Source organism: Mesorhizobium sp. L48C026A00 (assembly GCF_000502375.1).
Classification (GTDB): domain Bacteria; phylum Pseudomonadota; class Alphaproteobacteria; order Rhizobiales; family Rhizobiaceae; genus Mesorhizobium; species Mesorhizobium muleiense.
In genome coordinates this window covers 111,013-168,683 of the sequence record NZ_AYWU01000008.1, presented here as the reverse complement: position 1 = coordinate 168,683, position 57,671 = coordinate 111,013, and the positions used below count along the sequence as shown (strand labels likewise).

The 57,671-nt window shown below is 63.2% G+C and carries 51 protein-coding genes and 3 pseudogenes (1 of these 54 running past the window's edge); 27 read left to right on the top strand and 27 right to left on the bottom strand.

The features are described 5' to 3' along the window. Both X738_RS0141690 and X738_RS59055 read left to right on the top strand, forming a co-directional pair. Positions 1–219, top strand: partial view of an SDR family oxidoreductase gene (locus tag X738_RS0141690; protein ID WP_031255024.1) — the 3' end only. It extends 528 nt beyond the left edge of the window; the window shows 219 of its 747 coding nt (coding positions 529–747); its start codon lies beyond the left edge, outside the window; it ends in the stop codon at positions 217–219. A gap of 41 nt (positions 220–260) precedes the next feature. Then, the gene (locus X738_RS59055; RefSeq protein ID WP_023799472.1) at positions 261–1,295 is read left to right on the top strand and encodes an RNA polymerase subunit sigma-70; all 1,035 of its coding nucleotides are present in this window, start codon (positions 261–263) and stop codon (positions 1,293–1,295) included. A gap of 256 nt (positions 1,296–1,551) precedes the next feature. Here the strand turns inward: X738_RS59055 and X738_RS59050 are convergent, their stop codons facing one another. Then, positions 1,552–2,259 carry a helix-turn-helix domain-containing protein gene (locus tag X738_RS59050; protein ID WP_023799471.1) on the bottom strand — a complete coding sequence of 236 codons (708 nt, stop codon included), beginning with the start codon at positions 2,257–2,259 and terminating at the stop codon, positions 1,552–1,554. A 251-nt stretch (positions 2,260–2,510) separates the two neighbouring features. On the opposite strand from X738_RS59050, the gene X738_RS59045 reads away from it, so the two are divergent. After that, positions 2,511–3,869, top strand: coding sequence for an NAD(P)-binding domain-containing protein (locus X738_RS59045; RefSeq protein ID WP_023799470.1), 1,359 nt, complete (start codon positions 2,511–2,513; stop codon positions 3,867–3,869). Between the two features lie 35 nt (positions 3,870–3,904). Here the strand turns inward: X738_RS59045 and X738_RS59040 are convergent, their stop codons facing one another. From X738_RS59040 to X738_RS59025, 4 genes are all read right to left on the bottom strand, one after another. Continuing rightward, positions 3,905–4,930 (bottom strand): serine hydrolase domain-containing protein, encoded by a 1,026-nt coding sequence (locus X738_RS59040; protein WP_023799469.1) that lies wholly within the window; start codon positions 4,928–4,930, stop codon positions 3,905–3,907. Between the two features lie 62 nt (positions 4,931–4,992). Further along, positions 4,993–6,975 (bottom strand): ABC transporter permease, encoded by a 1,983-nt coding sequence (locus tag X738_RS59035; RefSeq protein WP_023799468.1) that lies wholly within the window; start codon positions 6,973–6,975, stop codon positions 4,993–4,995. Beyond that, positions 6,972–8,057 (bottom strand): quaternary amine ABC transporter ATP-binding protein, encoded by a 1,086-nt coding sequence (locus tag X738_RS59030; protein WP_023799467.1) that lies wholly within the window; start codon positions 8,055–8,057, stop codon positions 6,972–6,974. Before X738_RS59030 ends, X738_RS59035 begins: the two co-directional genes overlap by 4 nt. Before the next feature lie 75 nt (positions 8,058–8,132). Further along, positions 8,133–9,107 (bottom strand): ABC transporter substrate-binding protein, encoded by a 975-nt coding sequence (locus X738_RS59025; RefSeq protein ID WP_031255022.1) that lies wholly within the window; start codon positions 9,105–9,107, stop codon positions 8,133–8,135. A gap of 83 nt (positions 9,108–9,190) precedes the next feature. On the opposite strand from X738_RS59025, the gene X738_RS88370 reads away from it, so the two are divergent. Continuing rightward, complete coding sequence (locus tag X738_RS88370) at positions 9,191–9,313, top strand: hypothetical protein (protein ID WP_023799465.1); 123 nt, start codon at positions 9,191–9,193, stop codon at positions 9,311–9,313. A 443-nt stretch (positions 9,314–9,756) separates the two neighbouring features. Here the strand turns inward: X738_RS88370 and X738_RS59020 are convergent, their stop codons facing one another. From X738_RS59020 to X738_RS59000, 5 genes are all read right to left on the bottom strand, one after another. Continuing rightward, positions 9,757–10,542, bottom strand: a complete 786-nt coding sequence (locus X738_RS59020) for an SDR family oxidoreductase (RefSeq protein WP_023799464.1) — start codon at positions 10,540–10,542, stop codon at positions 9,757–9,759. An 8-nt stretch (positions 10,543–10,550) separates the two neighbouring features. Then, entirely contained in the window at positions 10,551–11,315 is a 765-nt protein-coding gene (locus tag X738_RS59015; RefSeq protein WP_023799463.1) for an SDR family oxidoreductase, read from the bottom strand. Between the two features lie 134 nt (positions 11,316–11,449). Next, positions 11,450–12,958: a sugar ABC transporter ATP-binding protein gene (locus X738_RS59010; RefSeq protein ID WP_023799462.1), complete on the bottom strand. Its 1,509-nt coding sequence runs from the start codon at positions 12,956–12,958 to the stop codon at positions 11,450–11,452. 50 nt (positions 12,959–13,008) lie between these two features. Then, on the bottom strand, positions 13,009–13,947 hold the full coding sequence (locus X738_RS59005) for a sugar ABC transporter substrate-binding protein (RefSeq protein WP_023799461.1): 939 nt from the start codon (positions 13,945–13,947) through the stop codon (positions 13,009–13,011). Between the two features lie 132 nt (positions 13,948–14,079). After that, positions 14,080–15,090, bottom strand: coding sequence for an ABC transporter permease (locus tag X738_RS59000; RefSeq protein WP_023799460.1), 1,011 nt, complete (start codon positions 15,088–15,090; stop codon positions 14,080–14,082). A gap of 433 nt (positions 15,091–15,523) precedes the next feature. On the opposite strand from X738_RS59000, the gene X738_RS58995 reads away from it, so the two are divergent. After that, positions 15,524–16,486, top strand: a complete 963-nt coding sequence (locus X738_RS58995) for a sugar-binding transcriptional regulator (protein WP_023799459.1) — start codon at positions 15,524–15,526, stop codon at positions 16,484–16,486. Here X738_RS58995 and X738_RS58990 read toward each other — a convergent pair. The 6 genes and pseudogenes from X738_RS58990 to X738_RS58965 all read right to left on the bottom strand — a co-directional run bounded on the left by X738_RS58990 (position 16,483) and on the right by X738_RS58965 (position 25,808). Beyond that, positions 16,483–18,024 (bottom strand): xylulokinase, encoded by a 1,542-nt coding sequence (locus X738_RS58990; protein ID WP_023799458.1) that lies wholly within the window; start codon positions 18,022–18,024, stop codon positions 16,483–16,485. The two genes, X738_RS58995 and X738_RS58990, sit on opposite strands and share 4 nt — an antisense overlap. A gap of 19 nt (positions 18,025–18,043) precedes the next feature. Beyond that, positions 18,044–19,366, bottom strand: a complete 1,323-nt coding sequence (locus tag X738_RS58985; protein WP_023799457.1) for an NAD(P)H-dependent oxidoreductase — start codon at positions 19,364–19,366, stop codon at positions 18,044–18,046. A 362-nt stretch (positions 19,367–19,728) separates the two neighbouring features. Further along, positions 19,729–20,835 (bottom strand): mandelate racemase/muconate lactonizing enzyme family protein, encoded by a 1,107-nt coding sequence (locus X738_RS58980; RefSeq protein WP_031255020.1) that lies wholly within the window; start codon positions 20,833–20,835, stop codon positions 19,729–19,731. Between the two features lie 262 nt (positions 20,836–21,097). Next, entirely contained in the window at positions 21,098–22,267 is a 1,170-nt protein-coding gene (locus X738_RS58975) for an efflux RND transporter periplasmic adaptor subunit (RefSeq protein ID WP_031255018.1), read from the bottom strand. 15 nt (positions 22,268–22,282) lie between these two features. After that, positions 22,283–25,557, bottom strand: a pseudogene (locus tag X738_RS58970) (efflux RND transporter permease subunit). Then, complete coding sequence (locus tag X738_RS58965) at positions 25,551–25,808, bottom strand: hypothetical protein (RefSeq protein ID WP_023799452.1); 258 nt, start codon at positions 25,806–25,808, stop codon at positions 25,551–25,553. The pseudogene X738_RS58970 and the gene X738_RS58965 overlap by 7 nt, the downstream one beginning before the upstream one ends. 263 nt (positions 25,809–26,071) lie before the next feature. Here X738_RS58965 and X738_RS58960 point away from each other — a divergent pair, with 263 nt between their 5' ends. After that, complete coding sequence (locus X738_RS58960) at positions 26,072–26,653, top strand: TetR/AcrR family transcriptional regulator (RefSeq protein WP_023799451.1); 582 nt, start codon at positions 26,072–26,074, stop codon at positions 26,651–26,653. 505 nt (positions 26,654–27,158) lie between these two features. Here the strand turns inward: X738_RS58960 and X738_RS58955 are convergent. From X738_RS58955 to X738_RS58935, 5 genes are all read right to left on the bottom strand, one after another. Continuing rightward, a complete protein-coding gene (locus X738_RS58955) occupies positions 27,159–28,181 on the bottom strand; it encodes a LacI family DNA-binding transcriptional regulator (protein WP_023799450.1) in 1,023 nt (340 codons plus the stop codon). A 69-nt stretch (positions 28,182–28,250) separates the two neighbouring features. After that, on the bottom strand, positions 28,251–29,045 hold the full coding sequence (locus X738_RS58950) for an ATP-binding cassette domain-containing protein (protein ID WP_023799449.1): 795 nt from the start codon (positions 29,043–29,045) through the stop codon (positions 28,251–28,253). Between the two features lie 3 nt (positions 29,046–29,048). Beyond that, positions 29,049–30,035, bottom strand: coding sequence for an ABC transporter permease (locus tag X738_RS58945; protein WP_023799448.1), 987 nt, complete (start codon positions 30,033–30,035; stop codon positions 29,049–29,051). Between the two features lie 119 nt (positions 30,036–30,154). Continuing rightward, the gene (locus X738_RS58940) at positions 30,155–31,087 is read right to left on the bottom strand and encodes a substrate-binding domain-containing protein (RefSeq protein ID WP_023799447.1); all 933 of its coding nucleotides are present in this window, start codon (positions 31,085–31,087) and stop codon (positions 30,155–30,157) included. A 255-nt stretch (positions 31,088–31,342) separates the two neighbouring features. After that, on the bottom strand, positions 31,343–32,500 hold the full coding sequence (locus X738_RS58935; RefSeq protein WP_023799446.1) for a fumarylacetoacetate hydrolase family protein: 1,158 nt from the start codon (positions 32,498–32,500) through the stop codon (positions 31,343–31,345). Between the two features lie 358 nt (positions 32,501–32,858). Here X738_RS58935 and X738_RS87035 point away from each other — a divergent pair, with 358 nt between their 5' ends. The 8 genes and pseudogenes from X738_RS87035 to X738_RS58900 all read left to right on the top strand — a co-directional run bounded on the left by X738_RS87035 (position 32,859) and on the right by X738_RS58900 (position 40,388). After that, positions 32,859–33,383, top strand: coding sequence for an NAD(P)/FAD-dependent oxidoreductase (locus X738_RS87035; RefSeq protein WP_441295546.1), 525 nt, complete (start codon positions 32,859–32,861; stop codon positions 33,381–33,383). Continuing rightward, positions 33,325–34,119 (top strand): NAD(P)/FAD-dependent oxidoreductase, encoded by a 795-nt coding sequence (locus tag X738_RS87030; protein ID WP_023799444.1) that lies wholly within the window; start codon positions 33,325–33,327, stop codon positions 34,117–34,119. The genes X738_RS87035 and X738_RS87030 overlap by 59 nt, the downstream gene beginning before the upstream one ends. 85 nt (positions 34,120–34,204) lie before the next feature. After that, positions 34,205–35,092: an ABC transporter permease gene (locus tag X738_RS58925; protein WP_023799443.1), complete on the top strand. Its 888-nt coding sequence runs from the start codon at positions 34,205–34,207 to the stop codon at positions 35,090–35,092. Further along, positions 35,089–35,967: an ABC transporter permease gene (locus tag X738_RS58920; protein WP_023799442.1), complete on the top strand. Its 879-nt coding sequence runs from the start codon at positions 35,089–35,091 to the stop codon at positions 35,965–35,967. Before X738_RS58925 ends, X738_RS58920 begins: the two co-directional genes overlap by 4 nt. Further along, positions 35,952–37,022: an ABC transporter substrate-binding protein gene (locus X738_RS58915; protein ID WP_023799441.1), complete on the top strand. Its 1,071-nt coding sequence runs from the start codon at positions 35,952–35,954 to the stop codon at positions 37,020–37,022. The genes X738_RS58920 and X738_RS58915 overlap by 16 nt, the downstream gene beginning before the upstream one ends. Before the next feature lie 222 nt (positions 37,023–37,244). Beyond that, positions 37,245–37,853 (top strand): cupin domain-containing protein, encoded by a 609-nt coding sequence (locus X738_RS58910; RefSeq protein WP_023799440.1) that lies wholly within the window; start codon positions 37,245–37,247, stop codon positions 37,851–37,853. Beyond that, complete coding sequence (locus tag X738_RS58905; protein ID WP_023799439.1) at positions 37,843–38,928, top strand: ABC transporter ATP-binding protein; 1,086 nt, start codon at positions 37,843–37,845, stop codon at positions 38,926–38,928. The genes X738_RS58910 and X738_RS58905 overlap by 11 nt, the downstream gene beginning before the upstream one ends. A 33-nt stretch (positions 38,929–38,961) precedes the next feature. Continuing rightward, positions 38,962–40,388 (top strand): annotated as a pseudogene (locus X738_RS58900) (aldehyde dehydrogenase family protein). Positions 40,389–40,445: 57 nt separating this feature from the next. Here the strand turns inward: X738_RS58900 and X738_RS58895 are convergent. Next, positions 40,446–41,138, bottom strand: a complete 693-nt coding sequence (locus X738_RS58895; RefSeq protein ID WP_023799437.1) for a FadR/GntR family transcriptional regulator — start codon at positions 41,136–41,138, stop codon at positions 40,446–40,448. 177 nt (positions 41,139–41,315) lie between these two features. Here X738_RS58895 and X738_RS58890 point away from each other — a divergent pair, with 177 nt between their 5' ends. From X738_RS58890 to X738_RS58860, 7 genes are read left to right on the top strand one after another with little or no spacing between them, the layout of a single operon-like run. After that, entirely contained in the window at positions 41,316–42,311 is a 996-nt protein-coding gene (locus X738_RS58890) for an ABC transporter substrate-binding protein (RefSeq protein WP_023799436.1), read from the top strand. A 12-nt stretch (positions 42,312–42,323) separates the two neighbouring features. After that, positions 42,324–43,151 (top strand): ABC transporter permease, encoded by an 828-nt coding sequence (locus X738_RS58885; RefSeq protein ID WP_023799435.1) that lies wholly within the window; start codon positions 42,324–42,326, stop codon positions 43,149–43,151. A gap of 1 nt (position 43,152) precedes the next feature. Further along, entirely contained in the window at positions 43,153–43,956 is an 804-nt protein-coding gene (locus X738_RS58880; RefSeq protein WP_023799434.1) for an ABC transporter ATP-binding protein, read from the top strand. 6 nt (positions 43,957–43,962) lie between these two features. Further along, positions 43,963–44,718 carry an ABC transporter permease gene (locus tag X738_RS58875; RefSeq protein ID WP_031255015.1) on the top strand — a complete coding sequence of 252 codons (756 nt, stop codon included), beginning with the start codon at positions 43,963–43,965 and terminating at the stop codon, positions 44,716–44,718. Between the two features lie 2 nt (positions 44,719–44,720). Next, positions 44,721–45,419 carry a fumarylacetoacetate hydrolase family protein gene (locus X738_RS58870; RefSeq protein ID WP_031255013.1) on the top strand — a complete coding sequence of 233 codons (699 nt, stop codon included), beginning with the start codon at positions 44,721–44,723 and terminating at the stop codon, positions 45,417–45,419. Further along, positions 45,412–46,947, top strand: coding sequence for an acyl--CoA ligase (locus X738_RS58865; protein ID WP_023799431.1), 1,536 nt, complete (start codon positions 45,412–45,414; stop codon positions 46,945–46,947). Before X738_RS58870 ends, X738_RS58865 begins: the two co-directional genes overlap by 8 nt. Beyond that, the gene (locus X738_RS58860) at positions 46,947–47,930 is read left to right on the top strand and encodes a 2-dehydropantoate 2-reductase (RefSeq protein ID WP_023799430.1); all 984 of its coding nucleotides are present in this window, start codon (positions 46,947–46,949) and stop codon (positions 47,928–47,930) included. Before X738_RS58865 ends, X738_RS58860 begins: the two co-directional genes overlap by 1 nt. Positions 47,931–47,969: 39 nt before the next feature. On the opposite strand, the pseudogene X738_RS82675 reads toward X738_RS58860, so the two are convergent. Together X738_RS82675 and X738_RS58855 are read right to left on the bottom strand one after the other, a co-directional pair. After that, positions 47,970–48,335: pseudogene (locus X738_RS82675) on the bottom strand (type II toxin-antitoxin system VapC family toxin); the annotation flags it as partial. A gap of 9 nt (positions 48,336–48,344) precedes the next feature. Next, positions 48,345–48,611, bottom strand: coding sequence for an AbrB/MazE/SpoVT family DNA-binding domain-containing protein (locus tag X738_RS58855; protein WP_023799429.1), 267 nt, complete (start codon positions 48,609–48,611; stop codon positions 48,345–48,347). A 199-nt stretch (positions 48,612–48,810) separates the two neighbouring features. On the opposite strand from X738_RS58855, the gene X738_RS58850 reads away from it, so the two are divergent. Both X738_RS58850 and X738_RS58845 read left to right on the top strand, forming a co-directional pair. After that, positions 48,811–49,164 carry a nuclear transport factor 2 family protein gene (locus tag X738_RS58850; protein WP_023799428.1) on the top strand — a complete coding sequence of 118 codons (354 nt, stop codon included), beginning with the start codon at positions 48,811–48,813 and terminating at the stop codon, positions 49,162–49,164. A gap of 302 nt (positions 49,165–49,466) precedes the next feature. Further along, positions 49,467–49,823 (top strand): ArsC family reductase, encoded by a 357-nt coding sequence (locus X738_RS58845; protein ID WP_031255011.1) that lies wholly within the window; start codon positions 49,467–49,469, stop codon positions 49,821–49,823. Between the two features lie 15 nt (positions 49,824–49,838). On the opposite strand, the gene X738_RS58840 is transcribed toward X738_RS58845, so the two are convergent. Beyond that, on the bottom strand, positions 49,839–51,341 hold the full coding sequence (locus tag X738_RS58840) for a xylulokinase (RefSeq protein WP_023799426.1): 1,503 nt from the start codon (positions 51,339–51,341) through the stop codon (positions 49,839–49,841). A 45-nt stretch (positions 51,342–51,386) separates the two neighbouring features. Further along, a complete protein-coding gene (locus tag X738_RS58835) occupies positions 51,387–52,370 on the bottom strand; it encodes a sugar-binding transcriptional regulator (protein ID WP_023799425.1) in 984 nt (327 codons plus the stop codon). 139 nt (positions 52,371–52,509) lie between these two features. Here X738_RS58835 and X738_RS58830 point away from each other — a divergent pair, with 139 nt between their 5' ends. Further along, positions 52,510–53,838, top strand: coding sequence for a sn-glycerol-1-phosphate dehydrogenase (locus tag X738_RS58830; RefSeq protein ID WP_023799424.1), 1,329 nt, complete (start codon positions 52,510–52,512; stop codon positions 53,836–53,838). Between the two features lie 4 nt (positions 53,839–53,842). Next, positions 53,843–54,652 (top strand): HAD-IIB family hydrolase, encoded by an 810-nt coding sequence (locus X738_RS58825; protein ID WP_023799423.1) that lies wholly within the window; start codon positions 53,843–53,845, stop codon positions 54,650–54,652. A gap of 153 nt (positions 54,653–54,805) precedes the next feature. Here the strand turns inward: X738_RS58825 and X738_RS58820 are convergent, their stop codons facing one another. After that, complete coding sequence (locus X738_RS58820) at positions 54,806–55,726, bottom strand: sugar-binding transcriptional regulator (RefSeq protein WP_023799422.1); 921 nt, start codon at positions 55,724–55,726, stop codon at positions 54,806–54,808. Positions 55,727–55,881: 155 nt separating this feature from the next. On the opposite strand from X738_RS58820, the gene X738_RS58815 reads away from it, so the two are divergent. Continuing rightward, a complete protein-coding gene (locus tag X738_RS58815; protein WP_031255008.1) occupies positions 55,882–56,769 on the top strand; it encodes a carbohydrate ABC transporter permease in 888 nt (295 codons plus the stop codon). Between the two features lies 1 nt (position 56,770). Then, a complete protein-coding gene (locus X738_RS58810; protein ID WP_023799420.1) occupies positions 56,771–57,643 on the top strand; it encodes a carbohydrate ABC transporter permease in 873 nt (290 codons plus the stop codon). Positions 57,644–57,671: the final 28 nt, after the last annotated feature.

The window sequence follows — 57,671 nt, the reverse complement described above, 5'->3', positions numbered from 1 at the left end:
CTTGCGCCTATGCGCATCATGCCAGGGACCGGCGTGGGCGACGCCGGCATCGAGAGCATTTCGGCCTATAGGGGCATCCGGCCCATGGAGTTCATCGCGGGCATCCTCGACATGCAAACGCCGGCCGACGTGGGAGGTGCGGTGGTCGCACTCGCCACCCAAAAACCGCAAGGATATTCCTTCGCGGTGAGCGGGAGCGGGCTTGCGCCGGCGGGCTAGGCGCGCGTAATGCAAACCGGACTCAAAATTGCCGGATCCGCATGACAGACTCGCAGGCACCTCTCAAGCCGGTACGTGAGCCGGGCCAGCCGATCCTCGATCGGCTGGCCTTCGAACAGTTCACGGCTGCCCATCGCCGGGAGCTCAAGCTCCATTGCTATCGCATGATGGGCTCGCTGCACGAGGCGGACGACCTTGTCCAGGACACGCTTCTGCGCGCCTGGCGCGCAAGATCGGAGTTCGATGGGCGGGGTTCGGTTCGCGGTTGGCTCTACACGATCGCGACCAACTCTTGCCTCAACGCGCTCAAGGCCAGGTCGAGGGCGAATCGCATTCTCCAGCAGCCCGAACGGCCGGCTTCCCACGGGATGGCCACAGGCGGCCCTGCAGCCGAGGTCACCTGGTTGGAGCCTTACCCGGACGCAGAGCTACCGGGCCGCGCTGATGGTGAGCCGGGTCCGGAAGCGCGCTACGAGACCCGCGAAGCCGTCCAACTCGCTTTCGTCGCCGCGATCCAGGATCTGCCGCCCAGGCAGCGCGCCGCTCTACTGCTTTCCGACGTGCTGGGCTGGTCGGCTGTCGAAACGGCGGGATTGCTGGGCGGGTCGACGGTTTCGATCAACAGCGCATTGCAGCGGGCCCGCATAACCCTTGCGGCGCGATATCCCCAAGGACGTCCCATCCATCGATCGAAGCCCAACCCCGACGAAGGCCTGCTGCTCGAACGTTACATGCGAGCCTGGGAGGCCGCCAATCTCGACAGCCTGATCGAACTCCTGCGGGAGGACGCCACCTATCGCATGCCGCCCTGGCAGGAATGGTATCGTGGACGCGCGGCGATCCGCAGTTTCCTCGAGACCATCTGGGGCAATTTTTCGGGCTTCCGCACCGTAGCCATTGGAGCCAATGCCCAGCCGGCAGTCGGGGTCTATTCCCGCAGCCAGAATGACCCTGCGTGGCGAGCCCATTCGCTGCATGTGATCGAGCCCGCCGAGGGCGGTATCGCCGCCCTGACGATCTATGTGCCGCCGCTCGGCCCCAGCTTGTTTGCGGCCTTCGGCCTGCCGTCATCCTAAAGCGCATCGCATTTGACCGGCCCCATGCGACGCGCTTTAGGTTGTTGTTTCATGCATGTCGATATCGCAAAACCGCTGCACACTTTTGCGCGACATGCATTAGAGCAATTCCAGGAAAAGCGTGAAACGGCTTTCCCTAGGGAATTGCGCATAAACAAAGAGATAGAGCGGTTCTAGCCTGGACCTGTAACATTCCATCCGGCCGCTTCGCGGCCACGGCGCTCAATGAGGGGACTTCGCTTGCGTCCGAAGCCGCTCAAACCGCGCTACTCTGCGGATAGCAGATGATCGAGAGATAGCGCATCGGCAGTTGCGTCAGCTGTTCCGGGCCGTGCGGCGCGTCGGCGTCGAAGAACAGGCTGTCGCCGGGTTTCATCGGATAGAGATTGCTGCCGTGCCGGTAAACCACCTCGCCTTCGAGCATGTAGAGGAACTCCATGCCCTCGTGCTGGAAGGTCGGAAACACGTCGGAATCCTCGGTCAGCGTGATCAGATAGGGCTCGACGACGACCCCGCTGGTGTTCGACCCGATATGGCCGAGCAGGTTGTACTGATGGCCGGCGCGCGTACCCCGCCGCTCGACATCGAGGCCTTGGCCGGCCTTGACGAAGACAGCGCTGCGCTCTTCCTCGAAGCGGCGGAAGAAGGCGGTGACCGGAACGCCGAGCGCCCGCGACAGCGCCTGCAAGGTGGTCAGCGACGGCGAGGTGATGCCGTTTTCGATCTTCGACAGCATGCCAAGCGAAATGTCGGTGGCAGCGGCAAGATCGGCAACAGTGATGCCGAGTTTCTTGCGAAACGCCCGCACCTCGCGGCCGATTGCGACCTCCAGGACTTTTTCGCGGGTGTCGCGGACGGCGTGCGGGTCTTGGGTCAGTGGCGTCCGGATCGTTGCCACGCCCTTCGGCTGTGGCTTGGCCTTGGCGGCGGCGCCATTCCTCAAACTGGAAGCTTTCTTCGCCATGTCGCCACCCGGTCCTGCAGATTAATTTCACTCAGGGTGAACATATTCGCTGCTGATACAGAGCGCAACTGCGACGGCAAGCCACTTTATGTCGAACGCGTGCTCTCCGGGTTTCCGCCATGCGGTTCTGCTGAAAATCCGATTGGTGAAACGTGGTTTCAGCAGAAGGCCTGTTGACAGCATCGAAGGGGCAATTACTGTCCTGTCAGTGAAATTTGTTTCGTTAGGGAAATGAGACCGGGAGGCCCGCAATGAAAAGTCGTGTTGCCGTCATTGGAGCCGGACCCTCCGGCATGGCCCAGCTTCGAGCCTTCAAGTCGGCAGCCGACAACGGTGCGGACATTCCGGAAATCGTCTGCTTCGAAAAGCAGTCCGACTGGGGCGGCCTGTGGAATTACACCTGGCGCACCGGCCTCGACGAGCATGGCGACCCGGTGCATGGCTCGATGTACCGCTATCTCTGGTCGAACGGGCCGAAGGAATGCCTCGAATTCGCCGACTATACGTTCGAGGAGCATTTCGGACGGCCGATCGGCTCCTATCCGCCGCGCGCCGTGCTGTGGGACTACATCAAGGGCCGCGTCGAAAAATCCGGTGTGCGCCAATGGGTGCGCTTCAACAGTCCGGTGCGCATGGTGACCTTCTCCGACACGACGAAAAAGTTCACCGTCACCGCGCATGACCGCACCAACGACGTCACCTATTCGGAGGAGTTCGACAACGTCGTCGTTGCCTCGGGGCACTTCTCCGTGCCCAACGTTCCCTACTTCGAAGGTTTTTCGACCTTCAACGGCCGCATCCTGCACAGCCATGATTTCCGCGACGCCATGGAATTCAGGGATAAGGACATCCTGATCATCGGCCGCTCCTATTCGGCCGAGGACATCGGCTCGCAATGCTACAAATACGGCGCCACATCGATCACCTCCAGCTACCGCTCGAAGCCGATGGGCTTCAAATGGCCTGACAACTGGAAGGAAGTGCCGCTGCTGCAGAAGGTCGTCGGCAAAACCGCGCAGTTCAAGGACGGCAGCACCAGGGATGTCGACGCCATCATCCTGTGCACCGGCTATCTCCACTCGTTCCCATTCCTGACCGAAGATCTGAAGCTCAAGACCGCCAACCGCATGTGGCCGGACGGGCTCTATGAGGGCGTCGTCTGGGAGAGGAACCCGCAGCTGTTCTATATCGGCATGCAGGACCAGTTCTACACGTTCAACATGTTCGACGCGCAGGCCTGGTTCGCGCGCGACGTCATCATGGGCCGCATAAAACTGCCTTCGGCCGAGGCGATGGCCGAACACGGCAGGAACTGGCGGGCGCGTGAGGAAACGCTGGAAGACGCCGAGCAGATGATCTGGTTCCAGGGCGACTACACCAGGGAGTTGATGGAGCAGACCGATTATCCGGGCTTCGACGTCGAGGCCGTCAATCAGACCTTCATGGAATGGGAGCACCACAAGGCGCAAGACATCATGGGTTTCCGCGACCACGCCTACCGCTCGCTGATGACCGGCACGATGGCGCCGCTGCACCATACGCCCTGGCTGCAGGCGATGGACGATTCAATGGAATCCTATCTCGAGGTGAAAGGCGTCGCGGCGGAGTAGCGGCTTCTTCACCACACAGCTTTGCGCGACATGCGTCAGTTGCTGCGCGCCTCGCGCATCTCCTTCGTCGCTTCAATGATCCGGCCGAGCAGGGCATGGAGATCGTCGCGGTGGCCGCTGCGGCCGGCGGGGCCGTTTTCATCTGAAGTCATGACCACGGTCAACGCGCGCCCCGGCACAACATAGACCATCTGCCCGCCATACCCCCACCCGTAGACGACCGCTTCGCCCGCGATCTGACGGATGAACCAACCATAGCCGTAACCGTCACCGGTGAAACGCGAGACGGTGCGTGGCTGCCAGGAGAGCTTGATCCAATCGGCCGGCACGAGCTGCCGTCCGCCGCGGCTCATCCCGCCGCTGCGGTAGAGCTCGCCAAAGGCCAGCAGCGAGCGCGGGCTCATGGCCATCTGGTTGCCGCCGAGATAGATGCCCTGTGGGTCGCGGTCCCAGGCGGTGATGGAAAAGCCCTGCTGCGGCCCGAGCCATTCGCGCGCCAGTTCCAGGGTCGAGCGGCCGGTCCGCCGCGTCAGGATCGCCGAAAGGAGATGGGTCGAGCCGGTGGAATATAGCATGGTGCCGCCCGGATCGTCGTCGAAGGGCATGGCGAGCGCTGCCCGCACCCAGTTGTCGCTTGCCACCCAGCGCCCGTAGTTTGGGCCGGAGGTCCGTCCGAGCCCTGCCTGCATGGAAAGCAGATGTCCGATCGTAACCTGCTGGACCCGCGGATCCGCGTCGGCGGGCAGGTCGGCCTGAAGAAGCGGAGCGATCTTCTGGTCAGTGCCTTGCAGCACGCCCTTGTCGATGGCGATGCCGACGAGCGCCGAGATGATCGACTTGGAGGCCGATTTTATGTTGGCAGGACGTGCCGGAGAGTGGCCGCGATGGCCGCGCTCCGCCACCACCGCGCCCTCATGCGCGATGGCAACCGTGCGCAGCGGCGTCAGGCGCTCGGCCTCGTCGAGGAGCTTTCCAAGCCGCTGCTCTAGGCCATCCGCAGCGTGAGCAGCGACGGACAGGATGAGCAGAAAGGCGAGAATCACGGTGGGGCGCTTCAGCATGAAGCCAGCTTGGGATGCATTTTGGGCAAGACGAAGGTCGGACGCGATCCGCTGTTTTGCGGCTACCCCAGCCTTGCCCGCGCCTTGGCCGTCCAGGCGTTGAACAGCCGGTCGGCGACGATGCCGATGAAGGCGAGGGCCAGTCCGGCGACGATGCCGCGGCCGGAATCGGCCTTGGACAGCGCAATGAACACCTCCTGGCCGAGATCGCGGGTGCCGACCATGGCGCAGATGATGATCATCGCCAGCGCCATCAGGATGGTCTGGTTGACGCCGAGCATGATCTCGGGCAACGCCAGCGGCAGCTGGACGCGCAAGAACGTCTGGCGCTTGGTGCAGCCCGACACCTTTGCCGCCTCGATCAGTGCCGGTGGCACCTGCCTGAGGCCGTGATTGGTGTAGCGGATGGCCGGCACCACGGCGAAGGCGACCGTGGCGATCATCGCCGTCACGTCGCCGACTCTGAATAGCATCACCACCGGGATGATGAAGCAGAACGACGGCAGCACCTGCAGCGTGTCGATGATCGGGGTGACGATCTTCTCGACACGGTCGCTGCGCGATGCCATCAGCCCGATCGGAATGCCGATCAGGCAGGCGATGAAGGCCGAGATGCCGCACAGGTAGACCGTCGCCATGGTCTTTTCCCAGAGGCCGGTCACCGCGCAGAAGACGGTCAGCGCCGCGACCAGGGCGGCGAGGCGCAGGCCGCCGAGCTGGTAGCCGGCAAGGCCGAGCAGGAATACCGCGCCCAGCCACGGGAAGCCCTCGCAGAAGGCGCGAACCGGGTTCAGCACATTGAGGATCAGCGCCACGCGGAACGCTTCGATCGTGTCGAAGAAGTTGATCGTGATCCAGCTCACCGCTGTCTTCCACATCGGCGCGGTGGTGAAGGTGATCGCCTTCGGCACCGCGGCGAAGGCCGGCACGAACAGGCCAAGCAGCGTCGTGGCTGCAAGGATGGCGACGGCCAGCGTCAGATTGGGGTAGCGCCGCCAGAAGCTCGGGCTGACCTCCTGATAGACATGGCCCTTCGCGTGATTGCGCGCGATCGCCTGGCTCAGCCGGTCGAGCGCGATGGCCAGCGCCACGATGGCAAGGCCGGCTTCCATCGCCTCGCCGACCTTCAGCGCCCTGAGCGCCAAAAGCACGTCGTAGCCGAGGCCGCCGGCGCCGATCATCGAAGCGATGATCACCATGTTGAGCGCCAGCATGATGACCTGGTTGACACCGACCATCAATGTCGGACGCGCCGAAGGCAGCAGCACGCGCCACAGTTTCTGGCGCGCCGTGCAGCCGGCCATCTCGCTGAAATCGTCGATTTCGGACGGCACCCGCGACAGCCCCAGCATCGTCGCGCGCACCATCGGCGGCGTCGCGAAAATGGCCGTCGCGATCATCGCCGAAACCGGACTGTTGCCGAACAAAAGAAGCATCGGGATCAGATAGGCGAAGGTCGGGATGGTCTGCATCAGGTCGAGGGCAGGGGAGATCAGCAGCCTCTCCGCCCATGGCTTGCGCCACGCCCAGATGCCGACGAACAATCCGGTGACGATGCAGAACGGCACGGCGATGGAGATCAGCCCGAGCGTCAGCATGGCGCTGGTCCACTGGCCGAACAGCGCGATGTAGAGGAAACAGCCGCCGACCAGCGCGCCGAGCTTCCAGCCGCCGGCGGCACGTCCGGCCAGGAATGCGGCGATGCAGACACCGACCCAGGACAGGCGCGGCAGGACGAGCATGTCGGCGCCATGGCCGATCTTGAAATTCTTGGCGAGCAGACCGAGCGCAAAATCGAGCGGCACGCCGAGCGCCGCGGTGATCGAGCGCGTCAGCCAGGAAAAGTTCGACTTTATCAGGCTCATCAGCGCGCTGACCCAGTCGGCGACCGAAACGATTGCGCTGGCCGGATAGTTGACCGCCCAAGGCAGCCTGTCCTGCAGCAGGAACACGGCAAGCACGGCGGCAAGGGCGCAGGCCCAGACCACCAGCCAGAGCTGAACCGGCCGCGATCTCGCCTCGCTGGCGCTTGCCGTCACCGTCATGCGTTGGCCCCGGAACGCTCGATGCCGGCCAGAAGATCGATCACGGCTTGCGGCGTGACTTCGCCGATCGGCTTGCCGGTGCCGTTGACGACGGCGAACGGCTTGCCGGCCGAAACGATATCAGCCGAAAAACTCGATATCTTGGCATCCGGCGCGACCACGCCGCCATGCTCGGCGCCGGCGCAGGCGCGCATCAGGCTTCGCGCCGAGATCACCTTGGCGCGGTCGACGTCGCGGGTGAACTCGGCGACATAGTCGGTCGCCGGGTTGACCACCAGCTGTTCCGGGGTGCCGATCTGGATGACCTCGCCGTCCTTCATGATGGCGATGCGGTCGGCCAGCCGGATGGCTTCGTCGAAATCATGGGTGATGAAGACGATGGTCTTGTGCAGCATGGTCTGCAGCCGCATCAGCTCGTCCTGCATTTCGCGGCGGATCAGCGGATCGAGCGCCGAGAACGGCTCGTCGAGAAACCAGATTTCCGGCTTGGTGGCGAGGCTGCGGGCGATGCCGACGCGCTGTTGCTGGCCGCCGGAAAGCTCACGCGGATAGAAATGCTCGCGGCCGCGCAGGCCGACAAGCTCGATCACTTCGCGCGCGCGTTTTTCGCGCGTCGGCCGGTCCTGCCCTTGGATGCCCAGTGGAAAGGCGATGTTGTCCAGCACATTCAGATGCGGCAGCAGGGCGAAATTCTGGAACACCATGCCCATGCGGTGGCGCCGCAACTCGATCAGCGCGGCATCCGAGATTTTCAGGAGATCCTTGCCCTCGAACTCGACCTTGCCATGCGTCGGCTCGACCAGCCGCGACATGCAGCGCACCAACGTCGACTTGCCCGAGCCCGAAAGCCCCATGATGATGAAGATCTCGCCCTGGCGGATTTCGAGGTCGACGTCGCGCACCGCGCCGACCAGCCCGGCCGCGGCGACCTCCGCCATGCTGGCCTTGCCGTCGCGCTGGCGGATGAAATTGGCCGCGTTCGCGCCGAACAGCTTCCAGACGTTGCGGCAGGCGAGCTTTATCGGGCGGGCATCCATTGGCGTGCCTGCCGCTTGCAGCACCTGTTCAGTCGTATCGGCCATGCCGTCGTCCTTCTGGAATATGGGATAGAGACCCGGCCATGAATGACCGGATCTCGCAGTTTCCAGTTGGAGCGATCACTCGGCCCAGGCTTTCCAGTCGGCTTCGTGGGCGGCGATCCAGGCGGCGGCGACGTCTTCCGGCGTCTTGCCTTCGAGATCGATCTGGCCGCTCATCTTGTTGAGCTCGTCGGTGTCGATCGTGTAGTTCTTCGCGACCTTGTAGGCGACCGGCCATTTGTCCTTCATGCCGGCCCAGGAATATTTCCAGATCTCGCCATGCGGCTTGCCGCAGTCATACTTTGCGTCGGGGTTCACGCCCCATTTCGGATCGGTGTAGCATTCCGGCGTATAGTCGGGGAATTCGACCCATTCGCCCTTGTATTTGGCCGGCGCCCAATGCGGCGAATAGACCCACAGCATGATCGGCGCCTTGCGCTGATAGGCCGAATCCAGCTCGGCGAACATCGCCGCGTCGGTGCCGGCATGGATGACGGTGAAGGGCAGCTTCAGCGCCGCGGCACGCTCGTCGTCAAAACCTTCCCATGTCACCGGGCCGCCGAGATAGCGGCCGTTCGGCGCCGTTTCGGCGGTCGAGAACGCCTCGGCGCATTTCGGGTCCTTCAGCGCCTCCCAGTTCGGCAGACCCGGGCATTTTTCCTTCATGTATTCGGGATACCACCATTCTTCCTTGGCCTTGGGCCCGAGCGGGCCAAGGCGTTCGGTCTGCCCGGTCGCATCCGAGGCCTTCATGGCTTCGCCGGCCGTCGTGTCCCAGAATTCCATGGCGACAGCGAGATCGCCATTGGTTAGGCCGGTGGTCAGGCTGGAGAGATAGTCGGCCGTCGGGTACTCGACCGTGTATCCCAGCTTTTCAAGAATGCCGCCGAGGATCTTTGCGTTCAGATTGACGCTGGTCCAGTCGAACAGCGCGATCTTGATAGGGTCGTTCGATTCTGGCGCCGCCGCTTGGGCCGAAGGCGTCAGTGCACTTGCCGCGGCAAGTGTTAAGGCTCCCATTGATAATCTCGAAATCAAACTCCGAAGTGACATGCCTGTGCTCCTGTCAAGCTCTGGTGGAAGTTATCGTTCGTTCCCTTCTTGCGTCTTTTTGATTGTGTTGGAAAAGCTGGTCGTTGCGCAAGTCCATTGGCAGCAAATTGCTGTCGGCGCTGAAGTCGGCGCAGACGGGAATGATGCCCAATTCGATGAAGAGGTTGTGCGACCGCGTCATGGCTGCCGTGCTGCCGAAGCAGTGATCCGCGGATCGATCGCCGCTCTTGCGGCGCCCTCAAGCTTGCGAGCCATCAAGGTCCCATGCTGTCGGCTCTCGGCAGTCGCCGAAGCCATTTTCATGAGATGAAATTATATATACCAACATTCATGTCGCGCAACGACTAATGCCATCTCGATCAGGGCAATCGCTGCAGATTTGGAATTCATTTCAGATTGTCGAAGCCGGCGCCGCCCCTCATTGTCCTGCCGGGCATTTCTCCCCGTATGGCGACGGGGAGAAAGGGCTGGCCGCAACGTCGGCGCTCTACTTGCTGCGCCCGCGATTTGCGAAACCGGCGACGACAGCGCCCCTCTCCCCGTCGCTATACGGGGAGAGGATGTCGGCAGGCAGGTGAGGGGCGGCGCCGGCTTCGAAAAGGATGAAGAGACAATTGCAGCGCGCAATTCGAATGCCGTCGGAGCATCCTCACGACATGATCAGGCCGCCATCGACATTGATCGTCTGGCCGGTGATGTAGGCGGCGTCGTTGCTGGCCAGAAAGCTGACCAGACCCGAAACATCCTCGCCGCTGCCGGCGCGGCCCATCGGGATGTTCTTCACCCATTCTGCCATCAACTCGCCGGGCTTGTAGTCGCCCATCAGTCTGCCCCATGCGGCGTCGTTGTAGGCCCACATGTCGGTGTCGATGATGCCGGGGCAGATCGCGTTGACGGTGATCTTCTCCTTGGCCACTTCCTTGGCGAGGCTCTGGGTGATGCCGACGACGCCGAATTTCGAGGCAGCATAGTGCGGCGTGTAGATGAAACCCTGGCGCGCCTGGCCGGAAGCGGTGTTGATCAGCCGGCCGCCGTCGCCATGCTTGCGGATGCGCGCGATCGCCTCCTGGCAGCACAGGAACACGCCCTTGGTGTTGACCGCCATCACCTTGTCCCATTCGGCCTCGGTCATCGCCTCGATCCTGGCGATGGTGATGACGCCGGCATTCTGCACGGAGATGTCGACGCGGCCGAACTGCTGTTCGGCCAGATCATAGAGGGCGGCGACCTCGTCCTTCCTGCTCACGTCCATGCGCAGCGATGCCACCTTGGCGCCTTCCGCCTTCAGTCCGGCGGCGACCTCTTCGACGCGCGCGTCGATGGCGCTGACGACGACAGCAGCCCCCTCAGCCGCGAAGCGCCTGGCTATGGCTGCGCCGATGCCGCCGCTGGCGCCGGTGATGACCGCCGTCTTTCCCTCGAACCGCTTCTGCATGTTCTCTCCTACCAGCAGACGAAGCCGCCATCGACGATCAGGTCGATGCCGGTTACGAAACTCGAAGCGCGGCTGGCCAGGAACACGGTCGGGCCGACCATCTCTTCCGGCGCCGCCATCCGCCCCATCGGCGTGTCGCGCTCGAAGATCCTGACCTGGTCGGCGACCTCCGGCCGCTTGTTCATCGGCGTCAGCGTGTAGCCGGGGCTGACGACGTTGACGCGCAGGCCGCGATCGGCCCATTCCATGGCGAGACTCCTGGACATGTGGATGACGGCGGCCTTCGACGAATTATAGTGCGCCTGGGTCAGGCCGCGGTTGACGATCGAGCCCGACATCGAGGCGATGTTGATGATCGAACCCTTGCGCCGCGTCAGCATTACGCGCGCTTCGGCCTGGCAGGACAGGAACACGCCGCCGACATTGACGTCGTAGAGCTTCTGCCATTTCTCCAGCGACAGCGTCTCGGCCGGCTCGGCCCCGGCGACGCCGGCATTGTTGACGGCGATGGTCAGCGCGCCGAGTTCCTTCTCCGTGCGTTCGGTCGCCGCTGCCAAATCGGCCTCTGAGGTCACTGTGCCGGTCAGCACCAGTGCCTTGCGGCCGAGCGCCGAGATCCTGTGCGCGGTCTCGTCCAGCCCGCCCTTCGAGGCATGGCCGAAACAGGCGATATCCGCGCCGGCCTCGGCCAGACCGATGGCGATTGCTTGCCCGATGCCGCTGCCGGCGCCGGTGACGAGAGCAACGTCGCCATGAAGATCGAATAGTATCATCGAAATATTTTCCTGTTGAGCCGCCGGCGCTGCCCTGGGGAGGAAGGGGCGCCAGTCCTGACTGGCGCCCCGCGCGGTCCGGTGCCTGAGAGGATACCACCTGCTGCGCTCTATTCCGATCCTTTATGCCGCCCTCAGCTTGTGGCGAGCTCCATGACGGCGACGTTGCTTGCTTCGCTGCGGTCGAGAATGCCACGCTGGCGGCCACGGCTCAGCACCAGCACGCGATGCGACAGGCCGAGCACTTCCTCGAGGTCGGAGCTCACCACCACCACCGCCATGCCGGAGCGGGCGAGTTCGGCGATGACATCGTAGATCGCGGCGCGGGCGCCGACGTCGATGCCGCGTGTCGGCTCGTCCAGGATGAACACCTTGGGTGGCCGTGAGATCCATTTGGCGATGATCACCTTCTGCTGGTTGCCGCCGGAAAGCTTGCTGATCGCCTGGTTAGGCCGGCCCTTGACGCCGAGCCGGCCGATGCCGGCCTCGGCGAATTTCTGCACCGCCTTGGGGAACACCCAGCCATTCGGCGCGACATGGTCGAAATTGCCGATCGCCAGATTCTCGCCGATGGTCTGGTCGAGCACCACGCCTTGCGCCTTGCGGTCTTCCGGCACCAGCACGACGCCGGCCTTGATCGCCGCCGCCGGGCCAGTGAGGTGCACCGGTTTGCCGGCGATACGCACCGACCCCGAGAAAATCGGATCGGCGCCGGCAATCGCCCGCACCAGCTCGGTGCGGCCGGCGCCGATCAGCCCGGCGATGCCAAGGATTTCGCCGGCCCTTACCGAAAAGCTGACATTCTGAAAACTGCGTTCCGGCGAGGACAGGTTGTCGACCTCGAGCAACGCCTCGCTGCCCGGCTCCGACAGCGGCGGGAACATCCGCTCGACGCTGCGGCCGACCATCTGCTCGACTATCGTGCGCACCGGAACGTCGGCGCGCTCGTGGCGGGCGACAATGCGCCCGTCGCGCATCACCACGACGCGGTCGGCGATCGCAGCGACCTCGTCCAGCCGGTGGCTGATATAGATGAAGGACATGCCTTCCGCCTTGAGCTTGCGGATCTGCTTGAACAACAGCTCCGTTTCCTCGCTGCCAAGTGCCGCTGTCGGTTCGTCGAAGATCAGAAGCTCGGCATTGAGCGTCAGCGCCTTGGCGATCTCGACCTGCTGCTGGGCGGCGATGCGCAGCGTGCCCACCTTGCGTTCCGGCGAGACATCGAGGCCGAGCCGCTTCAGTTGGGCCGATGCCCGCGCATTCATGGCCGCGCGGTCGATGCGGCCACCGCGCATCAGCAGGCGCCCGACATAGACGTTCTCGGCGACCGACAGGTCCGGCAGCAGCTTCAGTTCCTGGTGGATCATGCCGACGCCGGCGTCGATGGCCGCGGCGGGAGAGGCGGGGGAATACGGCTTCCCCCGCCATGTGATGCTGCCGGCATCGGGTTTGGTCGACCCGGCGATGATGTTCGAAACGGTGGACTTGCCGGCGCCATTTTCTCCAAGCAGCGCCACGACCTCTCCCGGCCGCACCTCGAAGCTCGCATCGGCCAAGACCTGCACCGGCCCGTAGCTCTTGCAGAGGCCGCTGACGAAGAGCCCCAGATGCGGGGTCTGCGTATGGCTGGGATCCAAGGACATCGTTCCGCTCATCAACTACCGGACTTTTTTGGGATCAGGGATGCCTGATACTAAGGATGCTTGGCGATGAACTGATCGACATTGTCCTTGGTGGTCAGCGTCGCATCCTGCAGCTGTTCTGCGGGAACGGTTTCGCCGGCCACCAGCTTGATCGCCGCATCGACGGCAAGCCGGCCCATGCCTTGCGTCTGCTGTGTCGCAGTCACGTCGAAGACGCCGCCTTTCAGTGCCTTGAGCGCCGCCACGTCGCCGTCGAAACCGGCGATCCAGACCTTGTGGCCGGGATTGGCGACCTTGACCGCCTGCGCCGCACCGAGCGCCAGCGCATCGGCCTGGCCGATGACGATCGACACGTCGGGATGCGACTGCAGCAGGTCCTGCGTCAGCTTGAAGCCCTCGTCCTGGTGCCAGCCTTCGCTCCACAGCTCGCCGACCACCTTGATGTCGGGATAGGCGCTCAGCGCTTCGCCGCAGCCCTTCGACCGGTCGACCTCGGGCGTCGTGCCTTTCTGGCCATGGATGATGATCAACTCGCCCTTGCCGCCGGCCTGCTTGGCGATGTAGTCGCAAACCGCCTTGGCCGATGCGACGCTGTTGGTGGCGATGAAGGTGTCGCCGGGTGCGCCCTCGGCGTTGCGGTCGACATTGATGACCGGGATGCCGGCGGCTTTGGCAGTCTTGGTCGGCACGGTGGCGGCGGTGGCGCCGGCCGGGATGTAGATCAGCGCATCGATGTTTTGCGTGATCAGGTCCTGCACCTGGCTGACCTGGGTCGCCGAATCGCCCTTGGCATCGACGGTGACGATCTCGATGCCCTTTTCCTTGCCATAGGCCTCGACGGACTGCTTGATCTGGTTGAAGAAATCGGCCTGCAGGTTGGCGACTGCGAGACCAAGCTTCTTGGCCTCCTTGGCCGAGGCCATCTCGGACAGTCCGAGCAGCGGAATGACGGCTGCGGCAGCAAGCAGCAATGAACGTTTGGTCAGCATGTGTTTCCTCCGTTGATGTTCAATCTGTCCCGCCGGCGCATCACGGCGCCCCTTGGCCGAACAACTCCCAGTTTCGGATCACCGATCCGTTTTCGCCCGGACATCCGGGTGAATCTCATTGCGCCCCACTCTTCATTGGGCTCTGCGCCGCCACGTATCCGTGGCCACCGCCAGCGCGATCACCACGCCGATCACCACCTGCTGGATGAAGGGCGACACGCCAAGCAGGTTCAGCCCGTTGCGCAGCACGCCGATGATCAGCACGCCGATGGCGGTGCCACCGATCGAGCCGACGCCGCCCGACAGACTGGCGCCGCCGATCACCACCGCCGCGATCGTATCCAGCTCGTAGCCGAAGCCGGAACTCGGCTGGACGGAATCAAGCCGTGCCGCAAGCACGATGCCGGCGAGCCCGGCCAGAACGCCGCAGACAGCATAGACCCAGTTGGTCAGCGACTTGACCGGTATGCCGGACAGCCTGGCGACCTCGGCGCTGCCGCCGATCGCGTAGAGGCTGCGACCGGTCGCGCGATAGTTGAGGAAGATCGCGAAGATGATGGCCAGAACGATCATCAAGCCGACGGTGACCGACAGGAAGCCGAAATGGCGGATGATCGACAGGCTGGTGAACCAGTCGGGGAAGCCGATGATCTGCGAGCCGTCGGTGATCATGTTGGCAAGACCGCGGGCCACCGACATCATGGCCAGCGTGGCGATGAAGGGCGGCAGCTTGGTGACGGTCACGAGCAGGCCTGAAACCAGCCCGCAAAGCCCAGCAACGACAAGCGCTGTGACGATGCCGGCAGGCATGCCGAGATCGAGGTGGTCGGGATGTGCGACGAAGCCCATCACCATGGCGGCGAGCGCCAGCACGGAACCGACGGACAGGTCGATGCCACCGATCAGGATGACCAGCGTCATGCCGATCGCCATGATGCCGAGCACCGTGACCTGGTCGAGCACGTTGAGGATGTTGCGGACAGTCAGAAACGTGTCGGTGGTCAGCGACAGCGCAAGGCACAGCAGCACCAGTCCGATTAGCGGTCCCATGGTTCCGGCGAACAGGGCCGAAAGCTTCGCGCCCGCCGCGGCTTGTGCATTTGGGCCGGCCTTCAACTCGCTTGCACCGTTGCTCACAGCCATTTTGTCTCCTCCATCAGCGATCCGGCGATGCGTCGTCGGCTCACTCTTGTTCACCAGGCACCTCCCTGTGAACAATTTATCTTTGATATGCAATTTTGTTCAGCTAAACTGTTCGTCGGAAAATTGTCAAGGCCCGCCGCATCATTCCACGCCGGTTTGCGCCGCCAGCCGGTTTGCCTTACGAAAGGGCATGAAATGCCGCGTTCTCAGGTCCGGTCGCATCCTGCGAATTCATGTCGGCTGCTTGAGCAGGGCAGGACGGCCAAGACGAAGTAAATGTTGACCATTTTGACTTTCATTCACGTTGTAGAGGTATCCTGTCGATGTCCTGAATCTCGAATCCCGGGCACGCAGAACGATTTCGCGTCGCTTGGTCGGATAACGCCATTTGAATGGCATTTAAGGATTCAGACGACCGCGGGAGGGCAAAAAGATGGCGATGACAGACAATGACAAGGCCTCGCGCTTCCCGGATGCCGAGCTGAAGGCCCGTGCCGCGTGGCACTATTATATCGAGGGTCTGACGCAGGAGAGGATTTCGGAGATCCTCGGCATCGGCCGCATCAAGGTGCATCGCATCCTGTCCGCCGCGCGTGAGGAGGGCGTCGTCCAGTTCCGCATCCGTGACAGCGTCGTCGAATGCCTGGTGCTGGAAGAGGCTCTGAAGCAGCGTTTTGGGCTCAGCCAGGCCGTTGTGGTGCCGTCGGCCGCCGACCGAAGCAACGCGCCGCTGATGATCGGCCATGCCGTGGGCGCCTATCTGGCCGACAATGTGAATGCCGGCGATGTCATCGCGCTGGGCTGGGGGCGCACGCTGAAGTTCGCCATCAATGAATTGCCGCGGCGGCCGATCGCCAGGACGACGGTGGTTTCCATGCTGGGCGGCCTCACCCATGCCCAGCCGCTCAACCCGACCGAAAGCGCCTGGGAATTCGCCGAAAAGATCGGCGCCGAGTGCTTTCTGCTGCCGGTGCCGGTCTATGCCGACAGGCCGGAGCAGCGCGAAGCCTTCATGAGCCAGCGCAGCGTTCAGGACGTCGTCTTCCGTGCACGCCGGGCAAACATCGCCGTGCTCAGCGTCGGATCGTTTTCCACTGACAGCCCGATCGCCAATTACGGCTTCATCAAGCCCAGCGAACTCGAAGAGCTTCAGGCGGCCGGCGCAGTTGGCGATATTTTATGCCATTTCATCGACGCCGACGGCCGGCTCGTCGACCATGAGGTCAACCGCCGGGTCTGCGCCTATCCGCTGCAGGACCTGTCGGACATCCCGGCCATTATCCTGGTCTCGGGAGGGCAGGAAAAAATCGCCATCATGCGGGCGGCGCTTGCCAACACCAGGATATCGGTTCTGATCACCGACGAGGATGCGGCCAAGGGCCTGCTCAACCGCTAAACCTTGCTTAGCGCCTCAAGCCGCACATGGGTCTCGCGCGTCGCCTGATAGAGGTCGCGGTAGATTGCCTTGCGCGCACGGTAACCGGAGACCAGCCCCTCGACGGGGTCGACATGCCTGGTCGGCGGCGCGGCCATCGCCTCAGCCGCCGTTTCAGGCGAGGCAAACCATCCGATAGCGGAAGCCGCCAGCATGGCGGCGCCGAGCGCTGCGGCTTCGTTGACCGGCGAGACGGAGAGCGGCCGCTCGAGCACGCTTGCCATGATCCGCATCAGCAGGGCGCAGTTGGTGCCGCCGCCGGCGGCGATCATCGCCGCCGGTTTGCCGCCGGCCAGAGTTTCCGCCGCCTGCGTTTGCGCCGCTTGGGTTTCCGCCGCTTGAGTTTCCATTGCCTCGCTGGCGATGGCCTGCTCGAAGGCGATGCCTTCCAGAACCGCTCGAAAAAGGTGCTTCGGCTCATGGTCGAGCGACAGGCCGACAATGGCGCCGCGCGCCGCGCCGTCCCAATAGGGGCTCATGACACCGGCCCAATACGGCATGACGAGCAGGCCCTCGCTGCCGGCGGCAACGTCGACCGCTGCTTTCTCCAGCGCTGCAGCCGACGGCGAGCCGGTGGTGCGAACGATCCAGTCGACCAGTTGCATGCCCGAGCGCAGCACGGTCTCCAGCATGAAGCCCGAGCCGGTCGGCGAGACCAGCGTTCGAAACGCGTCCGAAGTCGTGATCCCATGGGAGTAACAGCCGCTGACGATGCCCGAGCCGAGCGACAGGTAGTTTTTGCCGTCGCCATAGACGCCCATGCCAAGGCCCATCGCCTGGCCGTCGCCGGCGCCGGCGACAACAGGCGTGCCGGCCTTCAACCCGATCAGCCGGGCCACGCTTTCGCCAAGCCCGCCGCAGATCGCGCCGGGCGCGACCAGTCGCGGCAACTGATCCGGGCGCAGCCCCGCGGCCTCGACGAGCTCAGGGTGCCAAGTGCCATTCTTGACGTCGAGCAGCCCGAGCGGATCCGCACTTGCCGTGCTGGTGACCAGACGTCCGGTCAGCCGGTGGACGAAGAAGCCATGCACGTCGACGAGTGCGGCTGCGTCATCAAGCGTTTGCGGCTGGTGCTCGGCAAGCCAGGCGATCGCATAGAGCGCGGGCGTCGGGTCCGGCGGTTTGCCGCTCCAGTCGCGGATCGTCTCGCGGCCGAGCTCCGCCGAAAGCCTGATGACTTGCGGGCGCGCCCGCTCGTCCAGCCACAGGATCGCCGGAATAAGCGGCTTGCCGGCATGATCGATCAGCGTAAATGTCTCGCGCTGGTGGGCGATGGCGATCGCCGCCACCCGGGCAGCGCCAACCGCCTCGGTGACTTGCGTCAAGGCGCCGAGCAGCGCGGTCCACCAATGTTCGGCATTCTGCTCGAAATGGCCGGGCCTGGGATTTGAAAGCGGATAGGCTTCGCGCGCCTGGAACAGCTCCTTGCCGTCGCGCGTGAAGGCAATCGCTTTCACGGCCGTGGTCGAGGCGTCGATCCCGATTACGACATCGTCCATCAGGCGGGAATCCAGCGGATCAGGCGGCGTTCGTAACGAACCGTCCGTCCGACTGGTCGAGACGACGGCGGATCTGGGTTATCACCATCGAATCGTCGGGTACACAATTTTCATAGGTGAGGAAATCGCCTGTCTTGACCGGCTTGACCACCTTGGCGCGTTCGGCGAGGCCGAGCGGCAGGGCGCCGCGGGCGCGCGCGTCCTCCCAGGTCATGGCGAAGCCGCGATAGTCGTTCTCGCCGATCATGCCGAGCGACTGGCCAGGGGCAAGCTCGCTCTTGGCAACCGCCACCGCCTCGGCGACCGGATGGTCGAGCGGCTCCATGTCGGCGCGCTTGTAGACCACGGCGCGCGCCGCCGACAGCGGCACTTCCAGGCTGGTCAAATGATAGGGGCGGAAGATCGTGAAATACGGGCCCTTGCCGACCTTGAGGTCGATCATGCGCTCCAGCACGCGCGAATGCCTGGTCTCGATGATGCAGAACACGCCGGGCGCCACGCCCTTGCCGATCGAATAGTCGACCACGCCCTTGCGGTGCAGCACGCCGCCATCCTCGCGCGGGCAAAGCACGCCGGCGAGTTCCTCCAGCGTCGCGGTCGGGCCGTGCATGCCCGGCACGTCCGGCACCAGGCCGGTGGCGTTGGCGATCGCCACCATCTCGATCGCCGTCTTCGAGCCGTCGACGAACTCGACCAGCATGCGCGCATTCATGTTGCGCTCGGCCGCCTCCTTCTCGTAGTCGGCCGGCATGGCGTCGATCTTCAGCGGATTGTTCTTGCCCTTGCCGGCGGCGATGATGTTGAAGCCGAGGCTCCTGGCAAAGCCGATGATCTCCAGCGTGCAGGCCGGCTCGTCGCCGGCCGCACCGGTATAGACGACGCCGGCCTTGCGCGCCTCCTCCTTGAGGAAGCGGCCGATGGTGATGTCGGCCTCGACGTTGAGCATGACGATATGCTTGCCGTTCTTCATCACTTCAAGCGCGAACAGCGTGCCGATGTTGGGATTGCCTGTCGCGTCGATGATGACGTCGATGCGGCCGGCGGACGCCAGCGCATGCAAATCTTCGGTCACGGCGATCTTGCCGGCCTCGATGGCGCGGTCGATCGCCGCCGCATTGCCGGCCTGCACGATATCCGAGCGGTCGTGGCCGGCGAGCAGCGCCGCATCGATCGCCGCCTGCGGCCTGACCTCGGAAATGGCGCCGATCCGCATGCCCGGCATCAGCGCGACCTGGACGACGATGTCGGTGCCCATCTGCCCGGCGCCGGCAAGCCCGATGGTGATCGGTCCCTGCTGTTCAGCGCGCTGCAAAAGTTCCGCTGCAAATTGCGGATGGGCCATGTCGCTTCCTCCAGTTCCTGACGCGCCGCAGCGTCGAAGTCATCATTTTGAACATTCCTATTTCCAAATGAAAAATATTTCAACCGGCAATTCGGCAGCCGTCCCCGCAAACATTCTGTGTTTTAATTTTTGCAAGCCTTGGCTTGCGGCTTGGCAGCGCGGTCAGTGAGGGGCGCAGAAAGCGGTGATCTCTTGGGATGCAGGCGGCGACGACCGTGACATCCCTTCTCGCAAGCAAGCGAGTGCGACGAAAAAACTGATTTCATGGCTGCTCAGCTGCCGCTGCGCCTATCGCCTGCGACGAAGCCGCGCAACAGAGGGCGCTGGCCGGCATGCTCAGTCGGCGCATGCCAGCATATCAGTCAGCTGCCGACCTCGAAGAAGGGCGCGCCAAGCAGGTCGGGAACAACGTCGATGCCGAGGCCCGGCCCGTCCGGAATGCCCATGCGGCTGCCCGAAACCGGCGGCTTGTTCGATGCAGTGCGCACCGTCACCCATTCGTGGAAGGCGATGGCGTGCAGCCGGCGCTCCTCCGGCGTCGACAGCGACAGATGCGCCATGGCTGATGTGTCGATCTCGGCGCCGCCGGTGTCCTCGACGGTGATCATGAAGCCCAGGTCGACGGCAAGGTCGCGGATCTGGCGCGTCTTGGTCACGCCGCCGAGCCGCGAGATTTTCAGCGTCAGCCCGTCAGCCGCCCCCTTGCGGTGGATGTCGAGCATGTCGTCCAGCGAGGTGACGGATTCGTCGAGCACCATCGGCTTGTCGAGCGAGCGGCGCACCGACATGCATTCGTCGATCGTGGTGCAGGGCTGCTCGAACGTGTAGTCGATGGCGCGCGTCGCGTCAGCGAACTGGCGCGCCTGATAGGGCGTCCAGCCGGCATTGGCGTCGCAGAAGATGACGGTGCCCTTCGGCACCGAAGCGGCGACCGCGGTGACGCGCTCGATGTCGTCATGGACGTTGCCGCCGACCTTGACCTGCAGCCGGTGAAACCCGTCCCTGACGATGCGCTTGGCCAGTGCGGCCATCGCGTCGACGGTGCCATGGGTGACGACCTTGTAGAGTTCCGCCGTCTCGCTCTCGCGCCCGCCGAGCAGCGTCACCAGCGGTATGTCGGCGGCGCGTGCAGCGAGATCCGAGCAGGCCATGTCGAGCGCCGATTTGATGTAGGGATGGCCCTTGAACACCGTGTCCATCAGCCTGCCGATACTGGCCAAGGCGCGAGGATCGTGGCCGAGCAGATGCGGCGCAATTTCGATGACGCCGGCGCGAGTGCCGGCCGCGAATGCCGGCGAGTAGAAATTGCCGAGCGGCGCCATCTCGCCCCAGCCGGTCAGCCCGCTGTCGGAGGTGATGGCGACGATCACCGCGTCGAACGCGGCGGCGACACGCCCCTTGGACATGCGGTAGGGCCCGTCCACAAAGGGCTGCACGACATGGTAGGCCTTGATGGTTTTGATCCGCAATTTTTCTGTCCGTCGCTGTGGCGCCCTGACGAAGCCGCCAACCTGCATCGTCCGCTGGGCTCAACTGCCGTCAGGCCGGTTGCGCGTCAGGCCGGCGCGATCGGCCTTGACGCCTCTGGAAACACACTGTTCGAGGCAGCGCGCATAGGCAAGCAATTCTTCGAAGCTGTGCCGATGTCGCCGGCCTTGTCGAACTGCTCAGCAAAACGGCGCCCTCGGCATAGCCGGGGGCGCCGCTGGACCGGGCCTGATGGGGGGGGTATCAGGTGGCAGGTTTCTGTGGCAGCGGCGAGACAGGCATTCCCGGGCCGATCTTCTGCAGATTGCCTGTTATCACCTGGTCGCCTTCCGCTACGCCGCTCGAGATCGCCACCAGGTCGCCGTTGGTCGGCCCCAGCGAAACAATGCGCTGGTCGACAGTATTGTCCTTGCCGACGACGTAGAGATACTTGCCGAGCTGGCTCGATCCCAATGCCGTCTGCGGCACCATCAGTGCATCTGGCTGCTGCTTGATATGCAGCCTGACGCGAACATATTGGCCCGGCAGCAGCGTGAACTTGGCATTGCCGATCGTCGCGCGTGCGGTGATGGTGCCGGTCGAGCGATCGACCGTGTTGTCGATGAAGGTGAGCTGACCTCTCTGGCGCGGTTCCGTATCGCCGGGAAGCAGGACGTCGACATCGATGGGTCCCGTCGCGCGGGCTTCCTCGATCTGCGCCAGATCCGTTTCGCTCGGATTGAAGGTGACGTAGATCGGGTCGAGCTGCACCAGCGTGTTGAGCACTGTGCCGGCGACGCTGACCAGCGTTCCGACCGAGGCCTGGTTGCGGCCGACGCGCCCGGCGAACGGCGCCTTGATTTCCGAATAGCTCAGATTGAGCTCGGCGGTCCGCACAGCCGCCTGGTTGACGGCGAGCGATGCTTGGGCCTCGCGCAAGCTGCTGGTGCGCTGGTCGAACGCATCCTTGGCGATGTATCCGCTCTTGGCCAGTTCGGTGCCGCGACCAAGGTTGGATCGTGCATAGTCGAGCGTTGCCTCGTCGCGCTGGACCTGAGCCTTCGCCTGTTCAAGGGCAGCCTGGAAATCTTCTGGAGCGATCTTGTAGAGAAGGTCGCCCTTCTTGACATCGCTGCCGTCGGGCGCGACCTGCTCCTGCAGATACCCCGGCACGCGCGCCTGCAGCGTGATGCTGCGGATCGGCTCGGTGCGAGCGGCATAGTCGAGATAGATCGGGATCGTCTTCTTGACGACGCTCACCACTGGCACCGGCATGACAAAAGCCGCGGGCTCGGGCGCCGCGGGCTCAGGCGTTGCCGCCCCTGCCGTGCCGGCGTTGAGGCCGAAATTACCCATGTCGAGCAAGTGGACGCTGGCCATCGAGACCGCCCCCACGGCAACAGCCGCTCCCAACGCAATTTTCCATTTACGCATGATCATTCTCCAATTCTATTCGGCCGCTTCGGCCAATCGCTCGAAAGCGGGTTCGGCAGTTGGTTCAGTCGGTTCGGCGACAGGCTCGCTCTTGCTGCCGCGCTCGCGCAGCTGCTCGATCACCGCGTAGAAGACCGGCACGAACACCAGCGACAGGATCGTCGCTGCGACCATGCCGCCAAAGACGGTGGTGCCGATCGACTGGCGGCTGGCTGCACCGGCACCTGTCGAGAACATCAGCGGCAGCACACCGAGGATGAACGCGAAGGCGGTCATCAGGATGGGCCGCAGCCGCAGGCGCGCCGCTTCCATTGCGGCGTCGACGATGCTGAGACCTTCCTCGCGCCGGCGCCGGGCAAACTCCACGATCAGAATGGCGTTCTTTGCCGCCAGCCCGATCAGCATGACGAAACCGATCTGCGAATAGACGTCGATCTCCATGCCGCGCATAAGCAAGGCGACAAAGGCGCCGAACAGGGCAAGCGGCACCGCGAGCAGGACCATGAAGGGCATGGCCCAGCTCTCATATTGGGCGGCAAGGATCAGGAAGACGAAGACCATGGCGAGACCGAAGACGATCGAGGCGATCGATCCGGCCTTGAGCTCCTGATAGGTGATGCCCGTCCATTCGTAGCCGAAATCCTTCGGCAGCGCCGTGGCGGCGGCACGTTCCATCGCAGCGACCGCCTGGCCCGAGGAGAAGCCGGGTGCGGCACCGCCATTGATCAGGGCCGACGCATTGTTGTTGTNGCCGTGGCGGCGGCACGTTCCATCGCAGCGACCGCCTGGCCCGAGGAGAAGCCGGGTGCGGCACCGCCATTGATCAGGGCCGACGCATTGTTGTTGTAATGCGGGACGGTTTCCGGGCCGACGATAGGCACTAGCTTGCCGAGCGTGCTCAACGGCACCATGCCGCCGGAGGCATTGCGCACATAGAGCCGCGAAATGTCGGCCGCACCCGCACGCGCATCCTTGTCGGCCTGGATCGTCACCCGGAAGGTGCGGCCGAACAGGTTGAAGTCGTTCACATAGAGCGAGCCGAGATAGATCTGCAGTGTGTTGAACACGTCGGGCAGGCTGAGGCCGAGCAGCTTCGCCTTGTTGCGATCGAGGTCGTAGTTGAACTGCGGCGTCGAGGTCGAGAACGACGAGAACAATTGCTGCGGGTTGAGCTCGGGCTGCTTGCGCGCTTCGGCGAGCACGGCCTGCGTCGCGTCGTTGAGCGCAGCGCTGCCGCGACCGGTCAGGTCCTCCACCTGGAATTCAAAGCCGCCGGTCGTGCCGATGCCTGGGATCGAAGGCGGATCGAAGCTTAGCGCGAACGCTTCCGGAAGTTCCATGAGCTTCGAGCGCACGTCGGCGACGAGCTTCGAGGCGCTCTGGTCAGGGCCGCGTTCGTCCCATGGCTTGAGGATGGCGAATTCCACCGCCGAGTTCGACTGGGCGGCACTGGTGAGGAAGTTCAAGCCGCTGATCGAGCCGACGATATCGACACCAGGCGTGTTCTGCAGGATGTCGCGCGCCTTGCGGGCCACCGCGTCGGTGCGCTCCAGGGACGCGCCGTCCGGCAACTGGATGACCACGAAGAAATAGCCCTGGTCCTCGACCGGAAGGAAGGTCGAGGGCAGGCGCTGCCAGACGAAATAGGTCGCGACAAGCCCAGCCGCGAACAGCCCGAGCATGATCCAGCGCAGGCGGATGAGGAAGCGCACACCATTGGCATAGGCATGCGACAGCCGATCGAAGCCCGTGTTGAACCAGCGGAACAGCACGAATTGCGTTGCCGGGCGGTGGCGCAGGAAAGCGGCGCTGAGCGCCGGGGTGAGCGTCAGCGAGACGAAGGCGGAGATGCCGAAGGAGATCGCCACCGTCAGGGCAAATTGGTTGTAGAGCCGGCCAGAAACGCCGGGTATGAAGGCGACCGGAACGAACACGGCCATCAGCACGGCGGTTGTGGCGATGATCGGGCCGGTGACCTCGGCCATCGCCGCGCGCGTCGCAGCCAGCGGTTTTAGGCCAGCCTCCAGCTGGCGTTCGACATTCTCGACGACGACGATCGCGTCATCGACGACGAGGCCGATCGCCAGCACCATGCCGAGCAGGCTGAGCATGTTCAGCGAGAAGCCGAACATATACATGACGACGAGCGTGGCCACCAGCGACACGGGAATCGCGATCGTCGGGATGATCGTGGTGCGCCAGCTCTGCAGGAAGATGAACACCACCGCGACAACCAGGACCAGCGCCTCACCGAGCGTGACCAGCACGTCGTGCATCGATGCCGAAACGAAACGGGTCGTATCGTAATGCATGGCGTAGCTGACGCCCTTCGGGAAGCGGGCCGACAGTTCCTGCATCTTGTCCTTGACGCGCTGCTGCAGATCGAGGGCGTTCGAGCCTGGCATCTGGTAGACCGCGAGCACCACGGTCGGGTCCTCGCCGAAGAACGCCGACGACGAATATTGCAGGGCGCCGAGTTCGATGCGCGCGACGTCGCGCAACCGCACCAGCGAACCGTTCGCGGCATCGGCGCGCACGATGATATCGCCGAATTCCTTGGGATCGCTCAGTCGGCCGACTGCATTGACCTGCATTTCGAAAGCGGTGCCGGCCGGCGCCGGCGATTGCCCGATCTTGCCGGCCGCGACCTGGACATTCTGCTCGGAGATGGCGTTTTGGACATCGACGGCGGTGATGCCGAGATTGGCGAGCTTGTCGGGATCGAGCCATACGCGCATCGAATAGCGCCGCTCGCCGAAGATCTGCACGTCGCCGACGCCGGGCAGGCGCTTCAGCGGGTCGACCACTTGCAGGTAGGCGAGGTTGCTGAGCGCGACCGGATCGACAGAGCCGTCGGGCGAGGTGAGGTTGACGATCAGGACGAAGTTCGGGTTCTGCTTCTTGATCGTCACGCCGCCCTGGTTGACGATGGCCGGCAGCGAGGACGCCGCCTGTGAGACGCGGTTCTGGACATCGACGGCGGCGGTGCTCAGGGAATAGCCGACCTCGAAGGTAACGGTGATCGTCGAGGAGCCGTCATTGGAGCTCGACGACGACATGTAGGTCATGCCTTGAACGCCGTTGATCTGCTGTTCGAGCGGCGTCGTGACGGTGTCGGCCACGACTTGCGCACTGGCGCCCGGATAGTTGGCGCTGACCACCACCTGAGGCGGCGTGATGTCGGGAAACTGCGAGACAGGCAGCAGGAAATAGCAGATCGTCCCCGCGAGCACCATGATGATGGCGATCGACGATGCGAAGATCGGACGGTTGATGAAGAAATTTACCATGACACGCACGCCTCGCCCGATGCTCTTGCCTGGCCAAAGGCCTTGGCCACCCTTGACAGCCGCCGGCTGCGGCTTTGCCCGGAATCTTCCAGGAAACGAGGCGGCGCCTTGCGGCTGCGGCCTTGCGCATCCGCAAGGCTACGCAGCATCGTCTCGAAAGAGCGCGGGTCGACACGGTCGGCCTGCATCAGCATCCGGATCATCGGATCCTTCACAACTTCGTCGATCGTCAAATCTTTGCGCTGCGACATCGTAGCGGCTCCTGGCTTTGGCGATCTGTGGCGTACGCCGCCGCAGATCGGGTGGTCTTCCTTTTCGCGGCCAAAGTCGCCTGGGGCGCAGTTTCATGCCTGGGCCGATTTGGCGGAGGCTGTTCACAGGCGCCTGCGAGATTGACACGAGGCAATGGGGGTGTTACCAGTAAGTAACATCTAGAAGTTACAGACCGGTAACACCCTAGTCAAGAGGTGTGCCGAGGGATTTTTCGGAAATCCCGGAAACCAAGGAGGTTTTGATGGAAGACGGCACGGCGGAACGCATCCGCCCCCGGGATCGCATCCTGGAGACGGCACGGGATATGTTCCACAAGCATGGCATCAAGGGCGTCGGCGTCGACGCGATCACTGAGGCCGCCGGTACCAACAAGATGACGCTCTACCGTCATTTCGAGTCCAAGGACGATCTGGTCATCGAGTGCCTGCGGGCGACCGCATGCAGCGCCAACGCGATGTGGCAAAAGTTCGAGGCGGAGCATCCGGGCGACAAGCTTGCGCAACTGCATGCCTGGGTTCGGATGGCAGCCGATTGCCTGATGATGGACGGCCGCGGTTGCGACATGGCCAACGCCGCCATCGAGTTGAGCGAGACCGACCATCCGGCCCGTCGGGTAATCAAGGAACTCAAGCAGGCTCAGCGCGACCGCCTCGTCGGCCTGTGTCGGGATGCCGGCATCGGCCAGGCAGAGCTTCTCGCCGATACATTGTCGCTGCTGCTTGAAGGCGCCCGTGTCAGCCTGCAAAGCGTCGGAGCCGAAGGCCCCAGCGCGCAGTTTGTCCGCATGGCGGAAGGCCTGATCACCTCGTTCAGGGCCAGATAGTCTCGCAAGCGGCGAAACGATCGGTGGCGTGTTCATCGCAGGCCGCGCCGCGAGTGCTCTTTTGCCTTGGGATGTGCTGTCATCTCACGTCTCCGTTGCCGGTCTGTCGCCGCGCTCTTGCGCGCGGCGGTCGCTGCTGGTTGTGAGCAGGCTAGGCCCGATAGCGAATTGGTGAGAGTGACAAGTGTGGCGGGATTCACATGGGGCTGCGGTGCTGCCCGAACCAGCCATTGGCGATTGCCGCCGCCTTGCCCGACACCCAAGAACAAAAAAAGCCCGCTGCCGGGAGGAGGTGGCAGCGGGCTCGATTTCGAATACGACGCGGGAGGAGGTGCGCCGCACTCAGCGTCGGCATCGCATCTGGGAGGAGTAGATGGCCGACAACTGCGAAACTAGCGGTTGCCCAATGATTCGGCAATAGCAAAAGCTGCATAGCAGATGTGCAGATTCGCGCTATCAACCGAATATTACCATCGCCGCGACCAACCGAGGCGCTTGCGTGGCATCACTGGACCGGAACGTTCTCCTTGAGGATCAGGCGCGGTTCGATGAATTTCCGCGTCAGATAGGGCGCCGAGGAAGCGATCGAGCCGAGCAGGCGAATGACTGATTGCTCGGCGATCAGCCGTGCATTCTGGTCGATGACGACATCGAGCAGATCGTCGACGAGATAGCCGCGTGTCGCCCTTGTCAGGTCGTGACAGATGAACACTGGCTTCCTTTGCGGCTTGGCTTCCAGCAGCGCTTTCGCCACGCCAGAGCGTCCGGCGCCGACGCAATAGATGCCGAGCAGTTCCGGCTCGTTGTGCAGCGCCTTCATCGTCGCCGTATAGCTGATATCAGGCTCGTCGTTGATCTCGACGGCGCTGGTCACCGTCAAATTGCGGAACTCCTCGCTGAGCACCGAGCGAAAGCCCATTTCGCGTTCTTCATGCCCGCGATAGGAGCGTGAGCCGACGATCATCGCCAGGTGGCCCGTGCGACCGCCCAGGAAACGTCCCATCAAAAGGGCTGCGGTGCGCCCGGCGACACGGTTGTCGATGCCGACATAGGCCGATCGCGGCGCGCCCGGAACGTCCGACACCAGCGTGACCAGGCGGATGCCGGCTTCGACGATCTCGCGCAGGATGTTGCGCGTTCTCGGGTGATCGATCGCAATGACGCCGACGCCGTTCGCCCTAAGCGAGAGGTTTTCGACCGCCGCCTGCAACGCGTTCGGCGAGATGCCGGCGAGCTTGTGGATCCGACAGGAGGCGACAAGTGGCAAGCGTGCGGCATAGTCCTCGATATGATTTGCCAGATCCATCATGAAGGCGTTCGAGCCGATCGGCAGGAAAAACTCGAGATGTGCCGGCCGCGAGGGCAGCGTGACCTGATCCACGACCGGCAAATAGCCAAGCTGCTTGGCCGCCTCCATCACCCGCTGCCGGTTGGCGGCGCTGGCGCCCGGCCGGTTGTTCAGCACCCGGTCGACCGTCGCGGTCGACAGCCCGCAGCTTCTGGCGATGTCCGCAACGGTGGCTTTCATAGTCGCAGTCATAGGAGCCGATGTGATCCTGTACCAGAGATACGGCCAACCCGGCTTCCAACTGGCCACTCAGCCTTGTGGTTGCTTCCCCTGCACGATGGCGTCACGGATCTCCTTGTCGGACATGCCGGTGATGATCCGTTCGACTTCCGCGACGTTGGTGTTCTTCGGATCGATATCGTCGGCAACCACCTTGCCGCGGCGCATGACGACGATGCGGTCGACCACCTGGAAGACGTGGTGAATGTTGTGGGCGATGAAGATGCAGGAATGGCCCGAATCGCGGGCGCTGCGCACGAAGCTCAGCACACCTTGCGTCTCGGCGACGCCGAGATTGTTGGTCGGCTCGTCGAGGATGATGAGGTCGCTGTCGAAATGCATGGCGCGCGCGATCGCCACCGCCTGCCGCTCGCCGCCTGAGAGTGAGCCGATTGGTGTGGTCGGCGGGATGTCCTTCGAGATGCCGACCTGCTTGAGAAGATCGCGGGCAACAACGTTCATCGCCTCCTGGTCCATACGGTTGAGGAAACGCGGCGGCTTGATCGGCTCGCGCCCGAGGAACAGGTTGCGGGCGATCGACAATTGCGTGACCAGTGCGGAGTCCTGGTAGATCGTCTCGATGCCGTGAGCGATGGCGTCGCTGGTGCTGCGCAAGTCCACCTTCTTGCCGCGGATGAAGATGTCGCCGCTGGTCAGCGGGACCGCACCCGACAAGACCTTGATCAGCGTCGACTTGCCGGCGCCATTGTCGCCGAGCAGACCGACGATCTCCTTTTCGTTGACATGGAAATTGGCGTCCACCAGCGCTTGCACGCGCCCGTAGGACTTGCGGATGTTTTCCATGCGGACAAGCGGCTCAGCCATGGTTCAAGTCCCCGCCTGATGCCGGCGTTCCAGCCATGAGTGGAGCGCCATCATGCCGAGGATGATCGCGCCGATGAAGATGTTGTAGGCAAGCCCAGGCACGCCGATCAGCACGATGCCGTTGCGCATCACGCGCAGGATCAGGATGCCGAGCACAGTACCGATGATGGTGCCGCGTCCGCCGGTCAGCGCCGTGCCGCCGATCACCACCATGGCGATGACTTCCAGCTCGTAGCCGGTGCCGCTGTTCGGGTTGGCCGCCGAAGTGCGCAGCGAACTGATGACGCCGGCAAGCGAAGCCATGATCGACGACAGGATGAACAGGCCGATCTTGACGCCGCTGACATTGACGCCCCGCGCCCTTGCCGCATTGGGGTTGCCGCCGGCCGCCTGGATCCAGTTGCCGGTGCGGCTCTGCGTCAGCACGTAGCCAAGTGCGATCGCGGCTGCGATGAACCAGAACAGCGACATGTAGATGCGGAACGGCCCGATGAAGAAATCGCCGACCAGCGCCTCGGCGAGCCAGCTGCCTTCGGCGCTCCAGGTCCGCTGCGGGAATCCGCTGGTGACGAACAGAGCGGTGCCGCGCACCACCAGCAGCATGCCGAGCGTCACCAGGAAGGACGGTATCTTGAGTTGCGTCACGAACCAGCCATTGACCAGCCCGATGAAGGCGGCAACCAGCAAGGCCAACACAAAGCCGGCCTCCAGCGAGGTGAGGCCGCTGTTGAAGAGCGTCCACATCAAGACGGGCGAGAAGCCGAACAGCGATCCGACCGAGAGGTCGAATTCGCCTGAAGTCATCAACAGCGTCATCGCCAGCGCGATCAGGCCGAGCTCGACCGTGAAGGCCAGTATGTTGCTGATGTTCTGCGGCGACAGGAAATCGTGGTTGAACCCCCAGAACACCGCGAGCTCGACGACAAGCAGCACGAAGGGCCCGAATTCCGGCCTGGCGATCGAGCGTTGGATGATGGAACTGTTTTCCACGTTGGACCCGCGACATGGTTGGAACTGGCCAACCCCGGCGCCGCATAAGGCGGGTCGAGGCTCGGCAGGATGATGGGGATGATCGTGGCAGGCGTGCCGCGACCATCCCGATCGCGGTTTTATTTTCCGGACAGGATGTCGTCGTAGACCTGTGCGGTGTCCTTTTCGTAGAGCGCGCCGGTGATCACGTCGAAGCCGGGCGGAATGCCGCTCGCGGCCATGTTGGCGATCGAAAGCGCCACATAGCTGGTCGCCTGCGGATCCTGCCACTGCGCGGCATTGACGTAGCCGGTCAGCACCTCCTGGGTGGTGTCGAGCGAGTTGCCCCAGCCGACGACCGGGATCTCACCCGGCTTGATGCCGGCCTGGTCGAACACCCGCTTGATCGAGCCGGTCACCAGGTCGCCGAGACCGATGATCGCCTTGACCCTGGCCCTGTTGGCGGTGAGATAATCGACCATGCGGTTGATTGCTTCGGCCTGGTCGAGCGTGGCCTCGGTGATTTCATAGGTGATGCCGAGCGGCTCGAACACGCTCTTGATGCCCTCTTCTTCCTGGACGCCATAGGTGGCGCCGGGGATTTCAACCGGCATCCAGACAAAATCGCCCTTCTTCACCAGGCCCTTGTCGACCAGATACTGAGCCCAGTTCTTGCCGAAGGTGACGTTGTCGCCGCCGACATAGGCGTTGAAGTCCGCCTTCGGATCGGGCGTGTTGAAGTTGATGATCGGGATGTTTGCCGCTCGTGCCTCCTTGACGAGCTCGATAAGGCTGCCCGGGTCGGGGCTGGTGGTGGTGATGCCGTCGGCCTTTGCCGCGATGGCGGCGCGAACAGCCTCCTGCTGGGACGACACGTCGCCATTGTGGAACGAGGTGTTGACGGTGTTGCCGGTGTCCGTCGCCCATTGCTTGGCGCCGGCGAGGAAGTAGGTCCAGACCGGGTCGGCCGGGCCGCCATGCGAAATCCAGTAGAAGGTCTTGGCCTGTGCCGCCGCCGGAATCGCCAGCGCCACGATCAAGCCGAATACAAATAGTCGTAGCCTCGTCAGCATTTGATTTCCTCCCATTTTGAAAACGTCCTCCAGCTCCGGCGACGATCACGGCAGGCCTGACCGTATTCTTGCCCGCGGCGATCTGGATGCATCAGAGCATCCGCTTTTTCGATCAATGGCAAGCCTCCATTTGCCAGTGGTAGTTGGGGCACGACAATGCGCCATCAGCCATCTCATCAGATCGCATCAGTTTGGCTGATATCTTTTGCGGCAAGCGGTCTCGGCGCCGAAGACGAGGCGAAGGCGGGACGGAAGCTAAATGAGGTCGGCCCTGGCAAGGTCGCGCATCAGATGGCTGGCGCCGTAGGTCCAGTGGGGACAGTCGGGAGACAGCCGTACCCGGTTGATCAGGGCGCCGAATTTCTCCGATGAGATGGTGACGATGTCGCCGACCTTGTGCGTGAAGCCCTTGCCCTTTTCGCCGCGATCCTTCGACGGCACGAACATGGTGCCGAGATAGAGCGCCAGCCCGTCGGGGTACTGGTGATGCGGGCCCATGGCGGCGGCGACCAGTTCTTCGGGCGAGCGGCTGATCTCGGCCATCGAACTGGCGCCCTCCAGCGAGAAACCATCCTCGCCCTCGACCTTCAGCCGCACGGTGGCCTGCTTCACGTCACCAATGGAAAAGGTATCGTCGAACAGCCGGATGAACGGGCCGAGCGCGGCCGAAGCGTTGTTGTCCTTGGCCTTGCCGAGCAACAGCGCCGAGCGCCCTTCGACGTCGCGCAGATTGACGTCGTTGCCGAGCGTGGCGCCGACGATCTTGCCGCTGCCGGCGGCGATCATGGCGATCTCCGGCTCGGGATTGTTCCAGGTGGAGACCGGATGCAGGCCGACATCGGCGCCGAAGCCGACCGACGCCATCGGCTGGCATTTGGTGAAGATTTCGGCGTCGGGGCCGATGCCCACTTCCAGATATTGCGACCAAGCGCCGCGCTGGATCAGCTTGGCCTTGATCTCCATCGCCTCCGGCGAGCCTGGCTTGAGCTTCGACAGATCGTGGCCGATCAGCCCGGCAATGTCGGCGCGAATGGCGTCCGCCTTCTCGGCCGAGCCGCGCGCCTGCTCCTCGATGACCCGTTCGAGCAGACTGACGACGAAGGTGACGCCCGATGCCTTGATCGCCTGCAGGTCGACCGGAGAGAGCAGGTACGGTTTTTGCGGATCGCGCGCGGCCTGGAAACTGTTGGCGGCGATTGCATCGAGCGATCCGATCGGTTCGCCCGCGGCGGTGTGGACGTAGTCTGCTGGGTCCGGCATCTCGCAGACGTCGCGCACGGTTGGCGCCATGCTGGAGGTGATGTCGAAGACCGTGCCGCCGCGTACCGTGACCACCAGCGGATGCGATGCTTCGCTCGTCCGGGCGCGGCCAACGAAGAGGCCCTCGTCGGGCAGGAGGGTGGCGTTCGTCATGGCTTGCGGTCCTCTGCTGTCTTGTTCTGCGTCGTCGCTGCGGACCGATGGTTCATCAAAAGCCTGGCCGCGGCGGCGGCACTTTCAACAAATTCCCGACAAAGGTCTATCCCGTTCCTCGCGGTCGAGCCCCTGCGCTGCATTTCGCAGTGGCGGACGCCTTCCTCTTCAATCCCCCTGATGCCGAGATCAAAGGCTCTTTCAAAATCATGAAATCGTCACTAGGATTTTCATTTGACGAAGTACATTCAGGTGACTCTTGCCCCTAGCGTTTTCCGATCCGATCTGGCGGAAGCCGCCGGCGGCCCCTGCGTTCCGGTCGCTTTTTCCCGGCCGCCAGCGTGCCGATCTCGTCATTGTGGGTGGCGGGATTCTCGGTCTGTCGACAGCCTTGCATGCAGCCCGGTTCGGCCTTGCCGTGCAGGTGCTGGAAGCCGGCGAAATCGGCCAAGGCGCATCGGGCCTGAATGGCGGTCAGGTCATCCCCGGCCTGAAATATGATCCGGAATGGCTGCTGGAGCATTTTGGCTCCGAACGCGGCGAGATCCTCGTCAATTTTGCCGCCTCGACGGCGGACGCCGTCTTCGAATTGATCCGCGACGAGAAACTGGCGGTTCCGTTCGTCCGCAATGGCTGGATCCAAGCAGCGCACACCGAGACGGCGCTGAAGGCGGCGGCGAACAGGGACCGGCAGTGGCGGAACCGTGGCGCCGATGTCCGGCTTCTGAGCCAGACCGAGATCGCCGCGTTGACTGGCGCGCAGGGCTATCTCGGTGNACCGTGGCGCCGATGTCCGGCTTCTGAGCCAGACCGAGATCGCCGCGTTGACTGGCGCGCAGGGCTATCTCGGTGGCTGGCTCGACCGCCGCGCCGGCGTGATTGATCCGCTTGCCTATACGTCGGAACTGGCACGGATCGCCTCGGCCGCGGGCGTGAAGATCGCCGAACACCAGAAGGTGATACGCCTCGACAACAACGCCGGCATTTGGCGCATCTCGACGGAGGGCGGCGCCGAATTGCAGGCCAAAGCGGTCATTCTGGCGACGAACGCCTATACCGGCGACCTGCTCCCTGGTCTCGCCGAAACGATCGTTCCGCTGCACTCCTTCCAGATCGCGACAGCACCGCTGCCGTCCGATCTGGCGGCCGGGATTCTACCGGAACGGCAAGCAGTATCGGACTCACGTCGCATCCTCGTTTATTACCGCAAGAGTGCCGACGGGCGGCTGGTGCTCGGCGGGCGCGGCCGAATGGCGCTGCCGACCAGCGAAAGTGATTGGGCGCATCTCGAGCGCGCGCTGCTCCGGCTCTATCCGGCGCTATCCGGAGTCGCCATCGAAAAGCGCTGGTTTGGCCGGGTGGCGATGACGTCGGATCACCTCCCGCATATCCACGAGCCCGAGCAGGGCCTGATGGCAGTGGTCGGCTGCCAGGGCCGTGGCGTCGGCCTGATGACCGCGCTTGGCGAGCGCATTGCTGGCTATCTGGCGAGCGGCGACGCCAGGCAATTGCCGTTCCCGGTCTCGCAGATCCGGCCGATCCCATTCCACGTCTTTCGGCAGGTCGGCGTCGCCGCGACGATCGCCTGGTATCGTATGCTGGATGCATTCGAGCGCTGATTTTATGCCGATGCAGGAATCAGCTTGACAGTTTCAGGATTCTGAAAAATTCTTGAGTGATTTCAAATTTCGATGGGCAACCCCGATGTCGACCATCGTTGCAAGGCAGCCGCTGCCGGAGTCCCGATCCTCGACGGGTTTCCGGTTGGCCATGCTGCTGCCGGGCGGGCTGGTCACCTTCTTCCTGATCCTGTTTGCCCTCGGCCTCGTGGTTTTCCTCGCCCTTCGCGGCAATGACGGTTCGCTGCTGGGCGCCGGTTTCACTTTTGCGAATTTCATCACCGTGGCATCCGACCCGCTCTACTGGACGGTAACGCTGCGCTCGCTGGCCATTGCCAGCCTGGTGACGCTGGCGACGGTCGTCACCGCCTATCCCGTCGCCTACTACCTGGCCTTCCATGCCGGACGGCGGCGCGGGCTGCTGCTGTTTCTGGTGACGCTGCCGTTCTGGACCAGCTATCTCTTGCGCGTTTTCGCCTGGAAGATCGTGCTTGCCTACAATGGCGTGCTGAACTCGGCGCTCATCGAAAGCGGCATCTGGTCCGAACCGACACTGGCGTTTCTCAACACGCCGGCCGCCGTCGTCGTCACGCTGTCTCACGCCTATGCGCCGTTCGCCATCCTGCCTATCTATGTGGCGCTGGACACGATCCCGAAATCGCTGCTCGAAGCTGCTTCCGATCTCGGCGCCAGACCGTTCACCAGCTTTCGCCGCGTCGTGCTGCCGAATTCGATGCCGGGGGTGCTGGCGGCGGCTCTCGTCGTCTTCGTGCCGACGGTCGGCGATTATGTCACCCCGGCGCTGGTCGGCGGCCCTGCCAGCACCATGATCGGCTCGCTGATCCAGGCCCAGTTCGGCAAGGCAAATGACTGGCCGTTCGGCGCAGCACTCGCCGTTGCCGTCATGCTGGTCATCCTTGCCGTGGTGCTGGTCGTGCGTTCCGCCGACCGCAGGTTTGGCAGCCGCACATGAGCGCCGCGCGCATAGACGCAACGCAAGGTGGCCGCTGGCTCGGCGCCTACGTGCTTGTCTATCTGGTATTCCTCTATTTGCCGATCTCGCTGATCCCGCTGTTTTCCTTCAACGATTCGATCCAGGCGGCGTTTCCGCTGCAAGGCTTCACGTTTGAATGGTACACGACGCTGTCCGGCAATTCGGCGCTGTCCGGCGCGCTTGCCAACAGCCTCGTCATCGGTGCAATTGCCGCCACCGGTGCCACGCTCTGCGGCATCACCGTGTCCTACATGGATCTTTTTGGCCGTTCGCCGCTTGCCTTCACGATCAGCGCTATCGCGCGGCTGCCGATACTGATCCCCGGCGTCATCGTCGGCATCTCGCTGCTGATCCTGGTCAACCTCATTGGCTTCGGTCCGTCACGCACCGCCATCGTGCTCGGCCACATATTGGTGGCGCTGCCGACGACGGTGGTGATCATGAAAAGCCGCTTCGCCGCTATACCCAAGACCATCCACGAGGCGGCACTCGATCTCGGCGCCTCCGACTGGACGACATTCAGGCGGGTCATGCTGCCGCTCAGCCTGCCCGCCATTGTATCAGCGTTCATGCTGGCCTTCCTGATCTCCTTCGACGAGTTCATCGTCGCCTTCTTCCTCGCCGGCACCGAACCGACCTTGCCGCTTTATATCTGGAGCCAGCTGCGTTTCCCGAAATCGCTGCCGACCGTCATGGCACTGGGCACGGCCATCCTGGCCGTGTCCTTCGTCATCGCGGCAATTGCCGAAATCCTGCGCCATCGCGGGCTCGCCGCCGCTCAGCGGCCAGTGCCCGCCAACCTGCCCAAACCAGAAGAAACCGAAAGAGGAGAACTGCAATGGCATTCGACCTGAAATCGATAAATCGCAAGACGGTCCAAGCCGGATTGGCAGCCTTCGCGCTGGCGCTTTCGTCGACCGTCGCGCTTGCGGCCGACAAGCTGCAATATTTCACCTGGTCGGGCTACGAACTTCCCGACTTCAACAAGAGCTTCCTCGCCGCACACCCCGATGGCGTCGAGGCCTCGATGTTCGGCGACGACGATGACGCCTTCACCAAGGTCAAGGCCGGTTTCCGTCCTGACGTCGCGCATCCCTGCTACGACAAGGTGGCGCGCTGGAACAGGGAAGGCCTGCTGCAGCCAATCGACACCAAGCGCATCAAGAACTGGGATTCGATCTTTCCGGTTTTCAAGAACCTGCCCGACCTGCAGGCCGGCGACGGCAAAGTCTGGATGGTGCCGTGGGACTGGGGCAACACCTCGATCCTTTACCGCACCGATCTGGTGAAGAACCCGGAGCCGAGCTGGAACCTTTTGTGGGACAAGCAATATGCCGGGCGCATGGCGACGATCGATGCCGTCCACGACACGCCGGTGGTGGCGGCGCTTCTCGCCGGTGTCAATCCGTTCGACATGACGCCGGAACAGATGGAAAAGGTGGCTGAAAAACTGCGCGAGCAGCGCCCGCTGCTCTCCAACTACACCACCGACATGACCTCGGTCGAACAGGCGCTGGCGAGTGGCCAGTTGGTCGCCGCCATGACCTGGAACGCGTCGGCCACCTCGCTGAAGAAGCAGGGCGTGCCGGTCGAGTTCATGAAGCCTAGGGAAGGCATGCTGACCTGGTCGTGCGGCTTCGTCATGCTCAAGGACGCCAAGAATGTCGACCTCGCCTATGATTTCATCAACAGCCGGCTGGAGACGGATTCGGGAAAATACCTGATTCAGACCTATGGTTACGGCAGCTCAAACAGCTCGGCCTTCGCCGCGGTGCCGAAGGAGGAACTGGAAAAGCTGCAACTGCCGTCCGATCCGGAAGTGATGCTGAAGACTACCGTCTTCACCGGGCCGATGAAACAGAATGACGAACTCGCCAAGATGTTCGAGAAGGTCAAGGCAGGCGGCTGAGTTCGCTCTTCCTTCTCCCCTTGTGGGAGAAGGTGGATCGGCGCGTAGCGTCGAGACGGTAGAGGGGTGCTGGACAGAATGCGGGGTTTGCCAAGCTGGAACACCCCTCATCCGTCCGAGCGGAGCCTGTCCTCGGGCTTGCCGGAGGCAAGACCCGTGGGCTCGGCCACCTTCTCCCACACAGGGGGAGAAGGGAAAGTGCTGGCGAACGAGGAAGTATGCATGGATATACTGGACCAAGCGGCTGAAAAGCCGAAAGACGACGCCGATGTGCGGGTCGGCCGGCGCGTGCGGGCGCTCAGGCTGGAACGCAGTCTTTCGCTGGCCGAGCTTGCCGCCAAGGCCGGCGTTTCGATCGGTGCGCTCAGCCAGATCGAGCGCGGCTTGTCCTCGCTTCGCGTCAAGGTGATCTGGCCGCTCGCCGCCGCTCTCGACATCGAGCCGTCGGCGCTGATTGCTGACGGCAACGATGCCGTCAGCGATCTCTATTGCGTGCGCGCCAACAGTCGGCGCCAGATCCCGGTGAAGTCGGAAGGCATCGCCAAGGCGCTGCTGTCGCCGCCGGCCGCTACGCTCACCGGCATGCTGGTGACGGTAGAAGCCGGTGGCGGCACCGTCGAAGCCTACGCCCATCCCGGCCACGAATTCGGTTTCGTCCTGTCGGGCGAGGTCGAACTCGTGATCGATTCAACCACCTACGGGCTGAAGACCGGCGACAGCTTCGCCTTCAAGAGCACCTTGCTGCATGCCTTCCGCAATCCGGGCGCCGAGCGCTGCCAGATCCTCTGGGTCAACACGACCAAGCCGTCCGAGGTTCGCGATGGCGCCTGATCCTCTCGTCCGGCTGGAGGCGGTGTCGAAGATTTTCCCCGGCGGCATTGTCGGACTCGACGCCGTCGATCTCAACATTGCCCGCGGCGAGTTCCTGACCTTGCTCGGCCCATCTGGCTGCGGCAAGACCACTAGCCTGCGGGTGATCGCAGGATTCGAAAGCCCGTCGAGCGGACGGGTGCTGCTCGACAGCCGTGACATTACTTCGCTGCGGCCGTTCGACCGTCCCGTCAACACCGTGTTCCAGGACTATGCGCTGTTTCCGCACATGGACGTCGCCGAAAACGTCGGCTTCGGCCTGTCGCTGCGCAAGCTTTCCGGGGCAGAACAGGCAAAGCGCGTCGGCGAAGCGCTCGACATGGTTGGCCTTGCCGAGAAGCTCGGCGCCCGCGTGTCCGAATTGTCTGGCGGCCAGCGTCAGCGCGTCGCGCTTGCCCGTGCGATTGTCTGCGAACCACGTATGCTGCTGCTCGACGAGCCGCTGTCGGCGCTCGATGCGCATCTGCGCGAACAGATGCAGGTCGAATTGAAGCGGCTGCAGTCGCGGCTCGGCACCACTTTCGTCATGGTCACCCACGACCAGACCGAGGCGCTGTCGATCTCCGACCGTATCGTCGTCATGAACAAGGGCCGCATCGAGCAGATTGCGCCGCCGGCCACGCTCTACGACCGGCCCGCCACCAAATTCGTCGCCAGTTTCATCGGCACGATGAACCTGCTGCAGTCGCGCTTTGTCGGCCGTGACGGCGATCGGTTGCGTTTCGCCGCCGGCGCCCTGCCGCTCGAAGCCACTTCGGAAACCGGCGAAGTCCCGGGAGAAGGCGCGGTGCGAACCATCGGAGTGCGTCCGGAGGATCTTTTGGCGGCGACCGAAGCAGCGACCGGCACCGCGCCGGTGCGGGTGAGCAGCATCGTCTTTCACGGCCGCACCTTGCGCCTGCACGCCGAATTGGGGCAGGGGATACCAGTGGTGATCGATGCGCCACGCCGGGCGGAAGGTTTTCAATTCAGCGTCGGCGACGTAGCGCATATCAGCCTGCGCCGCGGCGCTAACTGCCCTATGCTGCCCATCTAACCCTATCCTTCCAGAAAACCGGAGGCACTACCCATGAGCAATCACCTGAACTTCTTTATCGACGGAAATGGGTCGCGCCCGTGGTGCCGGCGACGCTGGATGTGATCGATCCGTCCACCGAAGAGGCCTACACCAAAATCTCCGTCGGCTCGAAGGCCGATGTGGACCGCGCCGTGGCGGCGGCGAAGGGGGCCTTTCCGGCCTTTTCGCAAACCAGCAAGGCCGAGCGCCTGAAGCTGCTGAAGCGCATCCTCGAAGTCTACAACGAGCGCTACGAGGACATCGCCCAGGCTGTCAGCCAGGAGATGGGCGCGCCGATCACCTGGGCGCGCCAGGCGCAGGCCTGGGCGGGCAGGGCACATATGGAAGCCACTATTCATGCGCTGGAGGATTACGAATTCAGCGAGAAGCGCGGCACCACCATGGTGGTCAAGGAGCCGATCGGCGTTTGCGCGCTGATCACGCCATGGAACTGGCCGCTTAACCAGATCGTCTGCAAGGTGGCGCCGGCGATCGCCGCCGGCTGCACGGTCGTGCTGAAGCCTTCCGAGATCGCGCCGATCAGCGGCATCGTCTTTTCGGAAGTGATGGAAGCGGCCGGCACGCCGAAGGGGGTCTACAACATGGTCAACGGCACCGGTCCGGATGTCGGACAGGTCATGGCCGGACATCCCGATGTCGACATGGTTTCCTTCACCGGCTCGACCCGGGCCGGCATCATCGTCGCCAAGACGGCTGCCGAGACGGTCAAGCGCGTAGCGCAGGAACTCGGCGGCAAATCGCCCAACATCGTGCTTGCCGATGCCGACTTCGAGAAGGCCGTGCGCAAGGGCGTCAACGCGTGTTTCGGCAATAGCGGCCAGTCCTGCGATGCGCCGACGCGCATGCTGGTGCCGGCCGCCCGCCACGATGAGGCGCTGCTGATCGCCAAGAAGGCGGCCGAGGCGCACAAGGTCGGCGATCCGCGCTCGGAAGACACCAGGCTCGGGCCGGTGGTCAGCAACATCCAGTTCGACAAGATCCAGCGGCTGATCGAGGCCGGCATCGCCGAGGGTGCAACGCTGGTCGCCGGCGGTCCCGGCCGGCCGGAGCATCTTAATCGCGGTTATTACGTGCGGCCGACCGTCTTCGGCCACGTCACGCCGGGCATGACCATCGAGCGGGAAGAAATTTTTGGGCCGGTGCTTTCGGTCATCTCCTATGATGACGACGATGACGCGGTGAAAATCGCCAACGACACCGTCTATGGCCTCGCCGCCTACGTGCAATCAGGGGATATCGACCACGCGCGAAAAGTCGCCGGCCGGCTGCGCGCCGGGCAGGTCTCGATCAACTATCCGGAGTGGGACACCTTCGCGCCGTTCGGCGGCTACAAGCAATCCGGCAACGGCCGCGAATATGCCGATTGGGCGATCCACGATTTCCTCGAGATCAAGGGCATCATCGGCTACGGCGCTTAGGGCTTAACCCGAACAGCGCCGCGCATCCAAGAAGGTCGCTGTAGCGGGTCATCTGAGCTATTCGGCGGCTTCGCGGACAGGGATCAGGCGCCGCTCGACCTGCTGGAGATGCAGGCGCATCGCTGCCGCCGCGCCGCCGAGGTCACGCTCGGCGATCGCCTCGACGATCCGTTCATGGTCGGCGAAGCTGTGATGGTCTGCCGGAGGGCGGGCGCCTTCTGAACGGAGACGTCCCCAGACCACGGTGCGGCGCACGGCGTTCAGCACGTCGAACAGGCCGAGCAGCACATTGTTGCGGCTCGCCTGCGCAATCTGCCGGTGGAGCAGATTGTCGACATTCTCATATTGCCGCCACGTGACGGCCTCCCGCGTCTGCACCAGCGATTGCCGCATCGCGGCGATATCCGAAAGCGTGGCGTGCAGCGCCGCTTCGCGCGCAATTTCGGGCTCAAGGATGAGGCGCGCGCGCATCACATCGGCCGGATTGGTGCGCCCGGCGATTTCCGAAATGCCGATCGTCTCCTCGACCGGCCCGCTGCCGACGAACGTGCCCCTGCCGACGTGACGCCAGATGCGGCCGTCCTTCTCGAGCACCGCCAGCGCCTTGCGCAGATCGCCGCGCGATACGCCGAGACTCTCCGACAGTTCCCGCTCGGCAGGCAGCCGCGTCTCACCGGCATGATCCATCTGGGCAAGATAGGCCTGCAGCTGAACCAGGGCGGCGTGGCCGCCATTACCGGGATCGTCCATCAATTTAACCAATCCGCATATGATTTCCCTTGTCGGTGTTAAAACGATTAGCTCAAACCGTCAACTGCCGAGTTTTCTGGGCACACCCGTTCGATACGGTGCAGTTTCTCCTTGACCAATCCGTCCCATAGTCTTAACCAATCAAGGAAATTGTTACAAAAAACGGGAGGAATGACAATGGCCGGCGTGTCCAGACGTACCATCCTTGCCACCGCTTTCGCCGCGGTCCTGGCATGTGCAGCGCCCTTGTCGGCCGCAAATGCGGGCGACATGCGCATCGCATTCGGCGACCTTCCGGGCATCGAATCCATCCAGACGCTCGCCGCGATAGAGCGCGCCAAGGAACGCGGCGTGAATGTCGAGCTCATTGTTCTCAATGACGAGGATCTGGCTGCCCAAGCCATTGTCGGCGGCCAGGCCGATGTCGGCATCGGCGCGCCCTATACCTTGATCCAGAAGGTGGGCGTGCCGATCCGCATTTTCGCGCAGATATCGACGCTGCGCTTCTTTCCCGTCGTCAACAGCGAATTCTACAAGGAATGGAAGGATCTCGACGGGCAGGAGGTCGCCGTCCAGGCGCGCGGCTCCGGTACCGAGGCGGTCATGCTGCTGATGGCGAAAAACCACAGCATCAAGCTCGGCAACATCAGCTATGTCCCGGGTTCCGAGGTTCGCCGCAATGCGCTGCTCCAAGGGACCATCAAGGCGTCGATCGTCGATGCCGCCAACCGGCGTGCGCTCGAGGCCGAAGCCCCCGGCAAGTTCATCGTTCTGCCGGTCGAGGATCTCGGCGCCTCTGACGAAGCGCTTTTCGCGACCGCGGGCTATCTGAAGAACAACGCCGCCGACGTCGACATCCTGGTCGAGGAACTGATGAAGACCGCGCGCGAGATCACCGCGAACCCCGCGGTCGCCGTCGAGCTTCGCAACAAATATAAACTGCTGCCGGATCTCGGCGCTGAAGCCGACAGCGAAATCACCGAATACTACAAGGAAACCGCGGAAGCCGGCAGTCTTGCGCTGAACGGCGGCGGAGCCGATGCGGCCAAGGACGACTTTGCCTTCTTCAGCCTTGCCGGCCAGATCGAAGGCGATCCCGCCAGCCTCAAGGTCGAGGACTTCTGGGATGTCTCCGCAATCGACCGCGCCGTCGCCAAGCTCGGCAAGAAATAGGCGGCCTGCCGAATGGCCGTAAGCATCAGAACCGACGGCGAGGCTGCCGGCCTCGCTCCTCTTTCCAATCGCAGCGCAACGGGCGCATCGTGGGACCAGCCGGTCCTGCTCAGGCTGGTGTCGATCGCCCTGTTCGCAGGAATTTGGGAGGTGGCTGGGCGCATTCCGGTCAGCTTCGCCTTCCCGACTTTTTCCGATACGGTCGTCGCGTTCTTCGGACTGCTCGCCGACGGCAGCCTGGCAACCGCCTATCTTTCGACGCTGCAGCCGCTGGTGCTTGGCGTTGTCCTGTCGGCGTTCCTGGGTGTCGGCCTCGGCACGATCTGTGGCCTGTGGCGCACCGGCGAATGGCTGGTGATCCCCGTGTTCATCGTGCTTCAGGCAGCACCGGTCGCCGCCTTCATTCCGATGGTCACCTTTGTCTACGGAATAGGCATGACCGCCAAGACGCTCGCCGTCATGATACTGGCGCTGCCGGTCATCGTGCTCAACACCTACAAGGCCGTGCGCAACGTCAACGAGTCGTTGCTGGTCATGTGCCGATCCTTCCTCGGCACCCGCTGGCAGACCGTCGCCAAGATCATCCTTCCGGACGCCAGCCCGGTGATTTTTGCCGGCTTGCGCCTCGGCGTCGCTGCCGGCTTCGTCGGCGTGGTGCTCGCCGAACTGCTGATTACCCCGACCGGCATCGGCGACCTCATCACCTTTCACCGCTCGCGCGCAGACTACGCCGAGATGTACGCAACAATCGCCTCGATCATTGCGCTTTCCACCCTGACGCTCGTCTTTCTGCAGTGGGTGGAAGTCCGCGTTTTCAGGCCCGAGAGCAGAGGTGCTTAAGATGGGCGCGACCGCATTGCGAAATGGACCGTCGCCGGTTCCCGCACCGATCGATTCAATCGTGGAAGTGAGGGGAATCTCCAAGACCTACGGCAATGTCGAGGCGCTGCGCGGCATCGACCTCGACTTTCCCAGGGGCAAGCTGACCAGCCTTCTCGGACCCAGCGGCTGCGGAAAGACGACGCTGCTGAAGATCATAGCGGGGCTTATACGGGCCGATGGCGGCACCGTCGCGATCAACGGCAAGCACGTCACCGCACCCGGCCCCGAACGCGCTTTCGTGTTCCAGGATTTTGCGCTGATGCCGTGGGCGACCGTGATGCGCAATGTGGCCTTCGGACTTGAATTGCGCGGCACCAACAAGGCCGAGCGCGAAGCGATCGCCCGACGCTACATCGCCGAGGTGGGGCTCGCCGGATTCGAGGACAAATATCCGCATCAGCTGTCGGGCGGCATGCGCCAGCGCGTCGGCCTGGCGCGCGCATTGTCGGTCGATGCCGACGTCCTGCTGCTCGATGAACCGTTTTCGGCGGTCGACGAGCAGAACCGGCGGAAATTCCAGGAAGACCTGATCCGGCTGCGCACCAACCAGAACAAGACCTTCATCTTCGTGACGCACTCGATCGAGGAAGCGGTCTACATCTCCGACCGCATCGTCTTGCTGTCGCCGAGACCCGGCCGGGTTTCGCAGATCATCGAACCGGAAATCGATCGCTCCGGCGACCCCGAGCGCATCCATCGCGACAGGCACTATCTCGATACTGTCGAGGAGATCTGGCAGGGGCTGAAGCAGTATGTGGAGTGAGCGGCCGTGACCTTGTTTGGCTACCGTGTGCCAATGATGGCGTCCCTGCTGGTCTGGTGCGTCGTATGGGAAATCGTCGGCCGGCTCGACCTTGTCTTTCTGCTGCCGCCGTTTAGCGACGTGCTTGTTGCAGCGGTCAGCCTGGTGCAGACGCCGTCCTGGCAGAGCGCGACAGGCACGACCCTTCGCGCCTTCGCGACGGGCATGGCCCTGTCGATCGTTGTCGGCGTGCCATTGGGTATCCTGATGGGACGCGTCAAGATCGCCGACGACCTGCTCGGCATGTGGGTCAACATCTTTTCAAGCGCACCGCTCTCGGCGATCGTCCCGGTGCTGATGATCCTGTTCGGCTTCGGCGAGAAGACGATCGTTGCGGCGGTGTTCCTGTTTGCGATCTGGATCATCGTTCTCGACACCCGCGCCGGGGTCCGCCATATCTCGCCGTCGCTGATCGAGATGGCGCGTTCCTATGGCGCCTCGCGCCCGGCGCTCTATAGCAAGATCATCCTGTGGGCGGCCCTTCCGGAAATCCTTGCCGGCATTCGCCTCGGCCTCATCCGCGGCGTCAAGGGCGTCGTCATCGGCCAGTTGCTCGTCGCCATCGTCGGCTACGGTGCGCTGTTCGAAACCTTCTCGCGAAATTTCCGCATGGCCGAATTCTGGGCCTTGACCATCATCCTTTTTGCCTTCGCCCTGCTGATCGCCGAACTGATCGAACGGGCCGAAGCCAAAGTCGAATACTACGCAGGAGCAAGACAGTGAACATGCACGGCACGACTTCAAGCTACGTCATCGAACCGACCGCAATCCCGAGCATCCCGGTGGCGGGAACCGACAAGTTGTTTCCGGTGCACCGGGTCTATTGCGTCGGGCGGAACTATGCCGCGCATGCCGTCGAGATGGGACACGACCCCGACAAGGAGCCGCCATTCTTCTTCCAGAAGAACCCCGACAACCTCGATACGACAGGAGAATTTCCGTACCCTCCGGCCTCTAACGATGTTCATCACGAGATCGAAATGGTCGTGGCGCTGAAGAGCGGCGGTACCGACATCCCGGTCGAAAAGGCTCTGGACTGCGTGTTCGGTTATGGCGTAGGTCTCGATATGACGCGGCGCGACCTGCAAGGGAAGGCGAAGGACATGGGCCGTCCATGGGAGGTCGGCAAGGCCTTCGAGGCATCGGCGCCATGCACGCCATTGGTTCCGGCAAGCTCGACCGGCCATCCCAGCCAGGGCGCGATCTGGCTGGACGTCAATGGTCAGCGAAAGCAGACCGGCGACCTCAACCAGATGATTTGGAAGGTTCCGGAAATGATCAGCTATCTCTCAGGGCTCTTCACGCTGATGCCGGGGGACATCATTCTTTCCGGCACGCCGGCGGGCGTCGGCGCGGTCGTGCGCGGTGATGTTCTTCGCGGTCATATCGATGGCGTCGGCGACCTAGAGGTTCGCGTTGTCTGAAGCGGCCTCGATCATTGAGCGGCTTGCCGCCGGAGCCGACGATGCGCCGGCGATTTCGGCACCCGACAGGATCACGCTCGCGCATGGCGGACTGCGCCGCCTGATCTCCGAGACGGCAGCGCAATTGCATGCACTGGGCCTCGGCCGTGGCGACCGGGTGGCCATCGTGCTGCCGAACGGGCCGGAGATGGCGACGGCCTTTGTCGCAGTGGCGGCGGCGGCGTCGACGGCGCCGCTCAATCCGGCCTACCGGGCCGACGAGCTCGATTTCTATCTGACCGACATCGGCGCCAAGGCGATCCTCGTCGCCGAAGACGAAAGCGGCCCGGCGGTGACCGTGGCCGAGCGCCTCGGCATAGCGGTGCTCAGGCTCACGGCACTGCGTGACGCACCAGCCGGCAGTTTTGAGATCAAGGGCAAACCGGTTGGCCCGTCTGTTTCGCCCGACCTGGCTGAAGACGGCGACATCGCGCTGTTGCTGCACACGTCCGGCACCACGTCACGGCCCAAGCTGGTGCCGCTCAGCCACGCCAATCTCGCCGCCTCGGCCGCCCATATCGGCGCGACGCTCGGCCTGACGGCCGGTGATCGCTGCCTCAACATCATGCCGCTGTTCCACATTCATGGGCTGATCGCGGCGGTGCTGTCCTCGCTCGCCGCCGGCGGCAGCGTCTTCTGCACGCCGGGTTTCAACGCGCTGCGCTTCTTCCATTGGCTGGGCGAGGCGCGGCCGAGCTGGTACACGGCCGTGCCGACCATGCATCAGGCGATACTGCCGCGCGCAACGCGCAATGCCGAGGCATTGGCGGTGGCGCCCTTACGCTTCATCCGCTCGTCCTCGGCATCGCTGCCGCCGCAAGTGATGGCCGAGCTTGAGACGACCTTCGGCTGCCCGGTGATCGAATCCTACGGCATGACCGAGGCCGCGCACCAGATGGCTTCGAACCGGCTGCCGCCTGGCTTGCGCAAGCCGGGCAGCGTCGGCGCCGCCGCCGGACCGGAGGTGGCGGTGATGGCGCCGGACGGGCGATTGCTGCAGCCCGGTGACACCGGCGAGATCGTCATTCGCGGGCCTAATGTCACCGCGGGCTACGAGAACAATCCGGACGCCAATGCCACGGCTTTTGCGCATGGCTGGTTTCATACCGGCGACCAGGGCGTGCTCGATGACGACTTCTATCTGCGCGTCACCGGCCGGCTCAAGGAGATCATCAACCGCGGCGGCGAGAAGATCTCGCCGCTCGAGGTCGACGACGTGCTGATGGACCATCCGGCGGTGGCGCAGGTCGTCACCTTCGCCACGCCGCACGACAAGCTCGGCGAGGAGGTCGCGGCTGCGATCGTGCTGCGCGAGGGCATGGCCGCCACAGAAGGCGACATCCGCAGCTTTGCCGCGACACGGCTTGCCGACTTCAAGGTGCCGCGCACTGTCCTGATCCTGGACGAAATCCCGAAGGGCGCGACCGGAAAGCTGCAGCGCATCGGCCTCGCGACCAAACTCGGTCTTGCCAAACCTGGGCTGGGATAATGCGGATCAGCATTTTTGGCGCTGGCGCGATCGGCGGCTATCTCGCGGCCAAGCTTGCCATGGCCGGCCGCGTCGATCTGTCGATCGTGGCGCGCGGCGCGCATCTCGACGCGATCAGGACGGCCGGTCTTCGCCTGATCGAAGACGGTCATGAAGCCGTCGCCTCGGTCAGGGCCGCCGCGCAGGCGCAGGAGCTAGGCGTCCAGGACTATGTCGTGCTGGCGCTCAAGGCCCATTCGGTCGCACCAGCGCTCGACCAGATCGCGCCGCTGCTGGGCGAGGGAACGGCCGTCGTCACCATGCAGAATGGCGTGCCGTGGTGGTATTTCCACAGGATCGGCGGGCCGCTCGAAGGCACGCGGTTGCAAGCGGTGGATCCCGGCGGGGTGATCTGGGACCGGCTTGGGCCGGATCGCGTCATCGGCTCGGTCGTCTATCCCGCGGCCGAGGTGGATGCGCCCGGCCTGGTTCGCCATATCGAGGGAAAGCGGTTCTCGCTCGGCGAGCCCTCGGGCGAGAAGAGCGAGCGTGTCACGCGGCTTGCCGAGGAGATGGTTGCGGCGGGGCTGCAGACGCCGGTTCGCGACGACATCCGCAGCGAGATCTGGGTGAAGCTGTGGGGCAATCTCTCCTTCAACCCGATTTCCGCGCTGACCGGCAGCACGCTTGCGGCAATCGCTGCCGACGAGGCCACCCGCGCGCTTGCCCGCACCATGATGCTGGAGGCGCAGGCGATCGGCGAAAGCCTCGGCGTTCGTTTCCCGATCTCGGTCGACCGCCGCATCAAGGGTGCCGGCGACGTTGGCGAGCACAAGACCTCGATGCTGCAGGATCTGGAGCGTGGCCGGCCGATGGAGATCGACGCGCTGGTGACGGCGGTCCAGGAACTCGGCCGGCTGACCGGCCAGCCGACGCCGACCATCGACAGCGTGCTGGCGCTGGTGCGCCGCCTCGCCATCGAGCGCGGCTGCTATCTGGTATGAGACATTTTTATCAGGCGCTCGCCTTGAGGAGGTGGGCGAACGCCCTTGTGAAGAAAGAAGCTTCACAGCCTTTTTGTCAAAGGAAACGAAGACTTCCCCGCCTAGCCAGCTACCATCATAGGCAATCACACCATCAGCAAAATCACCGCCAGCATCAGGGACCGATAGGCCAGCTTCAACTGCGGGTCGATTGACCACGACATTTTCCGTGTTCAGCAGGGCACGGATCGCGGCGGAAATGTCTTCACAGGCAGTCTTGGATTGGCGCGCCAAGACCCACGTGAATTCACAAAGGGACTGTAAGCTTACAGCCACGATTTCAGCACTTGCCAGCAACTCGACAGCGGCACTCGCCTGCTTGGCGTCGTCAGCCACATAGGCGCGGAGCGGAACATTCGTATCCAGCCGTGATCTTCATTCCTTGCCCGTCCCGGTGGCGGCACCAGCCTCGGCAATTGCCTCATTGATTTCCTCAATAGTGAGGGCTTGGCCATTCGTCTTGCCTTTCAGGAAGCCATGAAGGTCCCGAAACGATCCCATCGGCCGCGATGCCTTTAGCTCTGCGCGGCCATACGGCAGCAAATCCAGTTCGATTTTATCTCCTGGCTTGATGCCGAGGTGTTGAAGCACTTCTTTCCGAAAAGTGACCTGCCCCCGTGCCGTTACGGTCAGTGTCGTCATGGCAGAATCTCCTGATTGGCAGCAAACGTAATGCAAAAGCCCATTACATACGAGCACCGGCCTTACCCGGCCGACTCGATCTCCACTTGACGCTCCAGTTTGTTCCTGTTTTGTTTCACGCCTTCGTTGCATCAAAAGCGGGCGACAATTGCAGGCCAGCAAGCGCTCTACTTGGAATTAGCCTGAACAGAAGGATCATATGACCACCGCGGAAATTGCCAAGGATTTCACAGATCTGCTCAAGCAAGGTCAGAACGATGTTGCGGCTGAAAAGTACAATGCCGACGACATCGTCAGCTACGAAGCAATGGAAGGGCCGATGGCGGTCTGCAATGGCAAGGAGGCCGTGAAGCAGAAGGGCCAGTGGTGGGAGGAGAACAACGAAGTTCATGACGGCTCGGTCGAGGGCCCATATGTCAACGGCGACCAGTTCGCAGTGCGCTTCAAGTTTGACATAACGCCCAAGGCTACAGGCGAGCGTGTCAGCATGGATGAGGTTGGTCTGTACACGGTCAAGAACGGCAAAATTGCCGAAGAGCGCTTCTATTATTGAGGCTGAAACCGGATTTCCAGAACCCTGAGATGCTCGACCAAGGAGGGCAGGCCATATCGAACGGCTGAGCTGGCTCGCTGACCGAGGCGGGGCTTCTGTTCAGTCGCTCGACAGCTCGGCGGCCGCGTTGGATTGGCAAGCGCCCGGAAGACACGGTCGATCGACTGCTGGCTGGTGGAGTGCAGGTTTGTTGCCACGGTCATGTCGTCTCCTCGCGTCACATGCCTGCGGGGCTGGCAATGCTTGAACGGTGGTTTAGGGTGCGGCTGATTCGATGAGCGACCAGCCCGAGGGCCAAAATATTGACGATCACCATGTACGGCATCACCAATTGCGACACGATCAAAAAGGCGCGCATCTGGCTGGAAAGCCACGATGTCGCCTATCGTTTTCACGACTACAGGGTCGAGGGGCTGGAGGCGGATAGGCTCGACGGCTGGTCCAGCAAGGTCGGCTGGGAAACCCTGCTCAACAAGTCGAGCACGACGTTTCGCGAACTGTCGGACACGGACAGGCTGAGCCTCGACGAGAGGAAGGCCAAGGCGCTGATGCTGGCCAAACCGACGATGATCAAGCGGCCGGTCCTCGATCTCGGCGATCGTATCCTCGTCGGCTTCAAGCCTGATGTCTATCAGCAGGCGGTAGGTGGGTTGAAGTAGCCGGACGGACGCTTTTCACGCTCCAGTTCGCCAGGCGAATTGGGTCGCGGAAAAGACCTTGGCCTGCCTGGCCGAGAGCGCGTCCCACGCTGCGCGGCAGCTGGGGTCGGGCTCGATTGTCTCGGCAATGCTCGTCATCGCATCCGCAGCCTCAGCAAAACTTTCGAACCATCCGATGCCGACCGCCGCGCTGATCGCTGCGCCGAGCGAGGAGGCTTCGGCATTGTGACCCTTATGGATCGCGATCCCGGTCGCGTCCGCAATCATCTTTGTCCAAAGCCTGCTGTTGGCGCCGCCGCCGATCGCCACCATTTGCGCCGGCGAAAGACCATGGCTGCGCATCTCTTCGAGAGCCCGGGCGGTTTGCAGCGTCATTGCCTCGAGCCCTGCACGATAAAAATGACCGAGCGTGTGCGAGGGGTGCATGCCGATGAAGCTGGCGCGTGCGCTCGGATCCCAGTGCGGGTCCATGCAGCCGACCAAGGTGGTGCCGGCGAGAAGTCCGTCCGCGCCGATCGGCACGGCCGCCGCTTCCCTTTCGAGGCGGTCGAAGATCGCCGGATCGGAGCGCCCGCCGGCAAACATGTCGACGAACCAGTTGACGAAATAGACACCCGCCCGCTGCACGGCCTCGAGGAAATAGCCATCGCCGGTTGGCGAGGTCATGGTGCGCCAGAAGGCGCCGACCACCGGTTCTGGCGACCAGATTCCCGCGATGATCGCGGTTCCGAGATTGAGATAGACGACGCCGTCGCGCATGGCATTGACGCCGAGCCCGGCGCATTGCCCATCGCCGCCGGCGGCAATCACCGGCGTTCCTTCCGAAAGGCCGGTTGCGGCGGCGGCTGCGGCATGAACGGTCCCGACTCGCGTGCCGGACCGCACCGCATTGGGAAGTTGCGACGGCTTGATGCCGAGATGATCGAGGATCGGCTGCGACCATGCCTTGCGCGAGATGTCGAAGAGACCGAACGGATCGGCGCTGGTCCAGCTCGCGCTTGGCGTTCCCGTCAGTCTCAGCGTCAGATAGCCATGCACGTCGAGGATTTTGTTCGCCTGGTCCAACCGTTCCGGCTCGTTCTCGCGCAGCCATTTCAGGCGATAGACGACCGGCGTCACGTCGATCGGCTTACCGGTGATCTGGTGCAGTCGCTCACGGCCGATCTCCGCCGCGAAACGGTCGACCAGCCCGGCGGCGCGTTCATCGAGCCACAGGCTGGCGGGTCCGATCGGCGCGCCGGCGCCGTCGATGAGGGCAACGGTCTCGCGCTGGTTGGAGATCGCGATCCCGGCGATGCGTGTCGCGTCGACCGCGTCGACAAGCTGTCGCAGCGCCGCTGTTGCGGCCCGCCACCAGTCGGTGACCTCCTGCTCGACATAGTCCGGCCTCGGCTTCATCAGCTCGAGCGGCGCCCGGCCTTCCGCCACGGCTCGTCCGTCGCTGCTCCAGGCAATCGCCTTGCAGGATTGCGTGGAACTGTCGAGGCCGACGACAAGCGGTCCGTCGCTGCTGCCCATGATTGTCCTCCCGAGACGATGACTTCCACCGGTGCTGGTTACCGGTTATTCCAAGAGACTGTTCGCGGTGGCCATGTCGGTGACAAAATGTGTCGCATATCCGCCGCCGAGCCCGGCCCTGATCGCCGCCATCTTGCGGGCGCCACCGGCGGCGCAGATGCGGACTGGCACCGCTTTCAGTTCGTCGAGTGTGATGCCGACGGTGCGTCCGTCGAGCGGCGTTGCAAAAGCAGTTCCCTGAGCGTCGATGAACCGCCCGATGATGACCCCGAGCGCGCCCTGCTCGATCATGCCGGCAAGTGCGTCGGCATCCGATATCCCGGCTCGGGCATAGGTGCTCTCCGGCCCGATATCGCCGATCCCGAAGATGACCTTGCCGGCGGCACGGATCATGCGGAACTGGTTGACGAGCATCGGCTCCTGCATGAGTTCATCGTGCAGTTCGTCGGTGGAGACGATCGCCGGGGCAAGCAGGTTGATGCAGCGGGCGCCGAGCCGATTGGCCATCAGCGAGGTGCAGAATTCCGGCGAGAAATCGCTGGTCCCGATCGAGCTTCCCGAGAGCTGGACGACGGTGAGGTTCCGATCATGCCGTAGTCGTGGGATCGAGCGGGCGGCAGCGAGCACCGTTTTTCCCCAGGCAACGCCGATCGTGTCACCCGGATCGACCATCGACGCCAGCAACCGTCCTGCCGCTTCGCCGATGCGGCGGTCGGCATCGTTGGGATCGAGGTCGGGGATGACCGCCGCGCCGCGAAGCCCGTATTTTTCCATGAGACGCCGCGAGGTCAAGGTGCGGGCAAAAGCGTCGTGGTCGACCTGCACGGCGACAAGTCCGCTTTCGCGCGCCTCCTGCAGATAGTGCACCACGCTCGCCCTGGAGACGTTCATGACCTTGGCGACGTCGCTCTGGTTGAGCTGGTCGACATAGTAGAGCCAGGCAGCCCACGCCACCGCGCTGTCGAATTCGGGCGGCAGTGCCGAGAGCCCAGATGGTCGGACCACGTCGATGTCGGCGTTGGCATTCATGTCCCTTTTTCCGCAGGTTTGCAGAACGAAGTCAAGCGTCGCGGGCAAATGCTTGACAAAAGACAGTGATAGGTGACTATTGTTCGACAACGCCAACGCTCCTGCGCCTCGATTACAGGGTCGCCAGCATGAGGACGTCATGACCAATCCGGCAGCCGGATCTTGGACGGCATTAATCGACGACATTCTGGACGGGCGCTGGACCAACCCGGAGACCGGTGAAAAGGCCGTGGTGCCGTATGACCGGATTGTCATCGAAGAAAGCCTCGACGGGCGGGCGGCCGATCTGGTTTCGGAACTCGATCTGGGTGAGCGGTTCACGGTCGTTGCGGATGCCGCCACCTATGAGGCGCTTGGCGAACGCGTTGCGCGCGAACTGAAGACGCTCGGCCCCGTCGATGTGGTGATCCTGGATCACCCACATGCCGACATGGCCAATGTCGAAAGCCTGGCCGTCAAACTCGCCGATGCAGACGCTGTGGTCGCGGTCGGTTCTGGGACGATCAACGATCTCTGCAAGTTCGTCACCGGAAGGAATGGACGGCGCTATTGCGTGTTCGGGACGGCCGGTTCGATGAACGGCTACACATCGACGACTGCGTCCATCACACTTGAAAGCGGCCTGAAGGTATCGCTGCCTTCCCACGCCCCATCAGGCTTTTTCGTCGATCTTGGCGTCTCCGCTGCCGCCCCGACCTATCTGTCGGCAGCGGGGTTCGGTGACTGCCTTTGCCGCTCGGTCGCCCAGATCGACTGGTGGATGTCGCACCGCCTGCTTGGCACGGCCTACCATCAGGTCCCGTTTCTCATCCAGGAAAAGGATGAGGCGGCGCTCAACCAGCGTGCGGCAAAGCTTGCCGAACACGACATCGAGGCCAATGGCTACCTCTATCGCGTGCTGACGCTCTGCGGTCTCGGAATTTCCTTCACCGGCGTCTCCAATCACGGTTCCATGGGCGAGCATCAGATATCGCACTACATCGACTGTTTCGCCGGCGAGCGTCACCCCGGCACGCTGCACGGCACCCAGGTCGGCGTCGCTTCGCTCACCATGGCGCGATTGCAGCAGGCAATGCTTGCAAGCGACAAGCCGCCGTTGGTGAAGGCGACGAAGATCGATCCTGACGACATGATCCGTCGCATGGGCCCGGCTGTCGCCGCACAATGTCTCGACGAACTGAAGAAGAAGGCCTTCGACGAGACTTCCGCCGCGGCATTCAACGAGCGGTTGCAGGAGCTCTGGCCGACACTCAGGCAGGAGCTCAAGCAATTCATGGTGCCTGTCGACGAGATGCAGCGCCTGCTGAAATCGACCGGCGGGCCGATTTCAGCGGGCGAATTGGGCACGCCGGCCGATTTCTATCGCGAAGCCGTCGTTCATTGCCGGGAGATGCGCAATCGCTTCTCGTTCCTCGACATTGCTGCGGATGCAGGAATGCTGGAGGATTTTGCGCGTGGGGAAGCCTGACCGGATGCGCGACCTCGCCGAATTCGGACCCGAAACTGCATCGCGCATTCGCGGCGTCTTCTGCGATATCGACGACACCTTGACCACTGAGGGTCGTCTTCCGGCCGACGCCTACCGTGCGCTCGAACGCTTGCACGAGGCGGGCCTTGTCGTTGCTCCCATTACCGGGAGACCGGCAGGCTGGTGCGACATGATTGCCCGGTTCTGGCCGGTCACCGGCGTGGTAGGCGAAAATGGCGCTTTTTACTTCGCTTATGATCAGGCAACGCGAAAGATGATCCGGGTTTTCGCGGCAAGCGCTGACGAACGCCGGGAAAACAGGCGCAGGCTCACCGAACTGGAAAAGCGCATTGTCCAGGAGGTGCCGGGTTCGGCAGTATCCGCCGACCAGCAATATCGCGAAGCCGACCTGGCCATCGACTTTTGCGAGGATGTTCCGGCGCTGCCGCTGTCCGATGCCAGGCGCATCAAGCAGATTTTCGAGGAGGCCGGCGCTGTCGCCAAGATTTCGTCGATCCATGTGAACGGCTGGTTTGGCCGATACGACAAGCTGGCGATGACGCGCCGCTTTGCAAGCGAGAGGCTGGGAACCGATCTCGTTGCTGAAAGGCAGGCCTATGCTTTCGTTGGAGACAGCCCGAACGACGCCCCGATGTTCGGGTTCTTTCCGAACGCGTTCGGGGTCGCGAATGTGGTGGATTTCCAGGGACAGATCGACGCCGAACCCGCTTTCGTCGCCAGGTCGCGGGGTGGCCGCGGCTTCGTCGAGATTGCCGATATGATCCTGGCGAACCGGAGGTCGGGATTGGGCTGATCGGCGGGCGCGAAAAATGCGGACTGCAATAGACGCAAAAAAAAGGATGTTCTGCAGGCGATGGAACCGAACCAGGGACGGCTTAGGCAAGCGGGCGCGATGCGCCAGGCAACATCGCACGGCAGCTTCGGCTGCCGCCGCAACCCCGGCCGGTCACAGCGAACTGCCCGTCCCCTGGTCGGTGATGAGGCCGGTGAAGAATCCCTTTTCCAAGAGCTTGGTCATGATGCCGACCTTGTTCTTTCCGCCGGAAACGAGGATGCGCTTGGGAATGTTCAGCGTGTCGCGAGGATAGACCCCGACAATGCGCTCGTTGACGGGATGGTCGATGAGTTCGGCGTCCCGGTCGAAGAAATAGCCGAGAAAGTTCCCGATCGGCTTCAGTCTCAGGATATCGTCGAATTCCTCGTCGGTCATGTAACCGACGCTCCGCAGCGTCGAACTGGTTGTGCCGCCGACGCTCATCAGCGCAAGGTCGGCGTTCAGCGCCTTCTGGATAACCTCGCGCGCGCTCGGTTGCTGCAGGATCGTCTCACGGCTTTCACGGCTGTCGCAGATGATGGGTCCGGGGAGATAATAGGATTCGGCCTGGGTGCGCTGGGCAAAGACGGCGGCCGCGTCGTATTTGTCGATCGACGACCGGCGCGACAGCGAGCCGAGAAGCGGCACGACGGTAACGTTTCTGAGCGCCACCGGCTCGATGTTGGAAGCGAGCCATCGCATGGTTCGGCCCCACGCCATGGCGACCGTCATGTCGTCCCTGAGCAGCGTCTCGACGGTCTGCGCGGCATAGATGCCGATCACTTCGGAGAGCCCGAGTTCCGACCCGGTGTCATCAGGTGTGACGCTGCATATGTCGAGCCGGTACTTCCGCCTGAGCTGTTCTTCCATTTCGAGCGCCTGGGACGTCCCGGCATTGATGCGGATCGAGACGATGCCGCGCTCCTTCGCCTCCGCCAGCAGCCTGTGGATCTTGGTGCGGTTGATCTGCAGCCGCTCGGCGATGGCCTGCTGCGTTTCGCCCAGCACGAAATACTGATGGGCAACCCGTGCCAGCAGACCGATCGACGTCATGAGGGTCCTCCGATGCTTGTGGCGCACCCATCCGAATGCCGCTGTAGCCGGCCAACAAGTGCTTGCCACAGACAGGGCGACGATATAGCATTTGAACAAATGCACAAGATATGAACATTTGTGCATCGCAAAACGAAGCGGTTCGGGAGGAACGCGTGCGGGTTGCCCAAGCCAGACGTTTCGTCATTTCGGATCACCCGCTGCCCTGGCTGCTGCCGCTGGTGGCGATCCTGCTTGTCTTCACCGTGTATCCTCTCATCTACAACATCTGGCTGAGCTTCCATGAGTTCGTCCCGCGCCGGCGGGCGCTCGAATTCGTCGGAACGGAAAACTGGGTGCAGCTGTGGAACGACACGCGGTTCTGGCAGTCGCTCGTCATCACCTTCACCTATTTCGCCATCGCGCTGATCTTCGAGCTGGTGCTCGGCATGGCGATCGCGCTGCTCCTCGACAGCGACGGCTTCGGTTTCGGATTCCTGCGCGGCGTGCTGACGATGACGCTCGTCATTCCGCCAGCCATTGTCGGCATGATGTATCTGCTGATGGAGGATCCGCAGTTCGGGGTGATCAGCTATCTCCTGCAGTCGATCGGACTGCTCAATTCGAACAACCCCATCCTCGCCACCGCGTCGACCGCGCTTGCCGGCGTTCTCGTCGCGGAAATCTGGCAGTGGACGCCGTTCATGGTGCTCATCTTCCTCGCCGGTCTCAGGGCGCTGCCGCCGGAGCCTTACGAGGCCGCGATGATCGACGGCGCTTCATCGTTCCAGATCTTCCGGCGCATCACCTTGCCGATGATGTCGAAGGTGATCGCCATCGCCGTGCTGGTCCGCGGCATCGATCTGTTCCGCGTCTTCGACTACGTCTTCGTCATGACCTCCGGCGGGCCGGGAGCGTCGACTTATTCGCTGTCCCTCTATGCATGGCAGCAGACGTTCAGCTTCGTAAAATGGGGCTATGGAGCCACGCTCAGCCTCGTCACCCTGGTGATCATCCTCGTCATTGCCAACCTCTTCATCCGTATCGCCAAGGTGAGGTGGTAGAATGAACGGCTCCTTCTCGACCCGCATGCTTCGCACCATCGCCGCCTGGGTTGTGGTCGCGATCTTCTTCTTTCCGATCTACTACTGGACGTCGGTGGCGTTCAAACACGGCAACGACATCTTCAACCGGCCGCCGAAACTGTTCGCCTTCACGCCGACCTTCGACAATTTCCAGAAGGTGTTCGGGATTTCGCTGGGCAGCGGCGGCATCACCGTGACGCCGGGCGGCGGCAATTTCTACATGGCGCCGCGCGTCTGGGATTCGATTGTCATCGCGACGCTGTCGACCGTGCTCGCTGTCGCCATCGCCACGCTTGCCGCCTATGCCCTGTCGCGCATGAACTTCCGCGGCCGGCACAGTTTCGTCGGCTGGGTGTTGTCGACGCGCATGATGCCGCCCGTCGCGGTCGCGGTGCCGATGTTCTTCATCTACAAGAATTTCGGTCTCATCGACACCTATACCGGCATGGTGCTGATCCACGCGCTGATGAACCTGCCGCTCGCCGTCCTCCTGATGAAGAGCTTCTTCGACGACATTCCTTCCGAGATCGACGAGAGCGCGATCGTCGATGGCGCCAGCCGCTTCATGATTTTTCGCAGGATCGTGCTGCCGATGGCCAAGGGCGGCATCGCCGCCACGGCGGTGCTCTGCTTCATCTTCAGCTGGACCGAATTCCTGTTTGCGCTGACCCTGACCACCACGTCGCTCAAGACCGTGCCTGTCGTCTCGTCGACCTTCGTCACCTCGATCGGCACCGCCTGGGGCAACATGGCCGCGCTTGGCGCCGCCTCCATCATTCCCGCTTTCATCTTCATTCTGTTGGTTCAGAAGCACCTCGTGCGCGGTCTCACGATGGGATCGTTGAAACAATAGATGGGAGGCTCGAATTCGCAGCCTTGAG

Coding starts and splice junctions, on each gene's coding strand:
- X738_RS58995 (WP_023799459.1), top strand. CDS start 15,524: ATGGCGATGACAGACAATGACAAGGCCTCGCGCTTCCCGGATGCCGAG.
- X738_RS58855 (WP_023799429.1), bottom strand. CDS start 48,611: ATGACGACACTGACCGTAACGGCACGGGGGCAGGTCACTTTTCGGAAA.
- X738_RS59045 (WP_023799470.1), top strand. CDS start 2,511: ATGAAAAGTCGTGTTGCCGTCATTGGAGCCGGACCCTCCGGCATGGCC.
- X738_RS58940 (WP_023799447.1), bottom strand. CDS start 31,087: ATGCTGACGAGGCTACGACTATTTGTATTCGGCTTGATCGTGGCGCTG.
- X738_RS58915 (WP_023799441.1), top strand. CDS start 35,952: ATGGCATTCGACCTGAAATCGATAAATCGCAAGACGGTCCAAGCCGGA.
- X738_RS58850 (WP_023799428.1), top strand. CDS start 48,811: ATGACCACCGCGGAAATTGCCAAGGATTTCACAGATCTGCTCAAGCAA.
- X738_RS58825 (WP_023799423.1), top strand. CDS start 53,843: ATGCGCGACCTCGCCGAATTCGGACCCGAAACTGCATCGCGCATTCGC.
- X738_RS59020 (WP_023799464.1), bottom strand. CDS start 10,542: ATGCAGAAGCGGTTCGAGGGAAAGACGGCGGTCATCACCGGCGCCAGC.
- X738_RS58895 (WP_023799437.1), bottom strand. CDS start 41,138: ATGGACGATCCCGGTAATGGCGGCCACGCCGCCCTGGTTCAGCTGCAG.
- X738_RS58960 (WP_023799451.1), top strand. CDS start 26,072: ATGGAAGACGGCACGGCGGAACGCATCCGCCCCCGGGATCGCATCCTG.
- X738_RS58880 (WP_023799434.1), top strand. CDS start 43,153: ATGGGCGCGACCGCATTGCGAAATGGACCGTCGCCGGTTCCCGCACCG.
- X738_RS58835 (WP_023799425.1), bottom strand. CDS start 52,370: ATGAATGCCAACGCCGACATCGACGTGGTCCGACCATCTGGGCTCTCG.
- X738_RS58820 (WP_023799422.1), bottom strand. CDS start 55,726: ATGACGTCGATCGGTCTGCTGGCACGGGTTGCCCATCAGTATTTCGTG.
- X738_RS58990 (WP_023799458.1), bottom strand. CDS start 18,024: ATGGACGATGTCGTAATCGGGATCGACGCCTCGACCACGGCCGTGAAA.
- X738_RS58830 (WP_023799424.1), top strand. CDS start 52,510: ATGACCAATCCGGCAGCCGGATCTTGGACGGCATTAATCGACGACATT.
- X738_RS58885 (WP_023799435.1), top strand. CDS start 42,324: ATGGCCGTAAGCATCAGAACCGACGGCGAGGCTGCCGGCCTCGCTCCT.
- X738_RS59010 (WP_023799462.1), bottom strand. CDS start 12,958: ATGTCCTTGGATCCCAGCCATACGCAGACCCCGCATCTGGGGCTCTTC.
- X738_RS58905 (WP_023799439.1), top strand. CDS start 37,843: ATGGCGCCTGATCCTCTCGTCCGGCTGGAGGCGGTGTCGAAGATTTTC.
- X738_RS59005 (WP_023799461.1), bottom strand. CDS start 13,947: ATGCTGACCAAACGTTCATTGCTGCTTGCTGCCGCAGCCGTCATTCCG.
- X738_RS59040 (WP_023799469.1), bottom strand. CDS start 4,930: ATGCTGAAGCGCCCCACCGTGATTCTCGCCTTTCTGCTCATCCTGTCC.
- X738_RS58985 (WP_023799457.1), bottom strand. CDS start 19,366: ATGGCCCATCCGCAATTTGCAGCGGAACTTTTGCAGCGCGCTGAACAG.
- X738_RS58935 (WP_023799446.1), bottom strand. CDS start 32,500: ATGACGAACGCCACCCTCCTGCCCGACGAGGGCCTCTTCGTTGGCCGC.
- X738_RS59030 (WP_023799467.1), bottom strand. CDS start 8,057: ATGGCCGATACGACTGAACAGGTGCTGCAAGCGGCAGGCACGCCAATG.
- X738_RS58840 (WP_023799426.1), bottom strand. CDS start 51,341: ATGGGCAGCAGCGACGGACCGCTTGTCGTCGGCCTCGACAGTTCCACG.
- X738_RS59025 (WP_031255022.1), bottom strand. CDS start 9,107: ATGTCACTTCGGAGTTTGATTTCGAGATTATCAATGGGAGCCTTAACA.
- X738_RS58965 (WP_023799452.1), bottom strand. CDS start 25,808: ATGTCGCAGCGCAAAGATTTGACGATCGACGAAGTTGTGAAGGATCCG.
- X738_RS59000 (WP_023799460.1), bottom strand. CDS start 15,090: ATGGCTGTGAGCAACGGTGCAAGCGAGTTGAAGGCCGGCCCAAATGCA.
- X738_RS58910 (WP_023799440.1), top strand. CDS start 37,245: ATGGATATACTGGACCAAGCGGCTGAAAAGCCGAAAGACGACGCCGAT.
- X738_RS58860 (WP_023799430.1), top strand. CDS start 46,947: ATGCGGATCAGCATTTTTGGCGCTGGCGCGATCGGCGGCTATCTCGCG.
- X738_RS58955 (WP_023799450.1), bottom strand. CDS start 28,181: ATGAAAGCCACCGTTGCGGACATCGCCAGAAGCTGCGGGCTGTCGACC.
- X738_RS58810 (WP_023799420.1), top strand. CDS start 56,771: ATGAACGGCTCCTTCTCGACCCGCATGCTTCGCACCATCGCCGCCTGG.
- X738_RS58925 (WP_023799443.1), top strand. CDS start 34,205: ATGTCGACCATCGTTGCAAGGCAGCCGCTGCCGGAGTCCCGATCCTCG.
- X738_RS59055 (WP_023799472.1), top strand. CDS start 261: ATGACAGACTCGCAGGCACCTCTCAAGCCGGTACGTGAGCCGGGCCAG.
- X738_RS59015 (WP_023799463.1), bottom strand. CDS start 11,315: ATGATACTATTCGATCTTCATGGCGACGTTGCTCTCGTCACCGGCGCC.
- X738_RS59035 (WP_023799468.1), bottom strand. CDS start 6,975: ATGACGGTGACGGCAAGCGCCAGCGAGGCGAGATCGCGGCCGGTTCAG.
- X738_RS58870 (WP_031255013.1), top strand. CDS start 44,721: ATGCACGGCACGACTTCAAGCTACGTCATCGAACCGACCGCAATCCCG.
- X738_RS58975 (WP_031255018.1), bottom strand. CDS start 22,267: ATGCGTAAATGGAAAATTGCGTTGGGAGCGGCTGTTGCCGTGGGGGCG.
- X738_RS58950 (WP_023799449.1), bottom strand. CDS start 29,045: ATGGCTGAGCCGCTTGTCCGCATGGAAAACATCCGCAAGTCCTACGGG.
- X738_RS58920 (WP_023799442.1), top strand. CDS start 35,089: ATGAGCGCCGCGCGCATAGACGCAACGCAAGGTGGCCGCTGGCTCGGC.
- X738_RS59050 (WP_023799471.1), bottom strand. CDS start 2,259: ATGGCGAAGAAAGCTTCCAGTTTGAGGAATGGCGCCGCCGCCAAGGCC.
- X738_RS58890 (WP_023799436.1), top strand. CDS start 41,316: ATGGCCGGCGTGTCCAGACGTACCATCCTTGCCACCGCTTTCGCCGCG.